The 51,029-nt window shown below is 40.4% G+C and carries 47 protein-coding genes and 1 pseudogene (1 of these 48 only partly in view); 20 read left to right on the top strand and 28 right to left on the bottom strand.

Annotation, left to right across the window (positions count from 1 at the left end):
* Positions 1-141: 141 nt before the first annotated feature.
* Positions 142-717, bottom strand: coding sequence for a phosphoribosyl-ATP diphosphatase (gene hisE / locus AC559H_RS01905; protein ID WP_026787238.1), 576 nt, complete (start codon positions 715-717; stop codon positions 142-144).
* 140 nt (positions 718-857) lie between these two features.
* On the opposite strand from hisE, the gene hemL reads away from it, so the two are divergent.
* Entirely contained in the window at positions 858-2,153 is a 1,296-nt protein-coding gene (gene hemL, locus AC559H_RS01900) for a glutamate-1-semialdehyde 2,1-aminomutase (protein ID WP_026793628.1), read from the top strand.
* Positions 2,154-2,408: 255 nt separating this feature from the next.
* Here hemL and AC559H_RS01895 read toward each other — a convergent pair whose 3' ends face one another.
* The gene (locus AC559H_RS01895) at positions 2,409-3,077 is read right to left on the bottom strand and encodes a glycoside hydrolase family 108 protein (RefSeq protein ID WP_026787236.1); all 669 of its coding nucleotides are present in this window, start codon (positions 3,075-3,077) and stop codon (positions 2,409-2,411) included.
* Positions 3,078-3,409: 332 nt separating this feature from the next.
* Here AC559H_RS01895 and AC559H_RS01890 point away from each other — a divergent pair, with 332 nt between their 5' ends.
* The 3 genes from AC559H_RS01890 to AC559H_RS01880 all read left to right on the top strand — a co-directional run bounded on the left by AC559H_RS01890 (position 3,410) and on the right by AC559H_RS01880 (position 5,909).
* Positions 3,410-5,089: a sensor histidine kinase gene (locus AC559H_RS01890; RefSeq protein WP_026793629.1), complete on the top strand. Its 1,680-nt coding sequence runs from the start codon at positions 3,410-3,412 to the stop codon at positions 5,087-5,089.
* On the top strand, positions 5,086-5,466 hold the full coding sequence (locus AC559H_RS01885) for a DUF4189 domain-containing protein (protein ID WP_051319493.1): 381 nt from the start codon (positions 5,086-5,088) through the stop codon (positions 5,464-5,466). Before AC559H_RS01890 ends, AC559H_RS01885 begins: the two co-directional genes overlap by 4 nt.
* 101 nt (positions 5,467-5,567) lie before the next feature.
* A complete protein-coding gene (locus tag AC559H_RS01880) occupies positions 5,568-5,909 on the top strand; it encodes a XisI protein (RefSeq protein WP_026793631.1) in 342 nt (113 codons plus the stop codon).
* A gap of 7 nt (positions 5,910-5,916) precedes the next feature.
* Here AC559H_RS01880 and AC559H_RS01875 read toward each other — a convergent pair whose 3' ends face one another.
* On the bottom strand, positions 5,917-7,284 hold the full coding sequence (locus tag AC559H_RS01875; protein WP_026793632.1) for a helix-turn-helix domain-containing protein: 1,368 nt from the start codon (positions 7,282-7,284) through the stop codon (positions 5,917-5,919).
* A gap of 792 nt (positions 7,285-8,076) precedes the next feature.
* On the opposite strand from AC559H_RS01875, the gene AC559H_RS01870 reads away from it, so the two are divergent.
* Positions 8,077-8,550: a type II toxin-antitoxin system VapC family toxin gene (locus tag AC559H_RS01870; protein WP_026793633.1), complete on the top strand. Its 474-nt coding sequence runs from the start codon at positions 8,077-8,079 to the stop codon at positions 8,548-8,550.
* 402 nt (positions 8,551-8,952) lie between these two features.
* Here the strand turns inward: AC559H_RS01870 and AC559H_RS01865 are convergent, their stop codons facing one another.
* The 3 genes from AC559H_RS01865 to AC559H_RS01855 all read right to left on the bottom strand — a co-directional run bounded on the left by AC559H_RS01865 (position 8,953) and on the right by AC559H_RS01855 (position 10,328).
* Positions 8,953-9,330 carry a hypothetical protein gene (locus AC559H_RS01865; protein ID WP_051319494.1) on the bottom strand — a complete coding sequence of 126 codons (378 nt, stop codon included), beginning with the start codon at positions 9,328-9,330 and terminating at the stop codon, positions 8,953-8,955.
* Positions 9,331-9,350: 20 nt separating this feature from the next.
* On the bottom strand, positions 9,351-9,584 hold the full coding sequence (locus AC559H_RS01860; protein WP_269147400.1) for a papain fold toxin domain-containing protein: 234 nt from the start codon (positions 9,582-9,584) through the stop codon (positions 9,351-9,353).
* Between the two features lie 537 nt (positions 9,585-10,121).
* Positions 10,122-10,328, bottom strand: coding sequence for a hypothetical protein (locus AC559H_RS01855; RefSeq protein WP_026793636.1), 207 nt, complete (start codon positions 10,326-10,328; stop codon positions 10,122-10,124).
* Between the two features lie 299 nt (positions 10,329-10,627).
* Here AC559H_RS01855 and AC559H_RS01850 point away from each other — a divergent pair, with 299 nt between their 5' ends.
* Entirely contained in the window at positions 10,628-11,041 is a 414-nt protein-coding gene (locus AC559H_RS01850; RefSeq protein ID WP_202806290.1) for a hypothetical protein, read from the top strand.
* 360 nt (positions 11,042-11,401) lie between these two features.
* Here AC559H_RS01850 and AC559H_RS01845 read toward each other — a convergent pair whose 3' ends face one another.
* The 12 genes from AC559H_RS01845 to AC559H_RS01790 form a co-directional block, all read right to left on the bottom strand.
* Positions 11,402-11,539, bottom strand: coding sequence for a hypothetical protein (locus tag AC559H_RS01845; protein ID WP_158442197.1), 138 nt, complete (start codon positions 11,537-11,539; stop codon positions 11,402-11,404).
* A 27-nt stretch (positions 11,540-11,566) separates the two neighbouring features.
* Positions 11,567-12,826, bottom strand: coding sequence for a methionine adenosyltransferase (gene metK / locus AC559H_RS01840; RefSeq protein ID WP_026793637.1), 1,260 nt, complete (start codon positions 12,824-12,826; stop codon positions 11,567-11,569).
* Between the two features lie 244 nt (positions 12,827-13,070).
* Positions 13,071-13,400: a fluorescence recovery protein gene (gene frp / locus AC559H_RS01835; protein WP_036831498.1), complete on the bottom strand. Its 330-nt coding sequence runs from the start codon at positions 13,398-13,400 to the stop codon at positions 13,071-13,073.
* Between the two features lie 235 nt (positions 13,401-13,635).
* Positions 13,636-14,595, bottom strand: a complete 960-nt coding sequence (locus tag AC559H_RS01830) for an orange carotenoid-binding protein (protein WP_026793639.1) — start codon at positions 14,593-14,595, stop codon at positions 13,636-13,638.
* A 256-nt stretch (positions 14,596-14,851) separates the two neighbouring features.
* Positions 14,852-15,622: an HAD family hydrolase gene (locus AC559H_RS01825; protein WP_042156958.1), complete on the bottom strand. Its 771-nt coding sequence runs from the start codon at positions 15,620-15,622 to the stop codon at positions 14,852-14,854.
* A 57-nt stretch (positions 15,623-15,679) separates the two neighbouring features.
* A complete protein-coding gene (locus tag AC559H_RS01820) occupies positions 15,680-15,898 on the bottom strand; it encodes a hypothetical protein (protein ID WP_026793640.1) in 219 nt (72 codons plus the stop codon).
* Positions 15,899-15,969: 71 nt separating this feature from the next.
* Complete coding sequence (locus tag AC559H_RS01815) at positions 15,970-17,040, bottom strand: 30S ribosomal protein S1 (RefSeq protein WP_026787225.1); 1,071 nt, start codon at positions 17,038-17,040, stop codon at positions 15,970-15,972.
* A gap of 743 nt (positions 17,041-17,783) precedes the next feature.
* Positions 17,784-18,356 (bottom strand): transcriptional regulator NrdR, encoded by a 573-nt coding sequence (nrdR, locus tag AC559H_RS01810; RefSeq protein ID WP_036831501.1) that lies wholly within the window; start codon positions 18,354-18,356, stop codon positions 17,784-17,786.
* A gap of 250 nt (positions 18,357-18,606) precedes the next feature.
* Positions 18,607-18,702: a photosystem II reaction center protein T gene (locus AC559H_RS01805; RefSeq protein WP_071782559.1), complete on the bottom strand. Its 96-nt coding sequence runs from the start codon at positions 18,700-18,702 to the stop codon at positions 18,607-18,609.
* Positions 18,703-18,929: 227 nt separating this feature from the next.
* Positions 18,930-20,459, bottom strand: coding sequence for a photosystem II chlorophyll-binding protein CP47 (gene psbB, locus AC559H_RS01800; RefSeq protein WP_026793641.1), 1,530 nt, complete (start codon positions 20,457-20,459; stop codon positions 18,930-18,932).
* A gap of 552 nt (positions 20,460-21,011) precedes the next feature.
* Positions 21,012-21,338: a hypothetical protein gene (locus AC559H_RS01795; RefSeq protein ID WP_026787223.1), complete on the bottom strand. Its 327-nt coding sequence runs from the start codon at positions 21,336-21,338 to the stop codon at positions 21,012-21,014.
* A gap of 225 nt (positions 21,339-21,563) precedes the next feature.
* Positions 21,564-22,439: an RNA-guided endonuclease InsQ/TnpB family protein gene (locus AC559H_RS01790; protein WP_026787222.1), complete on the bottom strand. Its 876-nt coding sequence runs from the start codon at positions 22,437-22,439 to the stop codon at positions 21,564-21,566.
* Between the two features lie 203 nt (positions 22,440-22,642).
* On the opposite strand from AC559H_RS01790, the gene AC559H_RS01785 reads away from it, so the two are divergent.
* Complete coding sequence (locus AC559H_RS01785) at positions 22,643-23,311, top strand: retropepsin-like aspartic protease family protein (RefSeq protein ID WP_237745544.1); 669 nt, start codon at positions 22,643-22,645, stop codon at positions 23,309-23,311.
* A gap of 79 nt (positions 23,312-23,390) precedes the next feature.
* Here the strand turns inward: AC559H_RS01785 and AC559H_RS01780 are convergent, their stop codons facing one another.
* Positions 23,391-24,137, bottom strand: a complete 747-nt coding sequence (locus AC559H_RS01780) for a creatininase family protein (protein WP_026787220.1) — start codon at positions 24,135-24,137, stop codon at positions 23,391-23,393.
* Positions 24,138-24,655: 518 nt separating this feature from the next.
* Here AC559H_RS01780 and AC559H_RS01775 point away from each other — a divergent pair.
* From AC559H_RS01775 to AC559H_RS01765, 3 genes are all read left to right on the top strand, one after another.
* Positions 24,656-25,396, top strand: coding sequence for a winged helix-turn-helix domain-containing protein (locus AC559H_RS01775; RefSeq protein ID WP_026793643.1), 741 nt, complete (start codon positions 24,656-24,658; stop codon positions 25,394-25,396).
* Positions 25,397-25,763: 367 nt separating this feature from the next.
* The gene (locus AC559H_RS01770; protein WP_026798419.1) at positions 25,764-28,019 is read left to right on the top strand and encodes a PhoX family protein; all 2,256 of its coding nucleotides are present in this window, start codon (positions 25,764-25,766) and stop codon (positions 28,017-28,019) included.
* A gap of 163 nt (positions 28,020-28,182) precedes the next feature.
* Positions 28,183-30,135 carry an iron uptake porin gene (locus tag AC559H_RS01765; RefSeq protein ID WP_026793644.1) on the top strand — a complete coding sequence of 651 codons (1,953 nt, stop codon included), beginning with the start codon at positions 28,183-28,185 and terminating at the stop codon, positions 30,133-30,135.
* A gap of 90 nt (positions 30,136-30,225) precedes the next feature.
* On the opposite strand, the gene AC559H_RS01760 is transcribed toward AC559H_RS01765, so the two are convergent.
* Both AC559H_RS01760 and AC559H_RS01755 read right to left on the bottom strand, forming a co-directional pair.
* Positions 30,226-32,130, bottom strand: coding sequence for a protein kinase domain-containing protein (locus AC559H_RS01760; RefSeq protein ID WP_330949134.1), 1,905 nt, complete (start codon positions 32,128-32,130; stop codon positions 30,226-30,228).
* A 187-nt stretch (positions 32,131-32,317) separates the two neighbouring features.
* Positions 32,318-32,659 (bottom strand): transposase, encoded by a 342-nt coding sequence (locus tag AC559H_RS01755; protein WP_026787215.1) that lies wholly within the window; start codon positions 32,657-32,659, stop codon positions 32,318-32,320.
* Positions 32,660-33,805: 1,146 nt separating this feature from the next.
* Between AC559H_RS01755 and ltrA the strand changes: the two genes are divergently transcribed.
* The 7 genes and pseudogenes from ltrA to AC559H_RS01720 all read left to right on the top strand — a co-directional run bounded on the left by ltrA (position 33,806) and on the right by AC559H_RS01720 (position 40,086).
* On the top strand, positions 33,806-35,557 hold the full coding sequence (gene ltrA / locus AC559H_RS01750; RefSeq protein ID WP_026787213.1) for a group II intron reverse transcriptase/maturase: 1,752 nt from the start codon (positions 33,806-33,808) through the stop codon (positions 35,555-35,557).
* A 30-nt stretch (positions 35,558-35,587) separates the two neighbouring features.
* Positions 35,588-35,883, top strand: a pseudogene (gene ssb / locus AC559H_RS01745) (single-stranded DNA-binding protein); the annotation flags it as partial.
* A 12-nt stretch (positions 35,884-35,895) separates the two neighbouring features.
* Positions 35,896-36,435, top strand: coding sequence for a tetratricopeptide repeat protein (locus AC559H_RS01740; RefSeq protein WP_026793646.1), 540 nt, complete (start codon positions 35,896-35,898; stop codon positions 36,433-36,435).
* 119 nt (positions 36,436-36,554) lie between these two features.
* A complete protein-coding gene (locus AC559H_RS01735) occupies positions 36,555-37,496 on the top strand; it encodes a response regulator (RefSeq protein ID WP_026793647.1) in 942 nt (313 codons plus the stop codon).
* 82 nt (positions 37,497-37,578) lie between these two features.
* Complete coding sequence (gene ubiE, locus AC559H_RS01730; RefSeq protein ID WP_026787210.1) at positions 37,579-38,286, top strand: bifunctional demethylmenaquinone methyltransferase/2-methoxy-6-polyprenyl-1,4-benzoquinol methylase UbiE; 708 nt, start codon at positions 37,579-37,581, stop codon at positions 38,284-38,286.
* 75 nt (positions 38,287-38,361) lie between these two features.
* The gene (locus tag AC559H_RS01725; protein ID WP_026793648.1) at positions 38,362-39,594 is read left to right on the top strand and encodes a DUF445 domain-containing protein; all 1,233 of its coding nucleotides are present in this window, start codon (positions 38,362-38,364) and stop codon (positions 39,592-39,594) included.
* Positions 39,595-39,789: 195 nt separating this feature from the next.
* A complete protein-coding gene (locus AC559H_RS01720) occupies positions 39,790-40,086 on the top strand; it encodes a DUF3493 domain-containing protein (protein WP_026793649.1) in 297 nt (98 codons plus the stop codon).
* Positions 40,087-40,538: 452 nt separating this feature from the next.
* Here the strand turns inward: AC559H_RS01720 and AC559H_RS01715 are convergent, their stop codons facing one another.
* The gene (locus AC559H_RS01715; RefSeq protein ID WP_233423001.1) at positions 40,539-41,582 is read right to left on the bottom strand and encodes a DUF1565 domain-containing protein; all 1,044 of its coding nucleotides are present in this window, start codon (positions 41,580-41,582) and stop codon (positions 40,539-40,541) included.
* A 713-nt stretch (positions 41,583-42,295) separates the two neighbouring features.
* Between AC559H_RS01715 and AC559H_RS01710 the strand changes: the two genes are divergently transcribed.
* Entirely contained in the window at positions 42,296-43,201 is a 906-nt protein-coding gene (locus AC559H_RS01710) for a calcium-binding protein (RefSeq protein ID WP_026793650.1), read from the top strand.
* 69 nt (positions 43,202-43,270) lie between these two features.
* On the opposite strand, the gene yidD is transcribed toward AC559H_RS01710, so the two are convergent.
* Genes yidD through AC559H_RS01695 form a run of 3 tightly spaced genes read right to left on the bottom strand, consistent with a single transcriptional unit; the run spans position 43,271 to position 45,295 of the window.
* Positions 43,271-43,495, bottom strand: a complete 225-nt coding sequence (yidD, locus tag AC559H_RS01705) for a membrane protein insertion efficiency factor YidD (RefSeq protein ID WP_026787206.1) — start codon at positions 43,493-43,495, stop codon at positions 43,271-43,273.
* 16 nt (positions 43,496-43,511) lie between these two features.
* Positions 43,512-44,405 (bottom strand): tRNA pseudouridine(55) synthase TruB, encoded by an 894-nt coding sequence (truB, locus tag AC559H_RS01700; RefSeq protein WP_026793651.1) that lies wholly within the window; start codon positions 44,403-44,405, stop codon positions 43,512-43,514.
* A gap of 47 nt (positions 44,406-44,452) precedes the next feature.
* Positions 44,453-45,295 (bottom strand): calcium-binding protein, encoded by an 843-nt coding sequence (locus AC559H_RS01695; RefSeq protein WP_026793652.1) that lies wholly within the window; start codon positions 45,293-45,295, stop codon positions 44,453-44,455.
* A gap of 141 nt (positions 45,296-45,436) precedes the next feature.
* On the opposite strand from AC559H_RS01695, the gene AC559H_RS01690 reads away from it, so the two are divergent.
* Positions 45,437-46,390, top strand: coding sequence for an Npun_R2479 family HD domain-containing metalloprotein (locus tag AC559H_RS01690; protein WP_026793653.1), 954 nt, complete (start codon positions 45,437-45,439; stop codon positions 46,388-46,390).
* Positions 46,391-46,617: 227 nt separating this feature from the next.
* Entirely contained in the window at positions 46,618-48,666 is a 2,049-nt protein-coding gene (gene ligA, locus AC559H_RS01685) for an NAD-dependent DNA ligase LigA (RefSeq protein WP_026787202.1), read from the top strand.
* A 120-nt stretch (positions 48,667-48,786) separates the two neighbouring features.
* Here the strand turns inward: ligA and moeB are convergent, their stop codons facing one another.
* From moeB to AC559H_RS01670, 3 genes are all read right to left on the bottom strand, one after another.
* Positions 48,787-49,959: a molybdopterin-synthase adenylyltransferase MoeB gene (gene moeB, locus AC559H_RS01680; RefSeq protein WP_026787201.1), complete on the bottom strand. Its 1,173-nt coding sequence runs from the start codon at positions 49,957-49,959 to the stop codon at positions 48,787-48,789.
* An 87-nt stretch (positions 49,960-50,046) separates the two neighbouring features.
* Positions 50,047-50,520 (bottom strand): M67 family metallopeptidase, encoded by a 474-nt coding sequence (locus AC559H_RS01675; RefSeq protein ID WP_026793654.1) that lies wholly within the window; start codon positions 50,518-50,520, stop codon positions 50,047-50,049.
* 37 nt (positions 50,521-50,557) lie between these two features.
* Positions 50,558-51,029, bottom strand: the 3' portion of a protein-coding gene (locus tag AC559H_RS01670) for an MFS transporter (protein WP_026793655.1). The gene runs 728 nt beyond the window's last position; only the last 472 of its 1,200 coding nucleotides appear in the window; its start codon lies beyond the right edge, outside the window; it ends in the stop codon at positions 50,558-50,560.

Raw genomic sequence — 51,029 nt, 5'->3', positions numbered from 1 at the left:
TTTGCCCCCTAGCCCGGTACACGGGGGGTTTGCCCCCTAGCCCGGTGCACGGGGGGTTTGCCCCCTAGCCCGGTGCACGGGGGGTTTGCCCCCTAGCCCGGTGCACGGGGGGTTTGGGGGGGCTATTCCCCAGCACTATGATTATTTTCGTCTTGAATCTAATTTTTGATAAACATTTCTTAACTCAACATCGTGATAAGCTAAGGCAACTAAGGTATGATAGAATAAATCCGCAACTTCTCCGGCGATCGCATCTTTTTCATTATCCTTACAAGCCATAACTACTTCAGCCGATTCTTCTCCAATTTTTTTGAGAATTTTATTATCTCCCCCCGCCAATAATTTACAGGTATAGGATTCTAATTGTGGATAATCCCGGCGATCGCAAATTACATCAAATAACCCCGATAACGTATTTCCTGATAACTCCTGATGCTGTTCTTCCACCCCGATAATCACCATCGGACTATCATCATTGTAACGAATTTCCTTTACCGTTATTTCCGAATTCCATAACAGAATCGCTGTTTCTTGACAAGACCAAACCTGTTTTGATGTAATCGTTTTTTCTAGGGCTTCTGCATTCATCCAAACCCAATTTAACACCGTTCCTTCTAAACAATCTTGGATGATCGCCAAAATTAATCCGTTTTCGTTGTAACGAATTGTATCAATTTCACTCAACAGGCTTAACTCTAAGGGTTTTAAGGTTGACATAAATTTACCGAATACAACGAGATCCCTAACTTGATTACAATATCATCTGGTTGGTTAGGCTATACCCAGTAAAAGTAATCGGAATATTGCTTTTTGCCCATTAACCCAAACTATATATAGTTCAAGGAGATTATCTCAGAGTGACCCTACCCTTAACAACTACAAAATCAGAAGAAATCTTTGCCTCTGCCCAAAAAATCATGCCCGGTGGCGTGAATTCCCCCGTGCGGGCGTTTAAGTCCGTCGGTGGACAACCCATTGTTTTTGATCGCGTCAAAGGCGCCTATGCTTGGGATGTAGACGGCAATCAATATATTGATTATGTTGGCTCTTGGGGGCCGGCTATTTGCGGTCATGCCCATCCCGACGTCATTAACGCCCTGAAAGCAGCCCTAGAAAAAGGTACCAGTTTCGGGGCTCCCTGCCTATTAGAGAATATTTTGGCAGAAATGGTGATTGATGCCGTTCCCAGCGTGGAAATGGTACGATTTGTCAATTCAGGAACCGAAGCCTGTTTGTCAGTCTTGCGCTTGATGCGAGCCTTCACCGGACGGGAAAAACTGATTAAATTTGAAGGCTGCTATCACGGACACGGGGATATGTTCCTGGTGAAAGCTGGTTCCGGGGTAGCCACACTGGGTTTACCGGATTCTCCTGGGGTTCCTAAATCCGTTACTATTAGTACCCTCACGGCCCCCTACAATGACCTAGAAGCCGTCAAACAGCTATTTAATGAAAATCCGGGTGAAATTGCCGGAGTCATCCTAGAACCGATTGTAGGCAATGCTGGTTTTATTCCTCCCGATGGCGGTTTCTTGGAAGGCTTACGGGTGCTAACTCGGGAAAATGGGGCTTTATTGGTGTTTGACGAGGTGATGACTGGGTTTCGCATTGCCTATGGTGGGGTGCAGGAGAAATCCGGGGTGATACCAGACTTAACGACTTTAGGGAAAGTCATTGGTGGCGGTTTACCCGTAGGAGCTTACGGCGGACGCCGGGATATTATGTCGATGGTGGCTCCGGCTGGCCCGATGTATCAAGCCGGAACCCTATCGGGAAATCCCCTAGCGATGACCGCAGGAATCAAAACCCTAGAGTTATTACAAAAACCCGGAACTTATGAATATTTGGATAAAATCACCAAAAAATTAAGTAATGGTTTGTTACAAATAGCTAAAGAAACAGGTCATGCAGCCTGTGGTGGTCAAATTAGTGGAATGTTTGGTTTATTCTTTACTCCAGGCCCAGTCCACAATTATGAAGATGCTAAAAAATCCGATTTAGCCAAATTTAGTCGTTTTCATCGGGGAATGTTAGAGCGAGGAATTTATTTAGCCCCCTCTCAATTTGAAGCCGGGTTTACCTCCTTAGCCCATACGGACGAAGACATTGATAAAACCTTAGCGGCGGCTAGAGAAGTCATGTCTAGTTTATAATTTTTTCCGCCCCTACGAATTGAATTGAATGTAGGGGCGATTTTGTTGTCAAGAGACGCGCCATGGCACGTCTCTAAAGCCCGAAATTTATTTTCGGGCTTTTGGCGTTAAATTGACAAAGGATTCACCTATCATTCTGAACAATTTTCTGTAGCGTGAAACAAAAATTGGACTAAACCAGAAAATCAAATCATATTATCGTAGGGGTTGGGTCTCCCAACCCTCTTTTCACCTGGATTTAGAGACTTTTAAGTCTTAATTTTTAATCTTTTCTACATAACCCCATAAACTATAATCTCGACTTAACCAACCGTGAAAAAATGCCATTTGGCTGGGATTTTCTTGAACCCGTTTATAACGATATAAAATTCGTTCATTAATAATTTGTAGGGCTGTGTATTGGTTATTTCCGCGTTCTAAGGCTTCCCGGGTTTCTGAATCAAATACTCCAGTTTGAGGTAATCCTAATGCCTGTTGTAAAAACGTAATTGAGTTATTAATTCCGAAGTTAACAGAAGTATCAAACATCACAATAGCCAGGGACGGGTGCATTTTTGCAGCCTCACTTCCTTGCCAATAGCTATTATAAATTTCAATTAATTCTGTCTCAGACATTTGACTCACATCTAGGCCAGGTAATCCTCGATTAGAACGATAGACATTATATTCCGCTTGGGTAATTCCTCGATAGGTTCTTCCCCCAACATCGGAGGGATGATCACTGAATCCTCCTTCAAAATACAGGGTAAATCCTAAAGCCGCATTAAATAATTTGGTTTCATAATCACTTCTAATTTTATTTCTTGCCCAACTTTGGCTACCAATCACAACCGAAAATGCTAGGGTTAATAACACCATTCCGGCGATCACCTGGGGCTTGAGTTGGGTCTTTAGTTTTCCAGGGAGCATTTGCTGCCAATTCATAGGTTTAGAGGGGATGAAATTTACCATAGGGCCATTTAGCGCACTAGGGACTAACAAGCCAAAGTCTAGGATAGCAGATCTGGTTAATAGTTGAGGCTTAGTTATTCACCCCAGCAAGGATGTCTCCCCTCCTCCACCGCTCTAAGTGGTAAACTCACCCCTAGGAAGTTCGGTTCTACGAATGTACGAATCAGCCAAATGTCGCTATGGTGAAAGCATAACAAACCGTTTATAAATTACGAATTATAAATTACGAATTACGAATTATAAATCTTTAACTACTTAACTCGTAATTCGTAATTCTCAATTCGTAATTCTTAATTCTCAAGGGGATGATGATGAACCAAATATTATTACCAACGCTCAGTGAGATTTTAACAGAAGATGAAACCCATAAATTAGGTTATTCCTATTCGTCTCAATTTCTGTGCCATTCAGAAAATCATCCTAATATTGCTTCTGAGGTGAAACGATATTTAAAGGCGGAGAAAGAATGGTATAGTGGCGTTAAATCCATGAATTTTTTATTAGAAGAGCTCCAATCTAATATTAATATAATAGCAGAAAATTCGATTTCAAGTTCCGATCCCTTATTCCATTTAGGATTAATTATTTCTGGGCCAGTTCCGGTTTTAATTCATCCCGATTTAGCGATTCATTTTGCGACTCAAATTTTTACCCATGATCTATCAAAATTAGGGGATGAATTAGTTTTAAAATTACATCATCCTAAAGCATTACTTCCGGCATCGGATGAATTTTATAACTCTATGCCTCAAACAGAAGCCTGTCCTTTACATGGGAAAGATCCTCTAGTTAAAGAACAGTTTTGTTTGGTTTTAACCAGTCAGTTTAGTTTAGTTATGGTATTGGGTCAGGATTTAATCGGAAGTCCGGCTTTTCTATTTTCTTTTGATCCTGATATTGTCGAAAAAGCATTATTGATTTTGTGCGATCGCATGGAATTAATTAAAGCCACAGCAAACCGTGATTTAGGGATGGAGGTAGCTAGACAAAAAGCCAAATTAGAAGAAAGCATTGCCCAGTTTATCCCCATTGAACCCAATTATAAAACGGTGATGCAATTTAGTCGTTTATTATTAAATAATCTATCCTTAGAAGTAGAAAAAAAATCAGAAATTGAACCTTTAAAAAATAAGTTAAAAACCGTTGAAATCGCAGTTAAAAAAGCAGCTAATTCAGATAAAAACAAGAGCCAAAAATCCTATCATTCAGGGCTGGAAACAACTATTCTGGAAAATCCAATTCCAACGGCAGAAGTCGAATTATTACAAGCGATCGCCCATGAAGTTCGGACACCTTTAGCAACAATTCGCACATTAACACGGTTACTATTAAAACGGCCAAATTTACCAGCCGAAGTAATTCATAAACGTTTAGAAATGATTGATCAAGAATGTACAACCCAAATTGATCGGTTTAACTTAATTTTCCGGGCTGTTGAGCTAGAAATAGAACAGGGGCGACAAAATAGTCGAGGAAATAGTGATGAGAAATCCCTACCGTTAACGGCAATGTCATTAGGAGATGTATTTCAAAGTAGTCTATCTCAATGGCAAAAACAAGCGACTCAACGTAACCAAACCTTAGAGGTAATTTTGCCGCATAAACTACCGACGGTAATCAGCGATCCGACTATGCTTGATCAAGTCTTAACTGGAGTTATTGATAATTTCACCCGCAGTCTTCCCTGTGGTAGCCATATTAAAGTTGGGGTGAGATTAGCAGGACATCAGTTAAAGTTACAATTAGAATCCAATCCGGGAAAAGAAGTTAATTCCCCCTTTGCGGTATCTCCCCAATCTCCATTAAAATCAATAGGGCCGTTATTAATGTTCCAACCAGAAACGGGAAGTTTAAGCCTAAATATGGCGGTAACAAAAAATCTATTTCATGCGTTAGGTGGGAAACTGGTAATTAAACAGCGCCCGCAACAAAGGAACATAATGACGATTTATTTACCATTACAAAATACCTCGGAAACCGAATGAATAAAAATTGGATCAAACAACCCTTTCTATTAATTAGTGCTTCTGTTATCGTCCTTGAAGGTTTAATCGCCGGGGTCGCCCTAGCTCAACCTGATCGTTATGGAGCGATCGCCACCTCAATATCGGGGGGTTGGGGTTATGGTTACGATTATCCGACTCGACAAGAAGCCGAACAAAAAGCATTAAAAGAATGTGCTAAATCCGATTGTAAAATCCAGGTTTGGTTTAAAAATGCCTGTGGTGCAGTCGCCAAGAATCCAGAAGGAATTATCGGGTGGGGTTGGGCGATCACACCCGAACAAGCCCAAGCTAATGCTCTAATTGAATGTGGTACCGGGACTTGCAAAATTGAAACCTGGGCTTGTACAACCCGATAATTCAGTTCAATAGTGTTTATACGGGAGTCAATTCAAGATATTACCCAAATCAATCAATTATTGTTAATTGTTGTTGATAGGTCAAAGAAGGAGATTTTACAATGGCTCAATTAGAAAAATACCGTGATTCTATTAAAAAGGTATTAACAGAATATCATGAATGGGTTTCAGGTTCAGCAAATTTAGATCAAGAGAGTTGTTTAGTTTTTGATGAGATACATGATCAATATTTTTGGCTGTTTATGGGTTGGGAAGGCAAGAAAAAAATTAGAAATATTCAAGTTCATATTCGCATTAAAAATGAGAAAATTTATATTGAGGAAGATTGGACAGAGGAAGGTATTGCTAATGAATTATTAACCGAAGGTGTACCGAAAGAGGATATTGTTTTAGCTTTTCATGATCCTGAAACTCGTAAATTAACTGAGTTTGCTATTGCTTAAATTACCATCAATCTTTACAGCAATTTTTCACATATTCCCGAAAAACTGGAGACAATTTAAACATAACTTTGTCTTCTTTGATTTTCATTAGTAAATATCTATTTTGTAAAGATTCTAAACTATTAATTAAATCTGTTGAAGACAAGTCTAAACTTGTTTTTAATTCTTCTCTGGATAAAAATTGTTCAGAATTACTTAATTTGATCACAATTTTTTGTTCTATGAGTGATAATCCCTTAAATAATAATTGTAAATTAGTTTGTATATCCTTAGTAATAATTAATTCATTTTCTGCTAAAAAATCACTGACATAACCATTAAAAACACTTCTAATTGAGTTAGCAATGGTTTTAAGATAAAAAGGATTACCCTCATATAAATTGATTAAATTTGACCAACGATCCTCATCCTTTAATCCGGTATTTTTGAGAATATTGACATCAGATAATCCTGATAAATCCAAACACTTAATCGGATATAATTCTTCATCTAAACTTTCCATGTCTTGGCATTTTTCTTGACTAATTACAATAACATGACTGTGGTGTTCAGTTGTCATGATTTTCTTAAAAAAGTCTTGGTAATCTTGATATTCTGGTTTATACTGTCCGGCAAATGCACCGCTCATAAAAATATTTTGTAGATCATCAAGAATAATCAGGCATCGTTTCTCTGTGAAACTTTCAAATAATTGTTTTAGTTTATGATTGGTATTAGTTTTAATTTCTTTTTCATGAATATTGAGTATGTCATCAATCAATAATTCTAAGGGTTCAGAATATTTTAAACTTCTCCAAATAATTACTGAAAACTGATCTAAGTTTAAATCAATAAATTTTCTAACTAAGTGGCTTTTACCTATGCCTGATAAACCTAAAACGGAGATTAAACGAGTATTTTGATCGAAAATCCAGTTAGAGAGTTTTTCTAATTCAGGTTCTCTATTGTAAAACTGAAGTATTGTGGGAGCAAGGATTAAATCGTAATAGGATGATCCAGATTGATTTTTATTGGGAGTTGATTTTCCTCGATTATCTTTTGGTGTATTAGAAAAAGTTTGTGAACCAAAATTTAAAATACTATAATTACAATTATTCTGACAAAATTCAGAAGACTTAATATACATTCTTTCTAATGTTGAACGAAAATTAGATTTATGGACATCTTCACCTAATCTTTCTGATAAAATTTGCCATAATTTATAACCTATATCTCTAACATGACGCTCGCTACGATTAGATTCATCAGCTATTGCCTCGTATGTTTTACCGTCCCAAACACCCTTAATGACTATTTCCTGGGAATCATCTAAATGTTTACCTGTTTGCTCAAAAAACAACTGATCTGCAAATTGTAGAACTTCTGTTACATTCATATAATTCAGCTAGACTAATAGATTGGGCAATTATAACATAGTTTATCTTCGTCATTTTCCGTCATTATCTGATCTTTTGTAAATTTTCTGTAATAAAAGTCCAGTCATTATCTGATTTTTTCGTATAGACCGCTTATAGTTTTAGGATTAGAATAAAAAAAGTTTTTTCAAAGAGGTTAATTATTATGGATATGTAAAACAGAAGTTAAAACAACTAAGCAACAGCAAGATTTATCTTTCGTGAATCGTGCTACTTATCAAAGTTGTAGTTAGTATTTAATAAAAATCACAGCTATGATTAATTCAATATTTTTTGAAGATCATAGTTGTGATTCAAAAAATAATCACTGAAAATTAGGAATATTTTTTATGAGAAATTAAATTGATCAAGGAATATTTTCAGATTGAATAATTGCTATCATTGATCAAATTAATTAATTTGGTTTTTAAATCGTCTTACAGGAATAGATCGATAATTATTCAGGTGTTTTTGGTTAGTATTATTATTGGGGGGTCTTTATGGCTCACCTACTCAATTACAAAATTACAAGGAGGAGATTTTACAATATCAGGATTATTTGAGTGCCTTTTGGTATCGCCCTACCAATTAAGCCATAGTAAGTAGGTGGTCATAATTAAAGTTAAAATCCTAAATGCTGTAAGCCCTTTAGAATAAGGATTTTAGCTTTCGGTTTGTTGACGTTATTTATGCCCGCCTACTTGGTCTGATGTGGATAATCTACAGTTTTGGGCAGCTTGGGATAAAATACAGATCCCACTAACGCATTTCAAATGAGCGAAACTGTCTACATCGAAACTAGCGTGGTTGGTTACTTAACAGCTAGACCCAGTAATAACTTGATCCTCATGGCAAACTTGGGGATTACACAAGAGTGGTGGGACACACGCCGAGAGCAATTTACCCTTTACATCTCGCAAATGGTTTTGGACGAAGTTTCGCGGGGAGATGCAGAGATGGCAAATAGGCGACTTGAGATTCTGCGTGATTTTCCATTACTGGAAGTCAACCAAGATGTTCAAAATCTGGCCGCCCAGTTTCTCTCCAAAAGTAATCTTCCCCCTAAAGCTTCTGATGATGCCCTTCATATTGCAGTCGCAACATTTTATGCAATTGACTATCTTTTAACTTGGAACTGCAAACATATTGCCAACGCTCAAATACAAAAGAAACTCGCACAATTAAGTATGGAAGCAGGATACGAGTTGCCAACGATTTGTACACCTAATGAACTAATGGGAGATTAATTATGTGGAAAGATGAAGTTCTCGAAGAGATTTACAGAATACGTGAAGAACACGCAAAGTCCTTTAACTATGATTTGCAAGCAATTTGCAATGATCTTCGTAAAAAACAATCCCATAGCGGCAGACGAATTATTTCAGCCCCACTCAAACCTCGCAATCAGCCGCATAACAAATCATTGCAGCCGACCTCAAGCGAGATTATCTGATGGAAGTTGAAGGCTTTCTGGGGCGGCTGAACTCAACCTTTAGGGGGAAATTGAGGTGCGATCGCTTTTTGATGTGTAGAGGCGTTTAAGGTGCGATCGCTTTTTTAAGGGGAGTTGGTAGTGCGATCGCTTTATTCTTATTTACCTACATTTAAAAAACGCTAATTGCCCACCCTACAGTTATTAAAAAATATTATTATTTCCCTACACTTACAGCAGTCTTATCTAAGGGAAAAAACTCAAGATTAAATTGTTCAAATAACTCAAAAAATAAATCAAAAGCTAACTTTTTATCTTCTACTTGAGATAAAATAATTGTTTCCCAACCTTGAGAAGAATTAATTTGATATTTTGTTTGTATCCATTTCTGAAATTGAGCAAATTGTTTTTCTTGTTGTGTTAATTGTAACCCTAACTCACCTCTTGACATACTATAACCCATTAATAGCATTTTTAAACGGGTTAGAGACACTTTTCCTAAATACATTCCCGGACGTTGTTTAATTCTTGCCAATAAATCATAGAGATATTCTTGAGTATTTTTATTACCGTTAGTTGTAGTTAAATCTAGCATAAATTTATTCCTTGTTTTTACTAAAAATCTTCTTCAGTGATAATTAACTCTTGTCCTAAGTGAATTTTACCAAAAAATTGAAAATTAGCCAACCATTCGCCTTTAGATAATCCTTGAGGATGATGATTGTCAAACACAATTTCAACTCCATCTATGATAATTATAACACCTTCATGGTATCCAGTTTCAGAAATAGCATCACCCCCAATACTATCATCATAAAGAAAATGGTAGTGCGATCGCTTTTTGGGGATGGGAGGTTGAGGTGCGATCGCTTTTGTGGAGGAGAGTTTAGGGTGCGATCGCTTTATTATTATTTACCTACATTTAAAATTAGTTTGTAGGGTGGGGAATGCTGTTTAATTTTTGATTCTCATTAACCAATTATCTACATTTCCCACCACAATATTTATTGCTTGTTGTGGTGGGCAATTATAAAAGTTATTCGTTAGGAATCACCATTTAACGCTGATTACCCTCCCTACAATTATGTTTATTGATTGGCAATCATACATTTTTTGTTAATCAAGGGAAAAATTTATAAATATCTTTTCGATGTAAAAACCTAGTAAAAATAATTGTATCTTCACTCAATTCTATCCCTATCCTATAGTTGCCTAAACCTATACGATAGAATGTATCATAACCTTGTAATTTTTTGAGATGATTAATTTCTGATAGGTTTTCTGTTGTTTTACATTAAATGATTATTTGCTTTAACTCAGATAAAACTTTTTTATCTTTAATTTTTCTTAAATCTTTTTCAAATCTTGATTCAAATTTGATTTTCATTAATTTTCACTATCTAATAAAGCAAATATTTTTTCTTCAGAAACAAAATCATCTTGTCTTCCTTCTTTAATCGCATTAGCTAAGGAAATTTCCTCCAATGCTTCTAGGATAATATCATAAAATAAATCTTTTCTAGTTTTAATAATTTCTACCATTATTTCTGTCAGCATTTCTTTTGTAGTTTCGTCATCAATTGATAATTTCATGGTTTTACAATATCAAATTTAGTTTTTAAAATCATAGCATATTTTAATGGATTTGGGCATGGCATTTTAAAGATAGTTTATTAATATCATAAATTAACGATGCCATGTCCCTAGAAATTAAATATACTTGGTTAGGATCAATAGAATAGGAGCAGTTCTGTTTTGACGTTGTGCTTGCCCCCCTATGGCTAAACCTTATAGTTATAGCAGGGAACGCTGAAACAGGAGATTTCAAAGCTCTGCCTAATCGACCACCCGGTAAATTGTACAACACGGGAATTTATTTTGCCCGTCAAACATTGTTTAAGACAGATAAGTTATTAACAGGAAAGTTTGATTTAGCTTTTGAACCATCGGTATCAAAATCTTTATTAGCACAATCAATGCCATCAACACCGATGCAGCAAACTTTAATGTCGGTAACAGAAGCATTCAAATCTTTCAAGAATTTGAGAGATTTACACAAGAAAAGTCAGCTACATTTTAGACCTAAACCTCCCGGTTATCTCAAAGGTTCTAAACTATTTAAAGTTGCTTATCCTAATTCTGGAGGTCAAAGACCAACATTAATTAATGGTCAACTTAGATTCGCTCTGGGATTAACAGTTAAAAGATGGTTTGGGGTATCAGAATTTTTCTTACCTATGCCATCAAATCTTGACTATTCCAAAGTTAAAGAGTTCACGATTCTACCTAAAAGCTGCTTTGTGTAACCAAAATCTGATGGCAACTTTTACTGTAGATGGAGCTTGTAATCGAATGATCTTAACAAGATTGAGAACTGTTGGTCGTGGTTAAAGAGTCGAATCCGTCATCAATTAACTCACTTTGATTCCTTGCGAGAGGCAATTGATAATGTACTGCGTCTTGCGTCCTAAAAGCCTTGGCGGGCGCTATATCAACTACTCTGGTTGTTTTCGTGTTGTTAGTATTACTATCGACCTCAGATAAAAACACGAAAAAACCCCCAGGTGAAACTGAAGGCTTGAAAGACAACAAGAGTGGAATACCCCCACTAACTTGGAGTACCAAGTACAGTGTCTGCTTTTGTAATCACGGGGGAATGCCGCAACTTAGACTTTCGCCCAAGATGGAGTCTGACATCCCCGTTCGTACAATACCGCAACAACTTGACGATATTTATTTCTGGATTTACTCCCGCTTTCGCAAGGGCATACTTTCTTCAAGGTAAACTCCGGCAATGAATCCATGTCCTAACCGTGATCACGGTTACTGTACTACTTTCCAACTGTAGCAGGTTGCAGTAAAGCAGCTTTGAGTAATTCTGCTTTATCGGTTTTCTCCCAAGGTAAATCTAAGTCTATCCGACCTAAATGACCATAAGCAGCCAAATCTTGAAAGAAACGACCTCCCCGCATACCCGGTAATTTTTGTAAATTAAACGATTGAATCATTCCCCCCGGACGCAGTTCAAAGTTGGCTTGTACAGCTTCGAGCAGTTTATCTTCATCCACCTTAGAAGTTCCAAAGGTTTCAATCAAAATGCTCACGGGTCGAGCCACCCCAATTGCATAGCTCAACTGAACTTCACACTTATCCGCTAACCCCGCAGCAACAATATTTTTCGCCACATAACGGCAAGCATAAGCCGCGCTGCGGTCTACTTTTGTGGGATCTTTTCCTGAAAACGCACCGCCACCATGACGGGAATAGCCGCCATAGGTATCGACAATAATTTTACGACCCGTTAACCCAGAATCCCCTTGAGGGCCACCAATCACAAATTTGCCCGTTGGATTCACTAAAAAGCGAGTTTGGTCATCGGGTTTAACCGCAATATCCTCGAATACGGGTTGAACAACAGCAGACCAGAGATCGGCTTTGATTTTTTCTTGTACCGCCGGAGTATCGGTAATGTCCCCAATCGTCTCAGTATGTTGAGTCGAGACTAAAATAGTATCAATTCCCACGGGACGATCATCTTCATAGATCACGGTCACTTGGGTTTTACCATCGGGACGTAAATAGGGGAGTGTCCCGTTTTTCCGTACCGTTGTCAATTGCCGAGCAATCCGATGGGCTAAACTAATCGGCATGGGCATCAGTTCTGGGGTTTCATTGCAGGCAAAACCGAACATAATCCCCTGATCCCCTGCACCAATGGCATCGAGTTCTTGGTCGCTTAACAGTTCTCTGGCTTCGTGGGCTTGGTTCACCCCTTGGGCAATATCAGGAGACTGTTTATCTAGGGCAATCAAAACGGAGCAGCTACTCGCAGAAAAGCCGTTATCTGCATCAACATAACCAATTTCCGCAATTTTTTTCCGAGCTAAATCAATATAGTTAATTTGCGCGTTGGTGGTAATTTCACCTGTGATTAATACTAAACCTGTATTGACAACCACTTCTGCGGCCACACGGCTTTTAGGATCTTGAGTTAATAAGGCATCTAAAATCGTATCGGAAATTTGATCGCAGATTTTATCGGGATGGCCTTCAGTCACGGATTCAGACGTAAACAGGTAACGGCGAGACAATAATCATTCCTCCTTGTATTCGAGTGAGATTGATTCAGTAGAACCGGATTGAAATTACACTACTACAGCATCATCTCTTAATCCCCATCAAATTCGCAAGTTTACTTTTAGGATGGGACGGATTCTATTATAGAAAGTTGCGACGATCAGCAATTATACAGGGCTTATTCCCAATTTACCGAAAATTATGGGTTTAAAACTCAAATTGTTTTAAGAATCCCCGTCGCTATATTCGCCCAGAGTATCAAATACGGGCAATAGCGGCTATCTTAGTCAGTTTATTTGTGTTGAGTCCATCTAGTTCATTAAGATGTAGCCAACCCTCTTTAACCAAACTGGCAAAAATAAAAATTAGTCCTGAATATTCATAATCATATTTGCCATCTATATTGTGTCTTCTAGCACTTAAAAAGTCGTGCAAACGCCAGATATCATCAATTTCTACAATCGCACTTGATTGTTTACGAACTTCGTCTATCAAAGCCTTTATTTCTCGTTTATAAGCTGTATCAAAGGCAGCTTTAGCTACTTCTTTTTCCGCCTCAGACCATTCAATCTCATTTACTTGCATCATTACTAAAGTTAAAAGGTTTATTAATCAGAACTTACACAACCATAATTAGGCTTATGTTTGTTAAATCGCACCAACAGGGAAAATAAAAACTATTTATTATCTTCCCCCTTAAATCACAAGTTAAAATACACTATTTATTAAAAAATAGACTCTAAAAAACCCACACAATCAGGGTTTTATCTGGGTGGCAACGGGTTTAAACCCGTTGCTATATTAAATTAGATTCGTTTATTAATTAACGAACTAAATTTAACAACTCTTTAGGTGATGCTAACAAGTCAATTGCCACAAAGAAAATTTTATTTTCAGGACTTAGCAAAAATCTCCAAGCCATATTCATGCCCACACCAGCACCAAACCAAGGAGTTTGCACTTTACCAGTTACTTTGATTTGGGTATAACCACCATCTGCGGGTTCTGTTACGCCTCGCTCTGGAATCAACTTGAGATTCTGACACTCTTCTCGGAAAAATCGAAGAACAGCATCTTTCCCCACAATTGGTTTCTGAAAAGGAGGTTGAAGCGCGCCATCGGGGGTGAATAACTCAATCAGCACCTCAAAGTCATTGGCGTTCATGTTATTCATGTAGTTGAGAACCGTGGGATTATCAACGCCTTCGATAGTAACTTGAGTCCGTTGTGCCATATCTTTAGGAACAACCACAGGTTCAGAAACTTTCTGAGAACTATCAAACTTACTTGTATCAAATCCCATGTCAACAACGCAATTGCGTAAAACAGTGATTTGTTGACCTGATTCTAGTGCTTGAATTGCTTGCAGTACAGAAGCTGCATTAGCTGATTGCTTATATCCTGATGGAATTGGAGCGACAATTCCTTGAGCCATCCATTCTCCAAGCTGATACCAAAAACCTAGCTTAATGTTGACAGTCCAACTACCGTAAGCTCGTGAAATTGGTGTATCGGTTCGGTTTGCCAAATCACACATGACCTGTGTTTGTTCTTGGAAAGACATTTGCCGAATTTGATCCATCGTTCTTTCAGCAAACTGCATATTAGCCGCGCCTAAAGCAGCAACGGTAATCGTTTTACCCATTTCAAGGTAAGCAAACCAGATTAATGCCAGTTGATCTTCAGCATTAAGTTGATTGAAGCGGGCGATTGTAGCTGGTACTACGTCAGCAGTTAAAGTATTTGGAAAAATCCCACGGGCTGAATCGACTGTAAATGACATAAAGTAAATTCCAGACTAAAATTTGGACAAAAACCAATCCTGAGTTTCAAAACAGGGGATGAATTTTAACAGAACATGATCTTAAAGTTGCTCATGTTTTGACTATAGCACACAAATCTTAAAGAAAGTACAAAAATCTTTACATAAATTTTCAGACAACATTACGATCTTTGCGAAAAGTAGTAGCAAAATTAGGGTTAGATCCTAGTCGAGTGGGCAGAGGCGTTTTGATATCGCCGTTAAAAGTCAAATTGTTTTAAGAATCCCCGAAAGATACTCTTGGGAGTGTCAAGCTCTTAATTTTCAATTGATCCCAATGGGAGATCACCACCGTCGCCCGATTTAGGTATTTAGGGTTGGATTGGTTCCAACAAACCCCCACACAACCCGCAGCCCCAGCCCCGATCGCCATATCAATATCTCCTTGAGCATCCCCTACCATTAAAGTCACAGAAGGATGCACTCCCAGGGCTTGACAAGCATTCAGGAATAAAATCGGATCGGGTTTAGTTGGGCCGCCATCTACTCCCTGATGAAATTTAATATAGGGTTCTAACTGATGGTGGGTGACAAAATTTTGGACTTCAGCCGTTGGAGCCGCCGACACAATTCCTAGTTTTAACCCCGCATCGGATAGGGATTTGAGGGTTTCTAAACCCCCGACAAATAAGGTCGAAGGGGGGCTAGATTTCAAATATTGATCCGCATCGGCAAAAGCATGATGGGCAATATTGACAGACTCTAACCATCCTCGTCCAGTTTCCGCAATATAGGCCGCCGCCGCAATTTCATTTTCCCGTCGGCTACCCACGGCCATTAATCCTGTAGGATCAAGGGTATCTCCTTGAACGCCAAACGCCATTAATAAGGGTTCCCCAACTCCTGGAATTTGGGCATCAATTAAACGCGATCGCTTTTGAGCCAAATTTCTCAAGAAATCTCCAGAATCCTCTAGGGTTCCATCCTTGTCAAAAATAACGGCTTCGATATTCTTAAAGGTAATATTTTGAACTTGCAGGGTAACCAATCTCAAAAACTCCCAATTCAATTTTTATAGGTTTCTCATCGGTTTCAGACCAGCCATTTAACCTGAATCATGACCGTGAATTGAAATATTTAAACCTCTATCCCGAATTACCATAGAAGCAGCAATATCTCTATCAATTCGATGTTGTAGTTTTTTCCAATTGTTAGAACCTAAAACTTTCTTTTTCAGCTTTCTTTGTAGTAATTGAATCTTACGCAGTGCTTGATCAAGAAACTTAGGTCTGGGAATAACTAAACCATCGGAGGTTGTTAGCATAATATCCAGATGCCTTATTTTCGATAAAAAAAAGAGGGACAATCCCCCTTTTTGTCTTTATGAGTTAAACCCTAGACCTCTCCGGCCACAGGTTCAATATCTTCTTCGACCGCAGAGGGGATATCTTCCTCAACAGCCGATGGAATATCTTCCTCAACAGCCGATGGAATATCTTCCTCAATAGCCGATGGAATATCCGCTTCGTCCAGTTCCGTCGGAACTTCTTCCGTCGCGACTCCCTGCCCCGCAGCCAAGAGTTTCTCCCTGAATTTGGCAGCCATTTCCTCAGCCTTCTCATAAACAAGCTGAGGATTTTTAACCATAGCTCCTGGTTCGGGTTCCAGTTGTTTTGTAGAAAGGGAAATCCGGCCTCGATCTGCATCGAGATCAATAATCATGACTTTGACCTCATCGTTGACATTGAAAACACTATGAGGTGTGTCAATGTGATCGTGAGAAATCTCTGAGATGTGGAGCAGACCACTCACGCCACCAATGTCAATAAACGCCCCGTAAGGTTTAATGCCTCTAACGGTTCCTGTTACCACTTCACCCACTTCTAAGCGGTTCATCTTCCGCTCAACTAAAGCCCGACGATGGCTTAAGACAAGACGATTGCGATCCTCATCAACCTCTAGGAATTTTAAGGGTAATTCTTCAGCAACGAGTTCTTCTTTAGGTTTGCGCGTGCTAATATGGGAGCCAGGAATAAAGCCCCGCAATCCTTCAATCCGAACCAAAGCGCCGCCTCGATTTGTGGCAAAGACTTGAGAACGGACGGTAGCATCTTCCGCTTGCAGTTGGCGAACGCGCTCCCAGGCCCGCATATACTCAATGCGACGAATGGAAAGAGTCAACTGACCGTCTTCGTTTTCATCGGTCAGGATAAAAAACTCACGGGTCTCATTAGACTGTAATACTTCATCAGGACTTTCCACCCGATTAATTGACATTTCTTGTAGTGGAATGTATGCTGCGGTCTTAGCGCCAATGTCAATCAGAGCGCCCCTTGGCTCCAGACTAAAAACTGTCCCCGCCACTACATCACCGGGACTAAAGTGATAGTCGTATTTATCGAGTAAGGCGGCAAAATCTTCGTGGGTGAAGCCCACATCTTTTGGTTTTGTTTTCTGATTGATCATGCGAGTTTTATCCTAAAGTTGCTCCTATTAAATGGTTGTTTTGCAGTAAGTGCTCTTGTTTTTGATCATGACCGATAGGGTCAATTTTTGAGCTTAGATCAAAACTGCTGACTTGACATCGTTCGTGCCGGGCATACCTGTCCAAGACAGAAAAAGCGAGCATTACCACGTCCAGTCGATTTTACATTCTCACCATCACACCATAATCGATGCAATAAGAGAGTCTTGTTGCAAGGGGTCTGTTTAGTTTTAGATCATCTCTGTCCTAAAAACCACGTTCAGATTCTTTTACACAAGCACTTATTTAGACTCCACTGACTGTCCGACAGCAGACCAAAAAACCTTAACTATAATCTGAATTCCCGTTCATCAACAATGTCGCCCCTGTGATCAGGTATTTATATTTCGGCTGGACATTTTGTTAAGAGCGAGAATCACTAATCTTGCTGATCTTGGCACAGTTTGGTAGATTAGCTTTTCTATCTTATCATTTTTTTTTTACTTTGGATCATTTTTTTGGTCGCAACCGACCTGCCGTTAAGTTGATCAACTGTAACGGGAGTCACCGAAGGCTCCGGCCGAAACAAAATTAGTGCTGATCTCTAGGTCATTAACTGGATATTGGACGAATGCCGATACTTTTTCGCTGACTTTTGTTTTGATATTGAGGCAATATATATCTTGCCTGAATCCTAGCATAAACTAGAGACTGTTAGCAAACTAACAACGGGTGATTAATCTTATTAATGTTGAGATCCGAGTAGGGATGCAGAACACAGAGAAGCAGAGGCATCCATTGATGAATCCTCACAGTTACAGACAGAATTTTCTTCTGAAACGATTTCTAACTCTTGAGCATGATCATTAGCCGTTTCAAAGTGATTCAGTGCTTCTGCAAAGTCTCGAATCCCTTGAAATTGTCGATAAACCGAAGCAAATCGGACATAAGCCACTTCACTCAAGGATTTGAGTCGGTGTAAAACCAATTCTCCGATTTCCTGAGTCGGAATTTCCCGTTGGGAACGTTGTTGCAATTCTGCTTCGATTTCATCAATAATTGATTCTAAATCGGGAGCAGAAAGTCCTGTTTTTTCACAAGCTCGAACCATTCCGCGCAGTAACTTGGAACGGTCAAACGATTCCCGTTTTTTATCCCGCTTGATCACCGTAATCGGGACAAATTCAATCCGTTCATAGGTGGTGAAGCGATGCTGACACTGAAGACATTCCCTGCGTCGTCGAATGCTTTTACCCGATTCAGCAGCACGGGACTCAAGAACTCGACTATTCGTATATTGACAAACTGGACACTGCATGATTAACGTCCTTTGAGCGGTTGTTTCACTGAATAGGAGTTTTTTGATCAGCGATTACAAGCACAGCCTTTAACTCTTTAACAGTCCAATACTGAGTTATGAGAACTCAGGGTTTTATTTAAACCAGTGAACACCCCAATCCCTTGTTAAAATTTAGGCGCGTCTGGGTTCGCTCAGTGCAAAAAGCGTTCAATCAACCTTAAAACCCATGACTCAGTATTGGAGTGGACGAAGATGCTCTGATTGTCACTTACTTACCAATCCGAGGCGGTTCCCGGAATGCAATTGCAAAAAAGATAACTCCCAAAGCCAATGTCAAAACTAAGATGTAAGCAACACTTTCCATGTCAATTTTTCCTAAACCTATTATTTTCTAATAGTCTACCATTGAGCGAGTGAACTACCCACTGCATTTAAACCCACATTACCAGTTTTAGAAGAAAGAAAAAACCGATTAACTTTGACCCACCAATTCCCCATAAAGAAAGAGTTGGAGACTTTATGAATAAAGTTCCAACTCTTTTGAAAATTAGGGTTTACAAAAATACCCCACAAGCCTGAACTAGAGATATCCTAGACGGTCTTTTTAACACGAGTGGTTTTGTCACCCAGTTTTTGGAACAGACCCCACTCCACTTGTTCTTCCAGATCGGCTTCCACCCCAGCGAACACATCGCGGAAGATCGTCCGAGAACCGTGCCAAATATGGCCAAAGAAGAACAATAACGCAAAGCAAGCGTGAGCGTAGGTGAACCAACCCCGGGTACTCGTCCGAAACACACCGTCCGATCCCAAGGTTTCCCGATCAAACTCGAAGGGTTCCCCTTGTTGAGCTAAACGGGCATATTTCTTGACGGTAGGAGCATCCTTAAAGGTTTTGCCATCTAAGTCACCACCATAGAAACTGACCGTCACCCCAGCTTGTTCAAAGCTGTAGCGAGACTCAGCCCGACGGAAGGGAATATCCGCCCGAATCACACCCTCTTTATCCGTTAGGATAACCGGGAAGGTTTCAAAGAAGTTAGGAAGACGACGAACCGATAATTCCCGTCCTTCAGAATCTTTGAATACAGGATGGCCTAACCAATTTTTGGCAATGCCATCGCCGTTATTCATGGGGCCGACCCGGAACAAACCGCCTTTCGCGGGGCTATTGCCCACATAGTCATAAAAGGCAAGTTTTTCAGGAATTTTTTCCCAAGCTTCAGAATAGCTATCCCCACGGGCAACGCCAGATTGTACCCGGCGTTGAATTTCCTGTTGGAAATAACCGCTATCCCATTGATATCGGGTAGGGCCAAACAGTTCGATGGGGGTAGCAGCAGAACCGTACCACATAGTTCCCGCTACGACAAAAGCCGAGAAGAACACGGCGGCAATACTACTGGATAAGACTGTTTCAATGTTCCCCATCCGCAGGGCTTTGTATAACCTTTGGGGCGGACGAACGGACAGATGGAACAGACCCGCAACAATCCCCACAACCCCAGCCGCAATATGGTGAGCCACGATTCCCCCCGCATTGAACGGGTTAAATCCCTCTGGCCCCCAAGCGGGTGCAACGGGTTGAATACTGCCTGTAATGCCGTAGGGATCGGATACCCACATCCCCGGGCCAAATAAGCCGGTTAAGTGGAAGGCTCCAAAACCAAAGCAAAGCAGACCGGATAAAAACAGGTGAATCCCAAACATTTTGGGCAAATCCAAAGCGGGTTCGCCTGTACGGGGGTCGGTAAACAGTTCCAGATCCCAAAAGACCCAATGCCAAACGGCAGCGAGGAACAGTAAACCAGACAGAATGATATGAGTAGCCGCTACCCCTTCAAAAGACCAAATTCCAGGGTTAGTTACTGCTTCTCCGGTGAGACTCCAGCCACCCCAGGATTGGGTTACTCCCAAGCGGGCCATAAAGGGCATGACGAACATCCCTTGACGCCACATCGGGTTGAGGACGGGATCAGAAGGATCATAAATTGCGAGTTCATACAGGGCCATAGATCCAGCCCAACCTGCCACCAAAGCGGTGTGCATCAGGTGCACAGAGATTAACCGTCCCGGATCATTCAGGACAACTGTGTGTACACGATACCAGGGTAGTCCCATTGACTACGCTCCTTCTAATTGATAATGGTTACTTTTTTTTGACACTCCCCGCTCTAAAGAGACGAGAATTCTTAATTCAGCGACTGACCTTTAAGAACCATGTCCTTGCGGCAATTCTTAAACTTCTTAACCGTACTACTGTACCAATTACAAAGTCTAAGTCATAGCTACCCCAGAGGGTCTATCCCCAAAAGCTTACTAGGATACTACAAGCCTAGAGTTCGGGCGTGTCCCGCCCTACTGAATTAAGTAAACCTAATTATTTATTTTCTGGTAGAGAGAATTAAGTTGATTCTCTTGCTGTTTTAAGAGTTTTCGCCGCTCTTGGCCCAATGCTTTACGCCTAAAAGTGTGTCTTAACCGTTTCACGATGGCGAAGGAGTTTAACCTTGACATTGACATTCTAGCAACAAGCTGAACAAGGGATTAGGGGTTTAAAACCCAATGTCTTGATCACTTTGCTTTGACGTTCTCAGATATAAAGGCACTGAGATTCTCAAGAGAGCAGTAATATAATATCACGAACGCTGACTACAATTAATCCTACACGGATTATAGGCTTTGGTTGATTTGACATTCAGTTGCAGCACTGGCTAAACGTTCTAGGACTTGTTCCGCCGTAATTAATCGGGTGAGAACCACTTGACCAATGGTGTTAGAGGAGTCGGTCATTGTGGCAATGTCTGGTCTAACTTCTAACATCAGGACAGAATCTTCCACCCTATACAGCCACATCTTTTCTTGTTGATTCCGATCCCAAAGACACAAATCCATTCTTTGAATTTCTGGTGGACGTCGCCGCAGAGCTTGATCCCACAAACCCCCTACTCCCCAGACCCGTCCAATTGTCCATCCATCGGTTAAAAAAAAGTATTTCACAGACTTCCTTAAACGAACTGACTTTGGCTCCGATTGTTTAGAATACCGCGAAAATATCTATCCTTCACAATTGAGAGGTAAAATTTTTGTAAGTCCAATACTTCGGATCAGAAGTCAGGAGAGACCGAATCACAGAAACAGGTTGTCTATATTTGGTGTTTCTAGTTGGGTGCTGATATCTTTTCTGGAAAATTGACCGCTTAAAATCTATCTGTAAAGAGTGAACTACCCACACTTCTCTACGAGTAAGTGTGGGCTTCTAGCATCAACGGGGATAGCATCAGAAGAAACAGAAGTTTGTTCCGGTGACTGACATCCCCTCAGACTAGCAGTATCGCTGGTTCCCAACGATAAAATCCGCAAGGCTTCAGTTTTAATATTGATTGCAGCGTTAATATCTCGGTCATGAGTTGTTTGACAATGTTCGCAAGTCCAACTTCTAATATCAATACGAGATAATTTTTGTTGTTTTCGCTTTAAATTGCGTTGATGTTTAGCAAAGTGTTTGGGGTTACTATATTTATCTCCATCGCTGGTGATTGCAAAGTGTGTTAATCCTAAGTCAATGCCAATTGCTTTTCCATTGGTTGATGAATTAGGTATTTCCTTACCGTCATCAACTAACACCGATGCGTGGTATTTCCCATCACGATTCTTTGAGATAGTAACGGTTTTGATTAGCCCTTTAAATTCTCGGTGGCGACGACAATAAATCAACCCCACTTTACCGGGTAATTTCAGGTAATCCCCTTCAAATTTAACACTTTGGGGATAACTGATTGATTGTCTGCCATGCTTGGATTTGAATTGAGGTAATCTTGCCCGTTTCTCAAAGAAGTTTTTGTAAGCGGTAGACAAATTGAGAGCGACAACTTGTAAGCATTGGGAGTAAGCATCTTTTAACCAAGGATATTCCTTTTTGAGTTGAGGTAACAATCCTTGAATTGCTTTTCTGGATAATCCTTTTCTCGTTTGCTTATAGGTTTCTTGACACAAATTTAGGGTGTAATTCCAATACCAACGGCAACAACCAAAGCTTTTGGCTAAGGTAATCTGCTGTTCAGTCGTTGGATAGATTCGGAACTTATACCCTTGAAACATTGTTGCTTTCAAAACTCTTTGATATACTCTAACATATTATTGTTAATTTTGTCGGGATTGACCGACCAAAATTAACTTGGGGGAGTCCATGTAACCCACACTGATTTGGTGGTTGTTTTTTTGTTTTGTGAAATTCAGTGTGGGACTTATCGCTCCCCCAAACCCCCTCGTCAGTTAAATTAACTATTGACACTATTGGAACCATGAACAATTCCCCTTATTTAGTTCGGTTATACCAATTATCTCCTTCTATGGCGGTGATGCCCAATTTTTTGAAACCTGGTCATCGAGTCCAAAATCAAGGCTTATCTCCATTAATATCCCTGGCTTCAATTTTATTCTTAACCACAGGATTAGTATTAATTAATAGCATCGGAGCCTTATCTCAAGAATATCCTGGTTGTTTTCTGAAAACAAAATCAGGAAGTGTTATATCTCTAAATGAAGTTTGTGTTTTCCCACAAGCCGACCCAAAAACTGCTGTTGCTCCCCTAAAAACACCGGGAGTTTATCAGGCTAAAATTATTAGAAAACAAGGTGGAATCCCGGTTATTCTAGTAATTTTTAATGACCAAACTCCTTTTGAAATGTTGGTAGATACTGGAGCCAGTGGCACAGTTATTACTTCTATGATGGCAGAACTGTTGGGGGTGACTCCAACCGGAAGAGGTAAAGCGGATACACCTAGTCAAAAGGGAGTTGAATTTGAAATAGGTTCAATTCAGACTATTAATGTTTCTGGAGCTATCAAAAACAATCTGACCGTTGCGATCGCTCCAGCCCTGGATGTGGGTTTACTGGGTCAAAATTTCTTAAGTGGATATGATGTTACTATTAAGGAAGATGTGATTGAATTTAGATCCAGAACTTAATCAGTTATCAGGGGAAGAAATAGCCTTTAATAAATCAAATGTTAATTGATTAATTATTCACTTCTAAACTGTTAACTGATTACTGATTATTGAGGAACTCTAAATAGGTTTGACTTAATTCCTTAACGGCTAACTCATAAAATTGTTGACCATGTTCAGGGGTTGCCAAGGCAGGGTTAGAGCCCATCCGACCATCGGGATAGTGTTGGCGAAAATCCTCCGAGCCATAGATAGGATGTCCTTTAGCCACTTCTGGTGTCAGGAAACCTTGTTTAATCGAATCAGGATAAACATATTGTGTTAAAGCGACTTCGCTGGGTGTGGCATGGGAACCTTCTTGATCGCCATAGAGTTCTTTTGCTAACTTATAAACTGAGCCACACATAAACCAATTGCCGATTTGACATTTGACTTGATGGGCTTTGGGTATATTGATATCGGCTAAATGGCTGTAGGTTTCAGAAAAAGCAGCTTTTAGGGTAGCAATATTTCCCCCATGTCCGTTAATAAAAAAGTAGTGAGTAAATCCAACTTTAGCTAAACTTGTGATATAATCATTGATTACCTGAATTAAAGTTGTCGGTCGCAAGCTAATAGTACCTGGAAAAGCCGTGTGGTGTAACGCCATACCAACATTGATAGTCGGGCTAACTAAGGCCTTGGTTGCTTCTCCTACTCCTTTGGCGATCGCTTCAGCGCAAATTGCATCAGTGCCGATCAATCCCGTTGGCCCATGTTGTTCCGTGGAACCAATAGGAATGATGATACCGCCAGAGTGGGTTAGATAAACTTCTACTTCTTGCCAGGTACTCAGATGTAGTAACATTATGTTAAGTTAAGTTAAACAGTGTTAAAATTTCAGATCCATTCCTATTGTAGTGATTCAGGTGATCTGTTCACCTAATAAAAACAAAAGTCAAACAGACTCTAGGAATTGACACCCTACCAACCCAAAATACGACCCGTTCAGAATTTTAATTTTATTAGAATAATTTAACCATAAGATTACTAAGCCTTTACCTTTTGTTAACCTTTCCCTATTATCATGAAGCTATCGACCATATTCAGATTTCCAACAACCAGGCAAATTGAGCGTTAACAATGCTTAAAAACCTAGAACCGAGGCTAAATCAGGATGAGTCTGGCGACCTCCCAACAAAATCGGGGGTTGGATTTGCTATAGCAGTCCAATATCGGTCGTCTCTATGTGAAGGAATTCGTAACGGAGAACATAATTACGTTGGATGGTTGACACTGGACTAACTCCTCAGAATGTCGAGTTACTTGTGGCGACAATAGCCAGTTTCAACAACTTCTACTTATCCAACCCGCAAAATTTTTTTTATGTTTTCTCCTGAATTAAGCAAGATTCCTTACCGTTCTGATGTAAGACAAAATGGCCATATTTTACTTTTGGAAAGCGAACAGCCTTGGCGAGAAATGCTTTCCCTAGCTTTGGAAGAACAGGGTTATCGGGTGATGGTGACTTCCGATGGACGAGATGCTCTCCCTTCAATTCAGAACCCTAATTATCCCGTCGGGGATTTTCCATTCAACCTTTTAATTATGGACTCGATTAATGGTTTGGATCTGTGTCGTATGTTACGACATCAGGGAAATTCTGTGGCCATTTTAATTATTGGGTTGCGGGAGAGCGCGAATAATTCGGCTTTTTATTTAGAAGCAGGAGCCGACGACTATTTAACTAAACCCTTTGGAATGCGGGAGTTTATGGCGCGTTGTCGGGCTTTAATGCGACGAAGACGCTATTGTCAACTTCCAGAGCCAGTCATGCTGCAATACAAAGAAGTGATTTTGTATCAAGAAGAATGTCGGGTTATGGTTCGTGGTCAAGAGGTGAAGCTATCTCCTAAACAGTTTCGTTTACTAGAGCTATTTCTGAGTTATCCTCGGCGAGTTTGGTCACGGGAACAATTATTAGACATCATTTGGGGACAAGATTTTATTGGGGATAGCAAAACCGTTGATGTTCATATTCGCTGGTTACGCGAAAACCTAGAATTAGATCCGAGCAAACCAGAATATGTGATTACAGTTCGAGGTTTTGGCTATAGATTTGGTTGAAGTTAGATGAATTACGAATTAGCAATTAAGAATTACGAATTACGAGTTACGAGTTACGAGTTAAGAATTATTAATCTTTAATTCTCAATTCGTAATTATTGATTCGTAATTCGTAATTATTGGTTATTAAATAGAGTGAATATTTGTTGGTATTGAAAATATTTAATAGCAATAAATAATAGCTTTAACAGCTTAAAAAGCGTAGCAGTAATTACTATAGAGTTTAAATTTATTTGTATTAAAATTAAGGGGGCAGGAAACAGGCAACAGAAAAGACTTATTAAGGAAACAAGCAACATCCCCATTCCCCATTTGTAATTCGTAATTCGTAATTTGTAATTCCCTTTTCAGAATTTAACACAAATTTATGTCTGTGAATCGTCGTGATTTTCTATTATTTTTGGGTGCAGGATTTACGACATTAGCCGTTGGATCATGTCAGAATTCCTCTAAGATACCTAAGATCATCTCATCCCCGGAACCAAAATTTACTCAATCTTTACCTTTCAAACCGATTAAAGGGCCATTACCTAATAGCTTAGATTTGATTCAAGCCCAAACTTCTAAATCCGTAATTCCAGTTAGTGATAATTCCCTTTCTGCACAACAAATTCAAGCCTATAGTACCTACGAAATCGTTGATGATTTAGTTCTACCTGAAGGATTTACTTATGATGTTATTGCTACTTGGGGAGACAAAGTAGGAAATTCTCGATTTGGCTATAATAATGATTATGTTTCCTTTATAGCAACGGGAGAAAATCAAGGTTTTTTAACCGTTAACTTTGAATATATTAGTGCCGAGATTTGGTTAGAAACCTATCAACAGGTAATTGGTAAAACCTTACCCCTGAAAAAAATTCAATCGGATCAGAACAAAAAAATTAATGCTTTTGAATTACCAGAAAAAGACCTATTACGACAGAATATTTTACAACTATCCAAAGCAGGATTAACCGATCTGGGTATAGGCGTAATATCAGTTCAACGTCAAGCCGATGGCCGCTGGATCAGAACCCATTCTGCTGCTGATCGAGTTATTAGCGGACTATCGGGGTGGGAAAATAAGCAATATTTAAAAGCTACCGGGCCAGCCGTTGCCATATTTACAAAAAAAGGTCAGGGGTACAATGATCAATTAGGTTCCAAAATTATTGGAACTTTCGCTAATTGTGCCGGAGGAACAACTCCCTGGGGGACGGTCTTGAGTGCGGAAGAAAATTTCCAAAGTCAGGTAACTGAAGCCGTTTATCCCGATGGAACAACTTATCCTCCTGGTGAAACTCCTTTTTTATTAGAAGAAATGGAGGGTTTGGGTAATGTATTTGGACTAGCGGGAAACAAATATGGTTGGATCGTAGAAGTTGATCCGACAAACCCCCAGGACTATGGCACAAAACACACTTGGTTAGGACGTTATCGCCATGAAGCGGTGGGAATTCGGGTCGAAGTCGGTCAACCCTTGGCGTTTTATTCAGGATGCGATCGCCGCAGTGGACACCTATATAAATTTGTCAGCAAAGGGACAGTTAAAGACCCCCAAGACAAAAAAAATTCCCAATTATTAACTGATGGGATGTTATATGCGGCCAAATTTAATCCTGATGGTACAGGGCAATGGATTCCGTTAAAAGCGGATACGACTATAAATCCTGATCAGCCAAATGTTCATGCCGGGGGAATTATTGCCTTACCCCAACGACCAAAAGGTGGGAGTTTTCTTGCTAAAACCGATGAGGATATCCAAAACTTCAAACAACAGTTTAAAACCCTAGGAGATTTGTATACCGGAATTCCAGAAGAACAACAAGGAGCAATTTTGATTGATGCCCATTTAGCTGCTAGTGCCGTGGGCGCGACCTGTGCGGCTCGTCCTGAAGATACGGAAATCGCGCCTGATGGATCTTTATTTATTGCCTTCACATCAGGTACAGCCGATGCCCAAACCGGGGGCCCTAACCTAGAAATTTTTCAAGCACCTTCGGAAAAGAAACAATATGAGTATGGATGGCTGATGCGTTTGGTGGAAGATGGGAATGTTCCTCAAGCGATGACCTTTCGATGGCAAATGGTGGCCACCGGAGGAGAAATAGCCCAAGGAGGGTTAGGATTTGCCAACCCTGATAATTTAGCCATTGACGGCATCGGGAATTTATGGATGGTGACGGATATTTCCACCAGCAAACATAATAAACCCGTTGCCCAGGGCCGTCTTGACAAGAATCAACAACCCTTAGAAGATACAGAGTTATTGGGACTATATGGTAATAATTCGTTTTGGTTTTTACCAACATCAGGGGAAAATCTAGGTCAAGCCTTTTTATTTGCCCTTGGGCCAATGGAATGCGAACTAACTGGGCCATTTTTTACTTCTGATCAAAAAACCCTATTTATTGCTGTCCAACATCCGGGGGAAAAGAACCAAACTCGCCGGGATATGGCAACAAAAACCCTCGAATTTGCTTTACAAACCACCCAAGGAGAAGAATTTATCCAAACTCGTCAAGTTCCTTGGGGATCAAATTGGCCCAGTAAACAAACCAATGATCCACCCAAACCATCATTAGTGGCAATTCGACGGATAAATTCTGAACAAATTGTAGAGAAGCCAAACCCTCTCTAAGTAAAGGTTATACCGATTGAATCCGGTTGAAAACAAGTCTTAACTTTTGTTCCCCCACTTGACTGTGGAAAAACTATAGTTAAGATATGATACTATTGGTTCAGTCGAGCTAGGGACTCCCTTGCTTTGTGGTATTTTAAGTGTCGGTGTGAGAATTGAGATGATGAACAAAGTTTTATTGAACACTCTAAAGCATAGTCCAGGCGTTCTGGGAGCGGCTATTCTCTTAACGAATGCAGCCTTCGCAACCGAGGCTCCATCGGAGAAATTGGCAAATGCGACAGATACAGCGACCATCACCCTCGAAGCTGCCCGTGCAGTTCCGACCACTGGACAGAATAATGAGTTGCAACCTCAAGCCAATTCCGAGTCATCCGCAGAGCAACTAGCCCTGTCTTTGACCCCTGATGTTGCGGTTGAACCCACCAATTTAGTCAATGGTGAGGCTACAAACGAGAACGAACCGCAGACTGTTGCCACGGCTCAAAAGTTAAACGGCCTAACTTCAGAGGCTTCGGCCCCACTACAAACTGCTCAAGCTTCTGAGTTCCAAGTGGCTCAGATGTCATCAACTGAGCCGAGCGAAACCAGCGTCTCAGGCTTAGAACAAATTAACGAATATGCTGAAGCTGCCGATGCCCTAGAGCAGGTTACTTCAGTTTCTCAATTATCTGACGTTCAACCCACTGACTGGGCTTTCCAAGCCTTACAATCCTTGGTTGAACGCTATGGTTGTATCGCGGGTTATCCCGATGGAACCTTCAAAGGCAACCGTGCCATGACTCGTTTTGAGTTTGCAGCCGGTTTAAATGCTTGTTTAGAGCGGGTTAACGAACTAATTGCTGCGTCTGTAGCCAATTTAGTCACCCGTGAAGATTTAGCCGTTCTGCAACGGTTACAAGAAGAATTTGCTGCGGAATTAGCCACTCTGCGCGGTCGTGTCTATGCTTTAGAAGCTAGAACCGCCGAATTAGAAGCTAATCAGTTCTCTACCACTACTAAACTGCGTGGAGAAGTTATCTTCTGGGGTGGAGACGCTGCTGGAGATCGGGCTACCTATAACGTAGTGGGTCAATTTGCCGGCAAGGATAGTGATCCCACGGAAGCCTATTTTGGCTACCGCGCCCGTTTAAACTTTGATACGAGCTTCACGGGTCAGGATTTGTTGAGAACTCGTTTACAAGCTCAATCTATTCCTAACCTGTCTGCTTTCAACATCACCAATACCTTGATGAGTCGTACTAGCATCGATGGTGTGGATAATGGTGTCATATTAGATGAGTTGTACTACCGCTTCCCCATCGCCAATGGTAAAGGCAATGTCTTCGTTGGAGCTAAGGGTCTTGACAATGATGATATCTATGATACAGTAACCCCCTTTGGTGGTTCTGGAGATGGAGCACTTTCCCGCTTTGGTCGGTATAACCCGACTACCTTCCGAGGGCCGCAAGGCACAGGTGTGGGTCTGAAATATGCCTTCAGTGATCAGTTTAAAGTCAATTTAGGCTACTTGGCTGACCAGGCCAGTTCATCTTTAGCCAACCAAGGTCAGGGTATATTCAATGGGGGCTACAGTGCGGGTCTGCAATTGGTGTTTAAACCCAGTCCTAAGATTGGTGTGGGTTTAGAGTATAACCACCGCTACTTTACTAATGGCATTGTCAATGTCTCTGGAGGCACAGGAAGTTGGATTGCCAATAAACCTTTTGGTGAGAATGCAACTACCAGCGAAAACGTAGGTTTCCAAGCCAACTGGCGCATCGCCCAGCACTTTGAGTTGGGTGGCTGGGTTGGTTCCACCTGGGCTAACCAAAAGAATGGCGGTAATGACAGCGCAACCATTATTAACTGGGCTGTTTCTCTAGCGTTCCCCGATGTCCTGAAAGAAGGTGGCTTAGGTGGCTTAATTGTCGGGATGCCTCCTAAAGTAACCAGCCATGATATCAGTGCTTTAGAAGATAGAGATACCTCCATTCACATTGAAGGTTTCTACCGCTATCCTCTCAACGACTACATCGCCATTACTCCTGGTTTCTATGTAGTTACTAACCCCGATCAAAATAGCAATAACAATACAATCGTGGTCGGAACTCTGCGGACTCAATTCCGCTTCTAAATCAGTAAACAGTTATCAGTGTAAGAATTAAGAATTAAGAGTTAAGAGTTAAGAGTTAACTCTTAACTTCTTTTTTTTACTGATAACTCATTAAGGCATTCGCCAAATTTTAATGGTTTTATCCTCACTACCACTAACTACAATTTGACCATTTGAACTTACATCTAAAGCATTAATAGGTTTATCATGACCCCACAAAGTCACCCGTTTTCTGCCCGTTTTTAGATCCCAAATAATTACACTATCACCCCCACTCACAAGAGTCTTACCATCCTTTGTGATTGCCAATGATTTCACAGGACTATTATTAGCTTTCCAGACTTCTTTTTGTTCTCCCGTATCTGGGTTCCATAGCCGAATCGTACCATCATCGCTGGCACTAATTAGGGTTTTGCCATCTGGATGATAAATCAGAGCATTAATGCTACCGTCATGACCTGAGATACTTCGTTTACGAGTGCCCGTCTCCAAATTCCATAACCGAATTGTTTGGTCTGAGCTTCCACTGGCTAGAGTTTGACCATCAGGACTAAATGCAAGGGCATGAATTGCGCCTTCATGACCCGTAAACATGAATTGTCGAGATCCCGTATTTAAAGGCGTAATCAGAATAGTTTTATCATCACTCCCACTGGCTAAGGTCTGACCGTCAGGACTGAAAACAACGATATTTACACCTTCAGTATGTCCTTCAATTGTTCGTGTTTTCTTTCCATTCTTTAAATCCCACAGACGAATCGTTTTATCATTGCTACCACTGGCTATGGTTGCATTATTGGGACTAATAGCCAAAGCCTTGACCCAACTAGAATGGGCTGCAATCGTTCGTGGTTTGACATCTGTTGTTAAATTCCAAATTTTAATTGCCCCAAAACTCCCCACAGCCAGGGTTTTATTATCGGGGCTAATCACAATAGCATAAATTTCACCAACGGCTCGTTCGTACCTCTCTAAAAAAATACTGCCTGGCAATCCTTTTAAAATTAAAATTGGATTAGCCGGGATAAATCCATAACGGATATAGCCATCAATTTGTGTATAAACTCCGCCCAATACCATTAAGGATGTTCCTAAAACCCAGAAGTATTTAAGCTGAATTTTAGGAAATGTAATTTTAGGAATAGAAAAATTAAACCCACTATTCCAATTTGGCTTAACTTGCTTTTTGTCCGTGGGGGAAGGCGAGGGAACTTCTTTGTTATCGCCTAGAGGTTGAATATCTTCTAAACATTTCAAGATTGCTTGCGGAGTCTGAGGGCGATTACCCGGAAAAGGGGCCATCAAAAAATCAATAGTTCCCGCAAATTGATCAGAAAGATTGGGCGCACCTTTTCGCCATAATAACTTTCCAGTTCGAGGATTTTCTGGATAAGCAGTGGGAGGTTTTCCCGTTAATAAATAAATAAAAGTTCGTCCCAGGGCAAAAAAATCGGATTGAGGAACAGCTTTGCCATTCGTTTGTTCTGGGGGTGTATATCCAGGGGAAACAATCCCGGTTACATTTTGCCCCTGTTCTACCTTAGCAATATAGGTTCCTGAAACTTCCCTTGCAGTTCCAAAATCAATTAATACTAACTGTCCATTGGGTTTCCTCATAATATTTTGAGGCTTAATATCCCGATGGAAGTATTGCAAATTATGAACTTGCTCTAGGATCTCAGTCAGTTCTCTTAACCATTCCAAAGCGTGTTCTTGACTGATGGGTTCTTTTTTTCGTTCTTTCATCCAGTCTTGTAAATTTAGCCCTTCAATTTTCTCCATCACCAAACAGTGAAGGGCTTCGTCACTCCCTTTGGGAAGATAGGTAAAATAGCCATCGGGATCAACTTTAGGAATTCCAGGATGATTAAGCTGACTCAAAACTTTCGCTTCTTGTTTGAACAAAGCGACGGCTTTAGGATGATTTTTTAATAAAACTTTTACAACCTTACATTTGCCTTGATCATCAATTTCAAAGGTTTTGCCAAAACCTCCTCCTCCAAGTTGTTTGATCACACGATACCGTCCTTCCAGCAAAAGATCCGAGCCACATTGACAGCAAGTGCGCCGATTCTCGTTTGCCGGATCAGTTGGATTTGGACACTTAGGATTAAGGCAATAACTCACATTGATCGAGAACCCAGATCTAGGTTGAAGAGTTGTTGTTAATTTATATCTAGGTTTTTGTTCAAATTTAGCTTTATTAAACAGCAACACGGTTAGGTGTGACTCCGCACTTAACCAATTTAGTTAAGTTTTTAGGTTGTTTAATTATGCTCAATTTAAAAACCTGTGACAATAATAGCACTCCAGACGCAAATTTGACATTAAGATTCTCCACTATGACAGCTTGGCTATCGCTGACCAACTTATGACTAAGTTTATGTAGAAAATCTTGCCGGGAATTACTAACTCGTTCGTATAATGCGGCCACAATTTTTCTATACTTTTGTCTTGACTGACTCCCACTTCGACTGGGGCTCTCCTGAGCGTAGCCGAAGGGCTCAGTACAGGCTTTTTGTTTACGCGCTAATTTCTTTGACACCGATTATACTGATTAAGAGGATTAACGCGGATTATATTCCTTGCTTCGCACTAAATTATTTATCTAATACGAAGTTAAAGATGTAATCGGTGAAATCCTCTTAATCCGTGAGAAATCCGTGATTAATCTTTGGGCTAGTAGTGCTTTTTGCAATGCAGTTGGATACAGACGGACTTGTACAGCTTGATTTAGCACTCGATTTGCACCTCCTGGTCCGAATATCTTACTACATACTACTAAAAACAGTAGAGATAATCGGAAAGATGGGGTCAACTCCGTACCTACGTTGACCCGCCTTTCATCCCACCGCTTACCTGGGTACAGTTAGAGCGGGGGACTTCCCGGCGGTGTAAGTTAAAAATACCAAGGATTTAGTTTCGGTGATCCTTGTGTTTTACCCAAGGTCTGAAGAACCTCGATATCCACTATTCCATGATTATTTTCTTATGAGCCTAAATATTGTTACGTTGGTTGGTCGCGCTGGTGGCGATCCAGAAGTCAAATACTTTGGTGCGACTCGTTAAGCGTAAAAGTCATCAACATCTGATAGCGTAACGCTTGGAAGGAATTGTAGATAAGATACAAGTCCTTGATAACTTAATTCCTGAGTGGGTGAGATTTCCAAGAAATGTTACAAACTTAGCAAATCTTTAGAAATCAATTCCCACCGTCTAAATGCAAGACGAAGCAATGCTCCCACTGGAGAGACTGACCATCAAACTGGTGAAGCGGGGCATAACGGAGGTAACTGGTGAACCTATCAGGGAATCCCTTCTAGCCCAGATGAGCATGAGTAAGGAAACTAAATCTGCGACTGAACCAACGTCATTGACAACAGCCTACATAGGTTATCGGCTGGGCCAAAAGGCAAGGATAAGGGCTAGGCATCTCGAAGTGTGACCTAGAGCATTCCCAAAGAAACCCGTTGGATAGCAGGACTCTAACCTCATCGCAAAGCAGGAATTAGGAACGAGATAACTTCTTGTGTAATCTCTCAGGAGGTCGAAAACCTGAGTAGGCAGTCAAGCCGCATGATGCTAAGAAGCGAGATTGATTCAGAAGCCAACGCCTTTAGGAAATCTAAAGGATATGCTGACGGAATCACGGTGATTTGGAGATAGAAAATCAAGTAAAGGTGCAAATGTCATGAACACGGCTCTTAAACCGATGTATGAATGGGAAACAATAAACTGGGCAAAAGTCCAGAGATATGTTTTCAAGCTTCAAAAGAGAATCTATCAAGCCTCTGAACGTGGTGATGTTAAGGCAGTTCGTAAGTTACAAAGGCTGTTGACTAATTCGTGGTATGCCAAAGTTCTGGCGCTCAGGAAAGTGACCCAAGATAACAAGGGTAAAAATACTCCCGGCATTGATAGGATAAAGCGTCTTCGCAATCCTCAGAAAATCAGGTTAGCCAAAGAGTTACACTTCAATGACAAATCCGACCCCACCAAAAGGGTATGGATTCCAAAACCAGGCAAAGAGGAAAAAAGACCTCTGGGAATACCCACGATGACGGATAGAGCGAAACAAGCCCTAATGAAACTGGCCCTTGAACCCGAATGGGAGGCTAAATTTGAGCCTAACTCTTATGGATTCAGACCAGGGCGGTCAGCACATGACGCAATAGCGGCAATTTTCAATGGCATCAATCAAAAACCGAAATATGTTCTTGACGCTGATATTGAAAAGTGTTTCGACCAAATTAACCATTCAAAATTACTCGATAAATTAGAAACCTCACCCACCTTTAGACGGCAAATCAAAGCATGGCTAAAATCAGGGGTTGGGTCAGGCGAAAAACTATTTCCAACGGATGAAGGAACTTCGCAAGGTGGGGTCATATCGCCCCTATTGGCAAATATCGCCTTACATGGGATAGAAAACGCCCTAGAAGGTAAATTCAGTCGGAGAGTCGGCAAAACCAGTCAAAAGCGTGACATAAGCTTTGTAAGATATGCCGATAATTTTGTAATTATGGATGAAGATTTAGAAGTAATCCTCAAAGCAAAATTAGTAATCGAAGAATGGTTAAAAGAAATAGGGCTAACCCTCAAAGAAAGCAAAACCAGAATCACCCATACCTTTGAAAATCACGAAGGAAAAACGGGATTCGACTTTCTAGGTTTCAATATCCGACAATACCCATGTAGTGACAAACAAAGTGGGTCAATCGGCGGAACTGAAAATAAAAGAGGACATAAAACGCTCATTAAACCCAGTAAAGAAGCTATTCAAAGACAACTGGCTAAAATTGATGACCTATTGAAAAGGAATCGTACCTCAAGCCAAGAGCAAGTTATTAACGCCTTAAATCCAGTAATACGGGGTTGGGCAGCATACTACTCAACGGTGGCAAGCGCAGATACCTTTAGCAAAATGGACAGCATAATTTTTTCCAAGTTGCGAGGATGGGCTAACAGAAGAAGTGGACGAGGACAGAACAAAACTGAAATCATTTCAGCTTACTGGGGGGTCAACAGAGGATTAGGCTGGAAATTTATCACCCAAGATAATAAATATGTACTGGAACTACACCAGAACATGAAAATTCGTCGCCATATCAAAGTAAAAGACTCAAAAAGTCCTTTTAACGGAGATTGGGCATATTGGGGACAAAGATTAAGCCAACATCCAATGCTAAGAAATATGGCATCCAAACTTCTTAAAAAACAAGAAGGAAAATGTAACCACTGTAATTTGAGATTCATTAGTAATAGCTTGCTTGAAATCCATCACATTGATAGAAATCGGGCAAATAACAAAATTAATAATCTTGAGTTACTACACACGCATTGCCACGACATCAGACACGCAGAAAGAGGTACTCTAACCAGCCAAGTCACTGAGGAGCCGTGTGAAGCGAAAGTTTCATGCACGGTTCTGAACGAGAGGTAAAAATGGTGACATTTTTATCGACTCTAATAGTCCGGTAGTGTTGTCTGTAATTTAACCTTAGCGGTTAACCGTCGGACTAAAAAACGGATCAACCCGATTGGTTTAACTTAGAAATTTGGGGAAAAACGGCAGAAGTTGCAGCGAACTATGTCCGTAAGGGCAGTTTAATTGGGATTAAAGGGGTGTTAAAGTTTGAGTATTGGCAGGATCGTGGTACTGGAACTCAACGATCAAAACCTGTCATTCGGGTTGATGAATTAGACCTATTGGGTTCTAAGCGCGATTCGGAGGAAGGTGCGCCTCGGAACAACTATGATGAGTTTTAAATAGGGAAAACCGTGGCTGAAAAACCCTTAGATACCGTTAAAATTGCATATCAAGCGGGTCAGTTTGCCTTTGAACAGGGGCGTTATCGAGAGTCGGTTCAATATTTAGAACAGGCTCGTCAAGCTGTGGAACTCAATTCTCCTCTGGGTGGAGAGATCCAAATGTGGTTAGTCACAGCATTTGAAGCCTCTGGCAAAAGGCAAGAAGCGATCGCTTTATGTAAACAGTTGACTCGTCATCCGAATATTGGCACTCGTCAACAGGCTCGTCGTTTACTCGAAGTCCTAGAGGCTCCTAAACTCTATATTGACCCAGAGGGATTTGTAAAAATTCCTGATTTGGATCATCTGGATGTCCAAGGAAATTACCGACCTCAAAACAATTCGGTGGCGACCGTTCGGTCTATTCCCAAACCCCCGGTTTCACATAAGGTGAACTCTGGGGATGGGGTGAAGACTCAAGACAATCAATTTTTGGGGATCGCTTTAATCATCGTGCTTTTGGTGAGTGGCGGATTAATCTGGGTCAGTTCTTTAATCAGTAATCAGTAATCAGTAATCAGCTATAATCACAAAATCAGTGGTTAGAGACGCCATCGCAGATCTAACCACTAATCACCGATAACTGATAACTGGTATCAATAAACGTTCTTCAAAAAGAATCGGTATAGATGGAAGTTGAAATTCCCCAACTAGAAAGTGTTAAGCGCCAACTCATGAACCATCAGAGACCCAAAAAGCCTAAGATGTTGGTCGTTGACGATGAGCCGGATAATTTGGATCTGCTCTATCGGACATTTCGACGTAACTTTAATGTATTTAAGGCGGAAAGCGGGGGTCAGGCTTTAGAAATTTTGGCAGCCGAAGGAGAAGTGGCGGTCATTATTTCCGACCAACGAATGCCAGAGATGAAGGGTACGGAGTTTCTCAGCAAAACTGTACCGGAGTTCCCCAATACCGTGCGAATTATTTTGACCGGATTTACAGATATTGAGGACTTGGTAGATGCGATTAATTCAGGACAGGTGTACAAATATATTACAAAGCCCTGGGATCCCAATGAACTCAAAGCCGTAGTAGAAAGAGCCGCCCAAACATATCAATTGCTGAACCAACGCACCGCAGAACTCAATCGCGCTCAGGCTCAAACCCAACTGTTAGCGACGATTATGGAAGCGGCCCAAGCAGCGACGACCCTAGAAAGTTTACTCACTGCATTGTGCACAGCCGTCGCATCGGGGTTCCGAGCCGATGTTTGTATTTTGCAACAAATTAAAGACAATCGCTTAACTACTATAGAAGGTCATTATAGTTCCACGGGTGTTGTGGAAAACTGGTTAGAGATTGATCCTTTAGTTCAGGAAACCATAACTACCAGAACTGTACAAGCATCGACTAATATTACAACTGATCCCGCCTTAGCTACTCTGGCTCACTATCAAAGTTCGGGAATTCAAGCCCATATCAATATTCCGATTACCTATCGGGAACAACTAATCGGTCTATTATCAGTACAATGGAAACAGCCTTGTCAGATGAGTCCTGATGATCTGATCACGGTTCATTTAGTGGCTCAACAAATCGCTTTGGCTTTAATTAGTCTGGGGCATTAATCAATTTGAAGAAGGGAACAGGGAACAGGCAATAGGCAACAGGCAATAGGCAATAGGCAATAGTTAACAGCTAATTAGAGGAATGGTTCAGGAAAATAACCCGATTCAAGAGATTTTTAATCGCATCGCCCCGGTCTATGATCAGTTAAATGATGGGTTAAGTTTAGGCCAACATCGGATTTGGAAAAAAATGGCCGTAGCCTGGAGTGGGGCTAAACCTGGAGACACCGCTTTAGATTTATGTTGTGGAAGTGGAGATTTAGCCCTATTATTAGCACAACAGGTTGGAGAACCGGGACAGGTGTTTGGGGTAGATTTTTCCAGTTGTCAATTGGAAATTGCCCAGCACCGACCCCGACCCTTTACTATTCCAACGGCTAAGATCTCTTGGATAGAAGCGGATGTATTAAGATTGCCGTTTTCAGACAACACCTTTGACTGTGCTACTATGGGCTATGGTTTACGGAATGTTGTAGATATTCCCCGCAGTCTTGAGGAACTTCATCGGGTACTCAAGCCCGGGGCGAAGGCTGCAATTTTGGATTTTCACCGTCCTCCGGGTTCCCTATTGCGTACTTTTCAACAGTGGTATTTACAGCAGTTTGTGGTTCGCACGGCGGAACGATTTGGGTTTCGAGAAGAATACGCTTATATTAACCCCAGTTTAGATCAATTCCCTATCGGTACAGAACAAGTTCAGTTAGCCCAGCAAGCAGGATTTTCAACCGCCACACATTACCCAATTGCAAGCGGTATGATGGGAGTATTAGTAATCACTAAAGCCAATTAAGTTTTAGGTATTCGGTGTGTTCAGTGACAATTGCTAATACATCAGATGGTTTCCTAGTGGGCTGCTACGATAAGAATGGTCAATTTTTCTGAACAGTTGGTTTTAATCACACCTCCGATAGTGGGTGGAATTATTGGCTATTTTACCAATGATTTAGCCATTAAAATGTTATTTCGTCCGTATCGACCGCTACAGATTTATGGCCGAAGGGTTCCGTTTACTCCCGGTTTGATTCCCAGAAATCAAGAGCGTTTAGCTAAACGAATTTCCGATACCATTATGGGGTCTTTATTGACTCCCGAAGAATTACAAAAATTAGCGCGTCGTTTGCTCGAAACAGAACGAATGCAAGCCGCTATTAGTTGGTTTTTAAGACTAGCTTTAGATCAAATTAAAGCCGATACAGAACCAAAAACAGCTAAAATTTTAGCGGGAATTTTACGGGATTTTATTGGAGAGTCTTTACCTAAAATTTTAAGGGTTTTAGCCAAAAAAGATGACTTTCTGGCTCCTCAAATCAACCAAATTTTTGATCGAATTTTATTAGAATTTCAATTAAATGATCAACAATCGCAACACCTATCTAAATGGCTGTTAGAGGTTGTATTAACCCCGGAAATATTGCGACAGGCTTTAATTGATTTTCTCACGGATAAAAATATTTCAATTATTGATGAAGGATTCCGTGAACAAAGCACTGGAACCTATTGGGTGGTAGCAAATTTGTTGGGATTACGCAATAGTTTAACCCGTTTACGAACCTTTTGTTTAGACGAAAAAGAAGAAACTAATCGACGATTAACCGCATTAATTAAATCTTTAGGATTACGAGAAAGACTACAAGAGTGGTTACAAAATATCTCTTTACAAAATTTACCTGTTTCTACCGTCAAACAGTTAAGAAAAACGATGGGAGATGCTGTGAAAACCTATATTCAAGAACAAGGTATTGATGTGCTTCAAGAGTTAAGTCAATCCATTGATTGGGATAATGTTTCAAATTGGATTTTAAAACGTTTACAAATTTCTCCAGTGATGAATACATCTTTAGAATTAGTCAGTCAGGAATTAGCTTTAATTTTAGAACGGTATTTAGAACGGGATATAGAAAAAATTATGGCTCAAGTGATTCCGATTTTGAATATTGAACAGGTGATTATTAATCGAGTCAAGGAAACTTCTCCTGAAAACTTGGAAGCCGCCATTAATGGTATAGTTAAAAGTGAATTACAGGCGATTGTTAATTTAGGGGGAATTTTAGGGGTTGTGATTGGTTTATTTCAGACAATTTTGTTAATATTAAGATAGATAAAAATAGGTAATAAAGATCACGGATTTAAGAGGATTTCACGGATTTCACGGATTTTAATCTGTGTTAATCTGCGTAATCCGTTTAATCCGTGTTCAGATTTCACGGATTTTAATCTGTGTTAATCTGAGTAATCCTGTTAATCCGTGATTGGTAATGGGTAATAGACTGATAACTAATAACTGATAACTAATATGACAACTCCTAAATCAAATAATTCTCAACAAAACTCCCAACTGAGTCCCGAACAATATACCCGTCTGAAGGCGGAAGCCATGGCTCCTTATCGGGGTTTACGACAGTTTATTTATATTGGTTTTGGGGCTTCAGGTTTTATTGGGGCGGTGGTATTCTTCGCCCAACTGTTAGCCGGACGGAATATCACCTCCGCGTTACCAAACTTAGCTCTACAGGTGGGAGTGGTGGCCCTAATGGTGGGTTTATTTCGTTGGGAACAAAAGGCCAGTCGCCGTCTATCAGACAGAAAGTAACATAACTAAATATTTCTCAATCTAACAATACAAGACGCAAACAAAAGAAAATAAAGAAAATATTACGAAATCAAGGTTTTGCCTTGATCCCTGGCATGATTATATATAGTTAATCAATTGAGTTCAGCTTTCTCTGGAATCAATCTAGTATGGATATTCCTGTTAAATGTTGAGCCATAAGAACCGCAGGACTTGCGGGGATAGTCTGTGGAGCGAATGTAAGACCAAGACTTATTGAAGGTGGAGGCAGTTGCAAAGAAACAGAAACCTAAATCGTGAGGTTTAGGAATCGCCGTACTTTTAGAGCGGTGAAGATGTCAAAAAGACCTTAACCATAAATCCGATTGAGTCGCTCAAATGGGGTCAGTTTGTATAAAGACCCTAAACATAACAAATCTACATATAAAAATATGAAGGTCAGCTTCCCTCAGTTGGAAGCTGGCTTTTTATTTTCAGAATTCTGCTGCACCGGAGACCCGGGTTTGATCGATTTCATTTCCAACAACTGTCAGGGTATAACCGCGTGTGGCATTATACACATCATAGCGACCATTACTCCGAATAATATTTTGACCAGGACTGGCGGTTGTGCCTAAATCCGGTTGAGCTTGAGAGATCGCCACCACTCCATCTCGTTCATTATTTTCAATTAAATTGTTTCGTAAAATAGGTTTGGCTTGGTGAGAAATCACAATTCCATCTCGATTTTCGATAATTTTATTTTCCATAATTGTAGGAGACGCTTCATCATTAATCGAGATCCCAAATCCGGTGTTTTGGAAAACATTATTCCGAATTTCTCCGGCTCCTGAACGGGCAATTGAAATCCCATTTCCAGCATTTTGAGTAAATATATTACTCTGGATTTTTGGATTACTTTCAGAAGTAATAAAAATTCCATCCCGCTTACTTTCAATAAACGTACAGCCACTAACTACAGGACTAGAAGATTCTATCCATAAACCCGTTCCTCTAGTATTGGGATTGGTAACTGTAACCCCGATAATTTGACTATTTCCTTGGGTTTTAATTGTGGCATTTTGTCGAGCAAAGGTGGGACTCACGAAATTTCCCCCCCCCATAATCACCGTATTTTGTCCATTGCTGGCTTCATCTCCTTGTAATGTCACCCCATCTTTTAGGGATATCGGAAACACTTCTCCGGTTTCCTGACTGTAGGTACCTGGGTTAAGTTGAATCACTGTACCCGATTGAACCCTTTGCAGCGCATAAGTAATCGAACGATAGGGGCCAGTTTGACTTCCTGTAGAAGTTTCGCTATCACGTCCAGCATTGGGATCGATATGGATGATTGAATTTTGAGCCAAATTTTGGGACATCAATGGGGGATTGAGCCGAGTCGCTGGGATACCAGCCAAAACTGGACTTCCCATTCCTGATATCAGCCCTAATCCTAAAATGATTGTTAGCCATCCTCTTAACCCACTGGGGCTGGGGTGTCGATGCCATTGGTAGAGTAAAGTCAATCGTGGCATCGGCTCCTGTTGATGTGACATAGATATCGCTGGGATTCGTTTAACTTCAAGCATTTTAGCCGATTCAGATCAATCAATTCAGTTTTCTTGAATAAAACGGTGATTCTGTTGGGAACTTCCCAGTAACAAGGTCAGTCAGAGAAGCCAGATTGTTTTTACGTCCGGTTCCAGGTCGGTGTCACGAGGACAGTTCTAAGCGGGGGTGTCAAGAAATCCTTGTATCTAGGACTCCTTTGCTCCCGTCGGGCGGTCAATCATTTCACATCAAGCGATAGCCAGTTTTGCCGAACCCAAGAACGGATGTGAGATCAGGGCGTATTCCTGTTGTGTCCATTGAAGACCAAGATATAAATTTCTCAATCTCTTGCTATTTTATTGACACTTCTGTTAAGCTGATACGATATTTTTTTACTCATTACTGACGGGTGCTTGGCTTCACTCCAATGGGTTCTAGTCGGTGGTGTCAAACCATTGTTTGCACCTACAAGAGATGGACTTTGTTCAATTTTCAACATCGTCCCTTTTTCTGTTAAAATGCACTGGATTGTTTGTTCTCTTTAGGATAAACTGAGCGTGGTGTTCATTGACCGACTGGAATCTCTGGTAAGTTGAAGTTTAATCATCTCTAAAGCTACCAGTAACTAAGTTCCTATTGTAGAATCCCCAAAGAATCGAAACGCTAACATTATTTAACTCAAGTGAGGAGCACTTAAATGTCTCAGATAGTAACATCCGAAGGCGTAGCATCAGTAACACTAGCAGGGGGCGGAGTTGCCCTAAATGCTGTCCCAGGTAAGGCTAATAGCATTTCAGGTACGGCCGACACCAAGTTAATTCAAGGTGCTGGTCTTAATGATACTCTCTCCGCTGGAGCCGCAGCCCCTGTTATCATTTATGGTTTCAGTGGCGATGATCTGATCTATGGTAGCAACGTCGATACCGATGAGCTTTACGGGAACCAAGGAAGTGACACCATCTATGGTCTAGGTGGCAAAGACTTCATTGCTGGTGGTGAAGGAAATGACCTGCTCTATGGTGGTGATGGAGATGATACCGTCTTTGGTGACGTAGGAAACGATACGATTTCCGGTGGCGCTGGCAATGACATCCTTGGTGGCGGTGAAGGAAATGACTTAATTTATGGTGATGACGGCAATGACATTATCTGGGGTGAACAGGGTAATGACAACCTCTATGGTGGGGCCGGAAACGATACCATCTATGGTGGTGCCGGCAACGATGTGATTGCTGGTGGAGACGGAAATGACTTCATTAATGGAGACAAAGGCAATGATAACTTATCTGGTAATGCCGGAAGTGACACATTTGCCTTTAGTCAAGTTGGCACTGCTAATGCCGATGTAGTGGTTGATTTCGTATCGGGAACTGACAAGATTGCTTTGGCTTCTAGTGCGTTCACATCTCTGGGTGTCAGTGTAGAAACCAGTGAATTCACAGTGGTTGCTAACTTCAACCCTGCAACTCCTGCTGCTACTGCTGGATTGGTTTATGACTCTAACAATGGTAAGTTATACTTCGTCACTGGTGGTGCTGCACAAGAAGTAGCTACCTTTGTGAATAATCCTGCTCTGAAAGCTACTGACTTTGAACTATTCTAAGTCTTAATTTGTAGTAATTCAGAATTGGGGGTAGCTTAGTCTACCCCTTTTTTTACGGGTTATCAGAGTCTAATCTTCGGGTTTGGGAGGAATAGGATCATAACCCCCAGGATGATAGGGATGACAGCGTAAAATTCGCTTGAGTGCCAACCAACTTCCTTGAATAATTCCAAAGGTTTCTAGGGCTTCAATGGCATATTGGGAACAGGTGGGATGGAAGCGACAAGCGGGGGGAAATAGGGGAGAAATCAACAATCTGTAGCCTTTAATTAGGGTAATTAATAGGGTTTTGATCATATTAAAAAAATGGTTAATTTTCAGTGAGAACAACTTGAGGAGCAAGGAGAATTTGTTCGGGAGTTTCGATTAATTTTCCTATTCCTAATAGTTGTTGATTTTGATCATAGACACTCACGGGACGATCTTCTATTATTTGATTTTCTACAACAATAGATTGTCCTTGAAACCAACGTTTTGTTGATTCATAATTTAGGATAATTTTTGTTAAATGATTTAAAGGAATATCTGGAGATAGGGGCAAAAATATTTGCTGTTGAACTTGGGTTTCTAAGGTTTCTAAGGTTAGACTATTTTCTAAACCAAAACCACTGCTTTCGGTTCTGATTAAATTAGCTAAAGTAGCTCCAGTATTAAGTATAGCTCCTAAATCCCTAGCAATAGAGCGAATATAGGTTCCTGAACCACAGGCGATCGCAATTTCTAATTCGGGAAATTCCCCCGGATACCAGTTAAGAATTTTCAGATCAAAAACTTCTACTATCCGACTAGGAACTTCAATAATTTCTCCTTTTCTAGCTAAATCATATAAGCGTTTTCCTTGAACATGAATCGCACTATAAATAGGAGGAATCTGTTCAATTTTACCGATAAATTGAGGGAGAATTTCTTGAATTTGTTCAAGTTGTAAATGCGGTACAGATTGAACAGTTAAGGTTTCTCCTTCTAAGTCATCGGTGTTGGTGGCGACACCGAATTTGATTCTAGCATGATAGGCTTTATTGGATGGGAGAAATTGCAATAAACGAGTGGCTTTTCCCAGCGCCATTGGTAATACTCCAGTTGCTGCGGGATCGAGGGTTCCGGCGTGTCCGACCCGTTTTAATCGTAATATTCGGCGAACTCGCGCCACACAGTCATGGGAGGTGAATCCGGCAGATTTATTAAGGTTGATAAACCCGTACATTAGTATTAAATTTCCTGTATTAAATGGTTGTTTTCTGCTATTATTTATTAAGGTAGAGATTTAAAATTAACCGATGTTAAATTGCCTGTAAAACCAGGAATAAATGCTAGATAAGTGGGGTTATCTCGATCATCTGTCCGAATCAATAAACCGTTAACTCCATTCACACGGTCTGTTTCAAATTTTAGTTTACTAAAAGCTAAATCGTTGGGTAGCAAAATAACATCATTATTTTGATTATAGTCTACAATAATATCTGTTAAAGCAGCATTTCCACTACCAGAATTAACCGAAATAAAGAAAGTATCTTTTCCGTCACCCCCAACTAAAATATCTTGACCTCGATCACCGGATAAAAAATCATCTTTATTTCCTCCAACCAGACAATCATCTCCGGCTCCACCATACAGGGTATTATTATTATCATCCCCTCCGATCAACAGATCGTTATCGTTATTTCCGAATAAAAAATCTTTACCATTTCCACCTTCTAAAGTATCTGCACCTTTGCCTCCAAATAGGGTATCATCTCCATCACTACCGAGAATAGAATCCCGACCTTGATTACCATTAATATAATCATTTTCAGTTTCCCCATCGATCAAATCTTCACCGTCATCACCAAAAATTGTGTCTCCTCCTCCGCGACCATACAAACTATCTCGCCCTATATTTCCCCTGATAATATCTGCCGCCCCAGTCCCAGCTAGACTAACACCCAGGGTATCTGTCACTTGGGGAATTTGATTTCCATTTCCACTCAAGCTGCTATTGCCAGAAACGGTACTATCACCTCCGGGAACCGTTGTGCTACCATTAGTCAAGGTGTCCCCGGGTAGGGTGTTGTCGTATAACAGAAAAACTAAATCGGGATCAAATGCGGATGTCATAATCAGTTCAAAATTAGGTTGATCTGAAATTTTGCCCACACCGGGACAACGGATTAATAGAATATAATTAGCTTAAGCCTTAAAACCCATGACTAGATAGCTAATTATCTGGTCTGTAGCACTTTATTTAACTAATAAGTTATGCTTAATGCCACAGCGATTCTAATTGATGTCTTTGTTCAGCAATTACAAGCTGGATATCGTCGGACTTACGGCGGTTTTAAACCCAACTACCCTGAAATTATTGCCTGGGCTGGAACAATGGCACTGGAAAATATTGCCAATTGTGACGCTCTTTACCACAACGTTGAGCATACCATGTTAGTGACGTTAGTGGGGCAGGAAATTTTACGCGGAAAACATATTCGGGAAGGTGGAGTTACGACCGAAGACTGGTTACATTTTATCATTTCTTTACTGTGTCATGATATTGGCTATGTGAAGGGTGTTTGTCGTCAAGATCAAGAATCTTTGGGTTTATTTGCAACGGGAATTGGGGATGGAATTGTGCCTATTTCTGTGGGAGCCACATCAGCTAGTTTAACTGCTTATCATGTTGATCGAGGAAAGTTAGTAATTGATGAAAGATTTGGGGGACATAATTTAATTGATGCGGAACAAATTAAACGCAATATTGAGTTAACTCGTTTCCCTGTTCCTGCTGATGAAACCCATCAAGATCGACATAATTATTCGGGACTAGCCCGGGCTGCTGATTTGATAGGTCAACTCAGTGATCCCCGGTATTTGAAAAAGATTAGTTCCCTATTTTATGAATTTGAAGAAGTGGGAACTAACAAAGTTTTAGGTTATAAAACTCCAGGGGATTTACGCCGAAATTATGCTAAATTTTACTGGAATGGAGTGTTTCCTTATATTCCGGCGGCATTGAAATATTTGGAATTAACCCAAGAAGGAAAACAGATTGTGGCTAACCTTTACGCTAATGTATTTCAAGTGGAAAATGAATCTCGAATTTTGCAAGGAATTAATCAATTTCCGGCTGAAGTCAATGGTGGAAGTCAAAATGATAAGAACAAAGAGAACGACTTAAATGATCAAAAATCCTTTGAATTGACGGGTTTAAATTTATAGAAACTCAAAATTGATCGGAAAAACGGTAATTCCTAATTGAGAAAGGGAGGTTAATTTATTAATCTTCCTTTTACTATCTTTGATAGTAGGGAACAGCCCCCCCAAACCCCCCGTGTACGGGGGGTTTGGGGGGGAGGGAACAGAGGGTAAAAGACTTAACCGTAAGATTTCTTTGTCCTAACTACCAAGATCGACTGCTATACATTAACAGGTTTGAGGTATTAACAATGATAGAAATTACCCCAGAAATTCAGCAACGAATTGAAGAATTAAGACGGTTATTGCAGAAAGCTAGTTATGAATATTATGTCCTAGATGCGCCCACAATGGCGGATTCTGTTTATGATCAATTATATCGAGAATTGCAAGATTTAGAACAACAATATCCTGAATTAATTACGACCGATAGTCCAACTCAACGAGTAGGAGAAAAACCCGCAACTCAATTTCAATCCGTTAAACATAATATTCCTTTGTACAGTTTAGATAATGCTTTTAATTTTAATGAGTTAAAAACTTGGCAAGATCGAGGGCAAAAAACAGCTACAAATACATCAGAATTTCCGACTTATATTTGTGAATTAAAAATAGATGGATCTGCCTTAGCATTAACTTATGAAAACGGAATATTAGTTAGAGGTGCAACCCGAGGAGATGGGATAACAGGGGAAGAAATAACTCAAAACGTGAAAACAATTCGTTCAATTCCCTTAAAATTAGAACTAGAAAATCCCCCTAATTTAGTTGAAGTTCGAGGAGAAGCATTTTTATCCTTAAAAGTATTTGAAATAATTAATCAAGAAAGACAAAAAGAAAGGGGATCATTATTTGCTAATCCTAGAAATGCTGCGGCCGGAACTTTAAGACAATTAGACTCTAAAATTGTCGCCCAACGGAAACTAGATTTTTTTGCCTATACTTTACATATTCCCGAACAGAATAATTTAGAAATAGTTTCTGCTCAAACCCAATGGGATAATTTAGAATTATTGCAAAAAATGGGGTTTAAAGTTAATCCTAATCGTCAACTTTGTTCTAATGTAGATGAAGTGATCAAATATTGTGAATATTGGGATCAAAAACGGCACAATTTACCCTATATGACCGATGGAGTGGTAATTAAAATTAATCCCTTATCTCTACAGGAAAAATTAGGATTTACCCAGAAATTTCCGCGATGGGCGATCGCCTATAAATATCCCGCCGAAGAAATGCCAACTCAAATTAAATCTGTTACTGTACAAGTGGGGAGAACTGGAGCTTTAACCCCCGTTGCAGAACTTAACCCGATTTTACTGGCAGGTACAACGGTGCAAAGAGCGACATTACATAACCGCGATCGCCTAGCTGAATTAGATCTGCATATCGGTGATACGGTAATTGTCCGCAAGGCCGGGGAAATTATTCCCGAAGTCGTAAAAGTATTATTAGAATTGCGCCCCCAGGACGCTAAAAAGTTTGAAATGCCAACCCATTGCCCAGAATGCGGTCAGGCGGTTGTACAGTCATTAGGAGAGGCGGTAACGAGATGTATTAATGATTCTTGTCCGGCAATTTTACAAGGATCTTTGATTCATTGGTGTTCCAGAGATGCCTTAGATATTAATGGTATTGGGGATAAATTAGTTCAACAGTTTGTTAATAAAAAATTAGTTAATTCCGTAGCAGATTTATATGATTTAACTGTTGAGCAATTAATGACTTTAGACCGGATGGGGGAAAAGTCAGCAACTAAAATTATTCAGGCGATCGCAACTTCTAAAAACCAACCTTGGGCGCGGGTATTATATGGTTTAGGAATTCGTCATGTTGGCAGTGTGAATGCCGAATTAATTACCCAAAAATTCAAGAGTATTGAACAATTAACCCCAGCATCCGCCGCCGATATTGAAGGAGTTTATGGCATCGGGCCAGAAATTGCCTATTCTGTCTCTGAATGGTTTAATCTTCCTGCTAATCAACTATTAATAGAAAGATTAAAAACCGCCGGATTAGAGCTTGCAAATTCAGAAAAAATAGACTATAATCAAAGTAATGAACCTCAAACCTTGGCAGGCAAAACTTTTGTAATTACGGGAACATTACCAACTTTAAAAAGGGAAGATGCCAAAAAAATAATTCAAAATGCCGGAGGAAAAGTCACGGATTCAGTTAGTAAAAAAACAGATTATCTAGTTGTAGGAGAAGAAGCAGGATCTAAACTTAAAAAAGCCCAAGATTTAGGAATTACCCTATTATCAGAAGCAGAATTACTAACTTTGCTGTCTGGTCTTTGACATTCTCCCCTTCAGTATTCCAGATTTGTTTTATATTCCATCCTTTAATGTTTGCTACGCATCCGTATCAAGTAGAGACGTGCCATGGCGCGTCTCTACTTGAGGTTTAAACAACCTTAATTAATATTCGGGAACTGAAGCATCAATTTCTCGACTCCAAGCCAGAATTCCACCTTTAACGTTAGTTCCTGAAATTCCTGCTTCCTTGAGAATCCCTAAAGCTTTTCCCGAACGCATTCCCGATTTACAATGGGCAATTAAACGATGACTATTTAACAGTTCTTTGACTTGTTCAATGCCTTTTCCCTGCTCAATATCGGGTAAAGGAATTAACACCGAACCCGGAATTTTAGCGATTTCATATTCATGGGGATTACGAACATCAATTAATAGGAAATCATCCGCCCCACTATCAAGTAATTGTTTAAGTTCCTCAACGGTGATTTCAGGAATATCCATTTTCTGTTTAGCCTCCTGTTCTTGTGCTTGAGGAATTCCGCAGAACTGCTCATAATCAATTAACTTTTCAATCACTGGACGAACAGGATTGGGACGTAATTTTAACTCACGAAACGTCATTTCTAAAGCGTTATATAATAACAAACGTCCGCTTAAAGTTTGTCCTTTTTCCAGAATAATTTTAACGGTTTCTGTGGCTTGAATTACGCCAATCATTCCTGGTAAAATCCCTAAAACCCCGCCTTCTGCACAGGAGGGAACCATTCCGGGGGGAGGAGGTTCGGGGTATAAATCCCGGTAGTTGGGCCCATCTTGGTAATTAAAAACCGTTGCTTGACCCTCAAACCGAAAAATTGACCCGTAGACGTTAGGTTTGTTCAGCAAAACACAGGCGTCATTCACCAAATATCTGGTCGGGAAATTGTCGGTTCCATCTACAATCACATCATAAGGTCGCAGCAGGTCGAGGGCATTTTCTGAACTGATGCGGGTATTGTAGAGGTCAACTTGACAAGCGGGGTTAATCTCCAAAATCCGGTTTTTCGCCGATTCAATTTTGGGTTTCCCCACCCAAGCCGTCCCGTGAATAATTTGGCGTTGCAGGTTGGAGGTATCAACAACATCAAAATCAACAATTCCGATGCGTCCAATACCCGCCGCGGCCAAATATAGCAGCAAGGGCGAACCTAGTCCCCCTGTCCCAATACAAAGTACACTCGCCGCCTTCAGGCGTTTCTGACCTTCCAGACCGACTTCTGGTAAAATCAAGTGGCGGGAGTACCGTTCGTAGTCGTCTTTCGTTAACTGGATTTCATCCAGATTCGGATTTAGCATAGCAATTTTGACAAAAAATATAACCGTCCCAGTTAGGGATTTGGGTCATCAAAACTATAGATTATAGCTGAGGATGGGGAAGATCGGTTAATGTGTGATTAAGGGTTCGGATTGAAACTGATGATGCTGATCTAAACTCCAGTTTTGCAGGTCGGTGGTTTTTCCTTTTTCGACGGAAATAATAATATAAGAATAGTCTGACCACGCACAAACTCGATCAAATTCTGAGGGAATGGCGGGATGATCGGGATGGGAATGATAAATTCCGATTATGATTAAATTGCGATCGCGACCTTGTTTTTGAGCTTGAATCATTTGTTGAGGAGAAATGGTAAACCTACGTTCTGAGGTAACGGGTTTATTAGTAGTTTCTACTTCCTCAAAGGTTTTGGCTGTTTCAGAATTCCAAACGTTTTCTGTCGGAATAATATCTACAATTATTTTATCATAATTTTCGTTAATTTCGCCCATTAATAAACCGCAACATTCCTGGGGATAGGTTTGTTCGGCGTGGGTAGAAATAGCTTTAATCTGTTCTGAGGATATTATTAATTTAGACATCGGTTAAGGTTTATTTTAGAATAGATCAGAATTGTCTTTATTCAGTTATTTTAGGAATTGTTAATTTCGGCAAAAATAATACCAAAAAAGTTGTAATTAAAAATGCCATCATCCCCAAGCGATAATTGATTATAAGGTCAACAGTTCCCAATTGTTTGATGATGAAATCATATCCACTCATCGCCAAAGAAAACGCCCCAAAATATACTCCTATTCCTAAACCGCTCTTCTGGGATGGAAATAAAGAAAAGGCAATGGGGACAATTCCATTGGCGACTAAACTATAGCTGGCAATCATTAATAAACTAACCAGAATAATTATAATTTTATTCACAACAAAAGACGAGAATAATAATAAAATAGCTGTTGTTATTAATCCAAGTAATGTTGCTTTATTATTGCCAATTTTAACAGCAAACAATCCCGCAGGAATGGAAGTAAATGCTAATAAAACTAACCCAGAAAACATAATTAATTGGGTATTCCCGCCTGAATTTTTGATCACTTGA

Source organism: Planktothrix prolifica NIVA-CYA 540, assembly GCF_963864145.1.
Taxonomy (GTDB): domain Bacteria; phylum Cyanobacteriota; class Cyanobacteriia; order Cyanobacteriales; family Microcoleaceae; genus Planktothrix; species Planktothrix agardhii.
The sequence above is the reverse complement of the archived record's forward strand: the minus strand, read 5'-3'. Positions and strand labels throughout refer to the sequence as shown.

Bases quoted from the DNA above. Each gene is read 5' to 3' on its own strand.
- ltrA (WP_026787213.1), top strand. From the start codon at position 33,806: ATGAACACGGCTCTTAAACCGATGTATGAATGGGAAACAATAAACTGG.
- AC559H_RS01870 (WP_026793633.1), top strand. From the start codon at position 8,077: ATGAGCGAAACTGTCTACATCGAAACTAGCGTGGTTGGTTACTTAACA.
- AC559H_RS01695 (WP_026793652.1), bottom strand. From the start codon at position 45,295: ATGACATCCGCATTTGATCCCGATTTAGTTTTTCTGTTATACGACAAC.
- AC559H_RS01820 (WP_026793640.1), bottom strand. From the start codon at position 15,898: ATGCTAACAACCTCCGATGGTTTAGTTATTCCCAGACCTAAGTTTCTT.
- AC559H_RS01855 (WP_026793636.1), bottom strand. From the start codon at position 10,328: ATGAAATTATCAATTGATGACGAAACTACAAAAGAAATGCTGACAGAA.
- psbB (WP_026793641.1), bottom strand. From the start codon at position 20,459: ATGGGACTACCCTGGTATCGTGTACACACAGTTGTCCTGAATGATCCG.
- AC559H_RS01775 (WP_026793643.1), top strand. From the start codon at position 24,656: ATGTTTTCTCCTGAATTAAGCAAGATTCCTTACCGTTCTGATGTAAGA.
- AC559H_RS01815 (WP_026787225.1), bottom strand. From the start codon at position 17,040: ATGATCAATCAGAAAACAAAACCAAAAGATGTGGGCTTCACCCACGAA.
- AC559H_RS01725 (WP_026793648.1), top strand. From the start codon at position 38,362: ATGGTCAATTTTTCTGAACAGTTGGTTTTAATCACACCTCCGATAGTG.
- AC559H_RS01895 (WP_026787236.1), bottom strand. From the start codon at position 3,077: ATGAATTGGCAGCAAATGCTCCCTGGAAAACTAAAGACCCAACTCAAG.
- ligA (WP_026787202.1), top strand. From the start codon at position 46,618: ATGATAGAAATTACCCCAGAAATTCAGCAACGAATTGAAGAATTAAGA.
- AC559H_RS01890 (WP_026793629.1), top strand. From the start codon at position 3,410: ATGATGATGAACCAAATATTATTACCAACGCTCAGTGAGATTTTAACA.
- AC559H_RS01770 (WP_026798419.1), top strand. From the start codon at position 25,764: ATGTCTGTGAATCGTCGTGATTTTCTATTATTTTTGGGTGCAGGATTT.
- AC559H_RS01690 (WP_026793653.1), top strand. From the start codon at position 45,437: ATGCTTAATGCCACAGCGATTCTAATTGATGTCTTTGTTCAGCAATTA.
- AC559H_RS01675 (WP_026793654.1), bottom strand. From the start codon at position 50,520: ATGTCTAAATTAATAATATCCTCAGAACAGATTAAAGCTATTTCTACC.
- AC559H_RS01710 (WP_026793650.1), top strand. From the start codon at position 42,296: ATGTCTCAGATAGTAACATCCGAAGGCGTAGCATCAGTAACACTAGCA.
- AC559H_RS01715 (WP_233423001.1), bottom strand. From the start codon at position 41,582: ATGCCACGATTGACTTTACTCTACCAATGGCATCGACACCCCAGCCCC.
- AC559H_RS01880 (WP_026793631.1), top strand. From the start codon at position 5,568: ATGGCTCAATTAGAAAAATACCGTGATTCTATTAAAAAGGTATTAACA.
- AC559H_RS01805 (WP_071782559.1), bottom strand. From the start codon at position 18,702: ATGGAAAGTGTTGCTTACATCTTAGTTTTGACATTGGCTTTGGGAGTT.
- truB (WP_026793651.1), bottom strand. From the start codon at position 44,405: ATGTACGGGTTTATCAACCTTAATAAATCTGCCGGATTCACCTCCCAT.
- ubiE (WP_026787210.1), top strand. From the start codon at position 37,579: ATGGTTCAGGAAAATAACCCGATTCAAGAGATTTTTAATCGCATCGCC.
- AC559H_RS01720 (WP_026793649.1), top strand. From the start codon at position 39,790: ATGACAACTCCTAAATCAAATAATTCTCAACAAAACTCCCAACTGAGT.
- AC559H_RS01845 (WP_158442197.1), bottom strand. From the start codon at position 11,539: ATGGATTCATTGCCGGAGTTTACCTTGAAGAAAGTATGCCCTTGCGAA.
- moeB (WP_026787201.1), bottom strand. From the start codon at position 49,959: ATGCTAAATCCGAATCTGGATGAAATCCAGTTAACGAAAGACGACTAC.
- AC559H_RS01790 (WP_026787222.1), bottom strand. From the start codon at position 22,439: ATGTTTCAAGGGTATAAGTTCCGAATCTATCCAACGACTGAACAGCAG.
- AC559H_RS01780 (WP_026787220.1), bottom strand. From the start codon at position 24,137: ATGTTACTACATCTGAGTACCTGGCAAGAAGTAGAAGTTTATCTAACC.
- AC559H_RS01865 (WP_051319494.1), bottom strand. From the start codon at position 9,330: ATGCTAGATTTAACTACAACTAACGGTAATAAAAATACTCAAGAATAT.
- AC559H_RS01785 (WP_237745544.1), top strand. From the start codon at position 22,643: ATGAACAATTCCCCTTATTTAGTTCGGTTATACCAATTATCTCCTTCT.
- AC559H_RS01735 (WP_026793647.1), top strand. From the start codon at position 36,555: ATGGAAGTTGAAATTCCCCAACTAGAAAGTGTTAAGCGCCAACTCATG.
- AC559H_RS01830 (WP_026793639.1), bottom strand. From the start codon at position 14,595: ATGTCATTTACAGTCGATTCAGCCCGTGGGATTTTTCCAAATACTTTA.
- frp (WP_036831498.1), bottom strand. From the start codon at position 13,400: ATGATGCAAGTAAATGAGATTGAATGGTCTGAGGCGGAAAAAGAAGTA.
- nrdR (WP_036831501.1), bottom strand. From the start codon at position 18,356: ATGCAGTGTCCAGTTTGTCAATATACGAATAGTCGAGTTCTTGAGTCC.
- hisE (WP_026787238.1), bottom strand. From the start codon at position 717: ATGTCAACCTTAAAACCCTTAGAGTTAAGCCTGTTGAGTGAAATTGAT.
- AC559H_RS01885 (WP_051319493.1), top strand. From the start codon at position 5,086: ATGAATAAAAATTGGATCAAACAACCCTTTCTATTAATTAGTGCTTCT.
- AC559H_RS01875 (WP_026793632.1), bottom strand. From the start codon at position 7,284: ATGAATGTAACAGAAGTTCTACAATTTGCAGATCAGTTGTTTTTTGAG.
- AC559H_RS01765 (WP_026793644.1), top strand. From the start codon at position 28,183: ATGAACAAAGTTTTATTGAACACTCTAAAGCATAGTCCAGGCGTTCTG.